This window comes from Tissierella sp. P1, from assembly GCF_002266425.1.
In the GTDB taxonomy this organism is placed as follows: domain Bacteria; phylum Bacillota; class Clostridia; order Tissierellales; family Tissierellaceae; genus Tissierella; species Tissierella carlieri.
In genome coordinates this window covers 1-57,671 of record NZ_NPMN01000025.1, presented here as the reverse complement: position 1 = coordinate 57,671, position 57,671 = coordinate 1, and the positions used below count along the sequence as shown (strand labels likewise).

58 protein-coding genes and 2 pseudogenes (1 of these 60 running past the window's edge) are annotated in these 57,671 nt (G+C 30.7%); 38 read left to right on the top strand and 22 right to left on the bottom strand.

The features are described 5' to 3' along the window. The 5 genes from CIW83_RS16450 to CIW83_RS16430 all read right to left on the bottom strand — a co-directional run. On the bottom strand, positions 1-373 hold the beginning of the coding sequence (locus CIW83_RS16450) for a hypothetical protein (protein WP_094903173.1). 431 nt of this gene lie to the left of the window's left edge; the window shows 373 of its 804 coding nt (coding positions 1-373); it begins with the start codon at positions 371-373; its stop codon lies off the left edge, out of view. Positions 374-616: 243 nt separating this feature from the next. Next, entirely contained in the window at positions 617-1,255 is a 639-nt protein-coding gene (locus CIW83_RS16445; RefSeq protein ID WP_235601380.1) for an ABC transporter ATP-binding protein, read from the bottom strand. A 61-nt stretch (positions 1,256-1,316) separates the two neighbouring features. Beyond that, on the bottom strand, positions 1,317-1,871 hold the full coding sequence (locus CIW83_RS16440; RefSeq protein WP_201259962.1) for a TetR/AcrR family transcriptional regulator: 555 nt from the start codon (positions 1,869-1,871) through the stop codon (positions 1,317-1,319). 161 nt (positions 1,872-2,032) lie between these two features. After that, positions 2,033-2,704, bottom strand: coding sequence for a YibE/F family protein (locus CIW83_RS16435; RefSeq protein WP_235601381.1), 672 nt, complete (start codon positions 2,702-2,704; stop codon positions 2,033-2,035). A gap of 32 nt (positions 2,705-2,736) precedes the next feature. Then, the gene (locus tag CIW83_RS16430; RefSeq protein WP_094903169.1) at positions 2,737-3,108 is read right to left on the bottom strand and encodes a hypothetical protein; all 372 of its coding nucleotides are present in this window, start codon (positions 3,106-3,108) and stop codon (positions 2,737-2,739) included. Positions 3,109-3,235: 127 nt separating this feature from the next. Here CIW83_RS16430 and CIW83_RS16425 point away from each other — a divergent pair, with 127 nt between their 5' ends. Next, positions 3,236-4,198: a helix-turn-helix transcriptional regulator gene (locus tag CIW83_RS16425; RefSeq protein ID WP_094903167.1), complete on the top strand. Its 963-nt coding sequence runs from the start codon at positions 3,236-3,238 to the stop codon at positions 4,196-4,198. A gap of 288 nt (positions 4,199-4,486) precedes the next feature. Next, positions 4,487-5,902: pseudogene (locus CIW83_RS16420) on the top strand (MATE family efflux transporter). A gap of 156 nt (positions 5,903-6,058) precedes the next feature. On the opposite strand, the gene CIW83_RS16415 reads toward CIW83_RS16420, so the two are convergent. Next, positions 6,059-6,916 (bottom strand): CPBP family intramembrane glutamic endopeptidase, encoded by an 858-nt coding sequence (locus CIW83_RS16415; protein ID WP_094903165.1) that lies wholly within the window; start codon positions 6,914-6,916, stop codon positions 6,059-6,061. A gap of 168 nt (positions 6,917-7,084) precedes the next feature. Here CIW83_RS16415 and CIW83_RS16410 point away from each other — a divergent pair, with 168 nt between their 5' ends. Continuing rightward, on the top strand, positions 7,085-8,047 hold the full coding sequence (locus CIW83_RS16410) for a hypothetical protein (RefSeq protein WP_094903163.1): 963 nt from the start codon (positions 7,085-7,087) through the stop codon (positions 8,045-8,047). Between the two features lie 98 nt (positions 8,048-8,145). Beyond that, complete coding sequence (locus CIW83_RS16405) at positions 8,146-9,366, top strand: DUF438 domain-containing protein (protein WP_094903161.1); 1,221 nt, start codon at positions 8,146-8,148, stop codon at positions 9,364-9,366. Positions 9,367-9,388: 22 nt separating this feature from the next. On the opposite strand, the gene CIW83_RS16400 is transcribed toward CIW83_RS16405, so the two are convergent. Further along, positions 9,389-9,865, bottom strand: a complete 477-nt coding sequence (locus CIW83_RS16400; protein WP_094903159.1) for a C-GCAxxG-C-C family protein — start codon at positions 9,863-9,865, stop codon at positions 9,389-9,391. A gap of 49 nt (positions 9,866-9,914) precedes the next feature. After that, positions 9,915-10,844 (bottom strand): TDT family transporter, encoded by a 930-nt coding sequence (locus CIW83_RS16395; protein WP_094903157.1) that lies wholly within the window; start codon positions 10,842-10,844, stop codon positions 9,915-9,917. A gap of 324 nt (positions 10,845-11,168) precedes the next feature. On the opposite strand from CIW83_RS16395, the gene CIW83_RS16390 reads away from it, so the two are divergent. The 3 genes from CIW83_RS16390 (at position 11,169) to fni (ending at position 14,635) form a co-directional block, all read left to right on the top strand. After that, positions 11,169-12,527 (top strand): YjiH family protein, encoded by a 1,359-nt coding sequence (locus CIW83_RS16390; protein WP_094903155.1) that lies wholly within the window; start codon positions 11,169-11,171, stop codon positions 12,525-12,527. A gap of 138 nt (positions 12,528-12,665) precedes the next feature. Next, a complete protein-coding gene (locus tag CIW83_RS16385) occupies positions 12,666-13,601 on the top strand; it encodes an LCP family protein (RefSeq protein WP_094903153.1) in 936 nt (311 codons plus the stop codon). Between the two features lie 14 nt (positions 13,602-13,615). Continuing rightward, complete coding sequence (gene fni, locus CIW83_RS16380) at positions 13,616-14,635, top strand: type 2 isopentenyl-diphosphate Delta-isomerase (protein WP_094903151.1); 1,020 nt, start codon at positions 13,616-13,618, stop codon at positions 14,633-14,635. Positions 14,636-14,752: 117 nt separating this feature from the next. Here fni and CIW83_RS16375 read toward each other — a convergent pair whose 3' ends face one another. Continuing rightward, positions 14,753-16,537: a DUF2207 domain-containing protein gene (locus CIW83_RS16375; protein ID WP_094903149.1), complete on the bottom strand. Its 1,785-nt coding sequence runs from the start codon at positions 16,535-16,537 to the stop codon at positions 14,753-14,755. A 195-nt stretch (positions 16,538-16,732) separates the two neighbouring features. On the opposite strand from CIW83_RS16375, the gene CIW83_RS24965 reads away from it, so the two are divergent. The 6 genes from CIW83_RS24965 to brnQ all read left to right on the top strand — a co-directional run bounded on the left by CIW83_RS24965 (position 16,733) and on the right by brnQ (position 21,835). After that, positions 16,733-17,107 carry a hypothetical protein gene (locus tag CIW83_RS24965; RefSeq protein ID WP_235601377.1) on the top strand — a complete coding sequence of 125 codons (375 nt, stop codon included), beginning with the start codon at positions 16,733-16,735 and terminating at the stop codon, positions 17,105-17,107. Positions 17,108-17,136: 29 nt separating this feature from the next. Continuing rightward, on the top strand, positions 17,137-17,742 hold the full coding sequence (locus CIW83_RS24960) for an aspartate-semialdehyde dehydrogenase (protein ID WP_235601376.1): 606 nt from the start codon (positions 17,137-17,139) through the stop codon (positions 17,740-17,742). A 3-nt stretch (positions 17,743-17,745) separates the two neighbouring features. Beyond that, complete coding sequence (dapA, locus tag CIW83_RS16365) at positions 17,746-18,618, top strand: 4-hydroxy-tetrahydrodipicolinate synthase (RefSeq protein ID WP_094903147.1); 873 nt, start codon at positions 17,746-17,748, stop codon at positions 18,616-18,618. A gap of 9 nt (positions 18,619-18,627) precedes the next feature. After that, positions 18,628-19,347: a 4-hydroxy-tetrahydrodipicolinate reductase gene (gene dapB, locus CIW83_RS16360; protein WP_094903145.1), complete on the top strand. Its 720-nt coding sequence runs from the start codon at positions 18,628-18,630 to the stop codon at positions 19,345-19,347. A gap of 131 nt (positions 19,348-19,478) precedes the next feature. Beyond that, positions 19,479-20,459: a biotin--[acetyl-CoA-carboxylase] ligase gene (locus tag CIW83_RS16355; RefSeq protein WP_094903143.1), complete on the top strand. Its 981-nt coding sequence runs from the start codon at positions 19,479-19,481 to the stop codon at positions 20,457-20,459. Between the two features lie 86 nt (positions 20,460-20,545). Continuing rightward, positions 20,546-21,835: a branched-chain amino acid transport system II carrier protein gene (gene brnQ, locus CIW83_RS16350; RefSeq protein ID WP_094903141.1), complete on the top strand. Its 1,290-nt coding sequence runs from the start codon at positions 20,546-20,548 to the stop codon at positions 21,833-21,835. Between the two features lie 17 nt (positions 21,836-21,852). Here the strand turns inward: brnQ and CIW83_RS16345 are convergent, their stop codons facing one another. The 3 genes from CIW83_RS16345 to CIW83_RS16335 form a co-directional block, all read right to left on the bottom strand. Beyond that, positions 21,853-22,416 carry a biotin transporter BioY gene (locus CIW83_RS16345; protein WP_094903139.1) on the bottom strand — a complete coding sequence of 188 codons (564 nt, stop codon included), beginning with the start codon at positions 22,414-22,416 and terminating at the stop codon, positions 21,853-21,855. Between the two features lie 116 nt (positions 22,417-22,532). Next, complete coding sequence (locus CIW83_RS16340) at positions 22,533-23,558, bottom strand: lysylphosphatidylglycerol synthase transmembrane domain-containing protein (protein ID WP_094903137.1); 1,026 nt, start codon at positions 23,556-23,558, stop codon at positions 22,533-22,535. Between the two features lie 110 nt (positions 23,559-23,668). Then, a complete protein-coding gene (locus CIW83_RS16335) occupies positions 23,669-24,784 on the bottom strand; it encodes a glycosyltransferase (protein ID WP_094903135.1) in 1,116 nt (371 codons plus the stop codon). Between the two features lie 300 nt (positions 24,785-25,084). Between CIW83_RS16335 and CIW83_RS16330 the strand changes: the two genes are divergently transcribed. From CIW83_RS16330 to CIW83_RS16260, 15 genes are all read left to right on the top strand, one after another. Then, on the top strand, positions 25,085-25,459 hold the full coding sequence (locus CIW83_RS16330) for a GntR family transcriptional regulator (RefSeq protein WP_094903133.1): 375 nt from the start codon (positions 25,085-25,087) through the stop codon (positions 25,457-25,459). Positions 25,460-25,461: 2 nt separating this feature from the next. Continuing rightward, positions 25,462-26,328: an ABC transporter ATP-binding protein gene (locus CIW83_RS16325; RefSeq protein WP_094903131.1), complete on the top strand. Its 867-nt coding sequence runs from the start codon at positions 25,462-25,464 to the stop codon at positions 26,326-26,328. Beyond that, complete coding sequence (locus CIW83_RS16320; RefSeq protein WP_094903129.1) at positions 26,312-26,923, top strand: ABC-2 transporter permease; 612 nt, start codon at positions 26,312-26,314, stop codon at positions 26,921-26,923. Before CIW83_RS16325 ends, CIW83_RS16320 begins: the two co-directional genes overlap by 17 nt. Positions 26,924-26,934: 11 nt before the next feature. Continuing rightward, positions 26,935-27,597, top strand: coding sequence for an ABC-2 transporter permease (locus CIW83_RS16315; protein WP_094903127.1), 663 nt, complete (start codon positions 26,935-26,937; stop codon positions 27,595-27,597). A 487-nt stretch (positions 27,598-28,084) separates the two neighbouring features. Beyond that, positions 28,085-29,416, top strand: a complete 1,332-nt coding sequence (locus CIW83_RS16310; protein ID WP_158220153.1) for a helix-turn-helix transcriptional regulator — start codon at positions 28,085-28,087, stop codon at positions 29,414-29,416. Continuing rightward, entirely contained in the window at positions 29,413-29,607 is a 195-nt protein-coding gene (locus CIW83_RS16305) for a hypothetical protein (RefSeq protein WP_094903123.1), read from the top strand. The genes CIW83_RS16310 and CIW83_RS16305 overlap by 4 nt, the downstream gene beginning before the upstream one ends. Positions 29,608-30,029: 422 nt before the next feature. Beyond that, complete coding sequence (locus CIW83_RS16300) at positions 30,030-30,314, top strand: hypothetical protein (protein ID WP_143598576.1); 285 nt, start codon at positions 30,030-30,032, stop codon at positions 30,312-30,314. Continuing rightward, a complete protein-coding gene (locus tag CIW83_RS16295) occupies positions 30,281-30,472 on the top strand; it encodes a hypothetical protein (RefSeq protein WP_094903119.1) in 192 nt (63 codons plus the stop codon). The genes CIW83_RS16300 and CIW83_RS16295 overlap by 34 nt, the downstream gene beginning before the upstream one ends. A gap of 366 nt (positions 30,473-30,838) precedes the next feature. After that, the gene (locus CIW83_RS23880; protein ID WP_235601375.1) at positions 30,839-31,039 is read left to right on the top strand and encodes a hypothetical protein; all 201 of its coding nucleotides are present in this window, start codon (positions 30,839-30,841) and stop codon (positions 31,037-31,039) included. Next, entirely contained in the window at positions 30,967-32,400 is a 1,434-nt protein-coding gene (locus CIW83_RS16285) for a histidine kinase (RefSeq protein ID WP_369819405.1), read from the top strand. The genes CIW83_RS23880 and CIW83_RS16285 overlap by 73 nt, the downstream gene beginning before the upstream one ends. A gap of 85 nt (positions 32,401-32,485) precedes the next feature. Beyond that, positions 32,486-33,085 carry a helix-turn-helix domain-containing protein gene (locus CIW83_RS16280; RefSeq protein WP_094903115.1) on the top strand — a complete coding sequence of 200 codons (600 nt, stop codon included), beginning with the start codon at positions 32,486-32,488 and terminating at the stop codon, positions 33,083-33,085. Positions 33,086-33,207: 122 nt separating this feature from the next. Then, a complete protein-coding gene (glyA, locus tag CIW83_RS16275) occupies positions 33,208-34,455 on the top strand; it encodes a serine hydroxymethyltransferase (RefSeq protein WP_094903113.1) in 1,248 nt (415 codons plus the stop codon). A 90-nt stretch (positions 34,456-34,545) separates the two neighbouring features. Further along, a complete protein-coding gene (locus CIW83_RS16270; RefSeq protein WP_094903111.1) occupies positions 34,546-35,748 on the top strand; it encodes a M20 family metallopeptidase in 1,203 nt (400 codons plus the stop codon). Further along, positions 35,748-36,554, top strand: coding sequence for a DUF3100 domain-containing protein (locus CIW83_RS16265; RefSeq protein WP_094903109.1), 807 nt, complete (start codon positions 35,748-35,750; stop codon positions 36,552-36,554). Before CIW83_RS16270 ends, CIW83_RS16265 begins: the two co-directional genes overlap by 1 nt. A 54-nt stretch (positions 36,555-36,608) precedes the next feature. Continuing rightward, a complete protein-coding gene (locus tag CIW83_RS16260) occupies positions 36,609-37,001 on the top strand; it encodes a DUF340 domain-containing protein (RefSeq protein ID WP_235601374.1) in 393 nt (130 codons plus the stop codon). A gap of 55 nt (positions 37,002-37,056) precedes the next feature. Here the strand turns inward: CIW83_RS16260 and CIW83_RS16255 are convergent, their stop codons facing one another. The 7 genes from CIW83_RS16255 to CIW83_RS16235 form a co-directional block, all read right to left on the bottom strand. Beyond that, positions 37,057-37,890 carry a lysylphosphatidylglycerol synthase transmembrane domain-containing protein gene (locus CIW83_RS16255; RefSeq protein WP_094903108.1) on the bottom strand — a complete coding sequence of 278 codons (834 nt, stop codon included), beginning with the start codon at positions 37,888-37,890 and terminating at the stop codon, positions 37,057-37,059. Positions 37,891-37,898: 8 nt separating this feature from the next. After that, complete coding sequence (locus tag CIW83_RS22350) at positions 37,899-38,075, bottom strand: hypothetical protein (protein WP_158220152.1); 177 nt, start codon at positions 38,073-38,075, stop codon at positions 37,899-37,901. A 155-nt stretch (positions 38,076-38,230) separates the two neighbouring features. Then, complete coding sequence (locus CIW83_RS16250) at positions 38,231-39,478, bottom strand: D-serine ammonia-lyase (protein WP_094903106.1); 1,248 nt, start codon at positions 39,476-39,478, stop codon at positions 38,231-38,233. Between the two features lie 453 nt (positions 39,479-39,931). Further along, positions 39,932-41,281 (bottom strand): radical SAM protein, encoded by a 1,350-nt coding sequence (locus CIW83_RS16245; RefSeq protein ID WP_094903104.1) that lies wholly within the window; start codon positions 41,279-41,281, stop codon positions 39,932-39,934. Positions 41,282-42,122: 841 nt separating this feature from the next. Then, positions 42,123-42,611, bottom strand: coding sequence for a DsrE/DsrF/DrsH-like family protein (locus tag CIW83_RS16240; RefSeq protein ID WP_235601373.1), 489 nt, complete (start codon positions 42,609-42,611; stop codon positions 42,123-42,125). Positions 42,612-42,634: 23 nt separating this feature from the next. Then, complete coding sequence (locus tag CIW83_RS23190; protein ID WP_201259961.1) at positions 42,635-42,910, bottom strand: aminotransferase class V-fold PLP-dependent enzyme; 276 nt, start codon at positions 42,908-42,910, stop codon at positions 42,635-42,637. Then, positions 42,867-43,946: an aminotransferase class V-fold PLP-dependent enzyme gene (locus CIW83_RS16235; protein WP_201259960.1), complete on the bottom strand. Its 1,080-nt coding sequence runs from the start codon at positions 43,944-43,946 to the stop codon at positions 42,867-42,869. The genes CIW83_RS23190 and CIW83_RS16235 overlap by 44 nt, the downstream gene beginning before the upstream one ends. Before the next feature lie 161 nt (positions 43,947-44,107). Here CIW83_RS16235 and CIW83_RS16230 point away from each other — a divergent pair, with 161 nt between their 5' ends. The 3 genes from CIW83_RS16230 to CIW83_RS16220 all read left to right on the top strand — a co-directional run bounded on the left by CIW83_RS16230 (position 44,108) and on the right by CIW83_RS16220 (position 47,314). Next, a complete protein-coding gene (locus CIW83_RS16230) occupies positions 44,108-44,986 on the top strand; it encodes a DMT family transporter (RefSeq protein WP_094903102.1) in 879 nt (292 codons plus the stop codon). A 28-nt stretch (positions 44,987-45,014) separates the two neighbouring features. Beyond that, on the top strand, positions 45,015-45,860 hold the full coding sequence (locus tag CIW83_RS16225; protein ID WP_094903100.1) for a response regulator: 846 nt from the start codon (positions 45,015-45,017) through the stop codon (positions 45,858-45,860). Between the two features lie 92 nt (positions 45,861-45,952). Next, positions 45,953-47,314 carry a sodium:alanine symporter family protein gene (locus CIW83_RS16220; protein WP_094903098.1) on the top strand — a complete coding sequence of 454 codons (1,362 nt, stop codon included), beginning with the start codon at positions 45,953-45,955 and terminating at the stop codon, positions 47,312-47,314. A gap of 46 nt (positions 47,315-47,360) precedes the next feature. Here CIW83_RS16220 and CIW83_RS16215 read toward each other — a convergent pair. Beyond that, positions 47,361-48,046, bottom strand: a pseudogene (locus CIW83_RS16215) (hydrolase). 151 nt (positions 48,047-48,197) lie between these two features. Here CIW83_RS16215 and CIW83_RS16210 point away from each other — a divergent pair. The 6 genes from CIW83_RS16210 (at position 48,198) to corA (ending at position 54,379) form a co-directional block, all read left to right on the top strand. After that, on the top strand, positions 48,198-48,899 hold the full coding sequence (locus tag CIW83_RS16210; RefSeq protein ID WP_094903096.1) for a DUF1538 domain-containing protein: 702 nt from the start codon (positions 48,198-48,200) through the stop codon (positions 48,897-48,899). A gap of 11 nt (positions 48,900-48,910) precedes the next feature. After that, a complete protein-coding gene (locus tag CIW83_RS16205) occupies positions 48,911-49,237 on the top strand; it encodes a P-II family nitrogen regulator (protein WP_094903094.1) in 327 nt (108 codons plus the stop codon). Positions 49,238-49,259: 22 nt separating this feature from the next. After that, positions 49,260-49,673, top strand: a complete 414-nt coding sequence (locus CIW83_RS16200; RefSeq protein ID WP_094903092.1) for a bacteriohemerythrin — start codon at positions 49,260-49,262, stop codon at positions 49,671-49,673. Between the two features lie 48 nt (positions 49,674-49,721). Further along, positions 49,722-51,698: a helix-turn-helix domain-containing protein gene (locus CIW83_RS16195; protein ID WP_094903090.1), complete on the top strand. Its 1,977-nt coding sequence runs from the start codon at positions 49,722-49,724 to the stop codon at positions 51,696-51,698. Positions 51,699-51,840: 142 nt separating this feature from the next. After that, complete coding sequence (locus CIW83_RS16190; RefSeq protein ID WP_094903088.1) at positions 51,841-53,223, top strand: MATE family efflux transporter; 1,383 nt, start codon at positions 51,841-51,843, stop codon at positions 53,221-53,223. Positions 53,224-53,323: 100 nt separating this feature from the next. Further along, entirely contained in the window at positions 53,324-54,379 is a 1,056-nt protein-coding gene (corA, locus tag CIW83_RS16185; RefSeq protein WP_094903086.1) for a magnesium/cobalt transporter CorA, read from the top strand. Here corA and CIW83_RS16180 read toward each other — a convergent pair. Next, positions 54,374-55,744 (bottom strand): aldehyde dehydrogenase, encoded by a 1,371-nt coding sequence (locus CIW83_RS16180; protein ID WP_094903084.1) that lies wholly within the window; start codon positions 55,742-55,744, stop codon positions 54,374-54,376. The two genes, corA and CIW83_RS16180, sit on opposite strands and share 6 nt — an antisense overlap. A gap of 213 nt (positions 55,745-55,957) precedes the next feature. Here CIW83_RS16180 and CIW83_RS16175 point away from each other — a divergent pair, with 213 nt between their 5' ends. Further along, positions 55,958-56,452, top strand: coding sequence for an ECF transporter S component (locus CIW83_RS16175; protein WP_094903082.1), 495 nt, complete (start codon positions 55,958-55,960; stop codon positions 56,450-56,452). Between the two features lie 38 nt (positions 56,453-56,490). Here the strand turns inward: CIW83_RS16175 and CIW83_RS16170 are convergent. Continuing rightward, positions 56,491-57,671 (bottom strand): phosphotransferase (locus CIW83_RS16170; RefSeq protein ID WP_143598575.1); only part of this gene is annotated, 1,181 nt, incomplete at its 5' end.

The window sequence follows — 57,671 nt, the reverse complement described above, 5'->3', positions numbered from 1 at the left end:
CTTGTGTAAACGCAACTTTTTTTCTTGAAATAGGAGTGGAAAGAACGCTTGCCATTGAACCTCTATCCACTAGTTTCGCCACAAGAGTGTTACCAAGAATAATATAACATACCATGGGAAGAGCCAGCATTAAAAGTCCATAGAAATAAGAGGAGATAAATCCTACAAGACTTGTGTCTGTTAAAGTGAATCCGAATGCTGCAAGCAGCTCTGGTGATAATTTCAGTGCGGCGAGCTGATTCAATATATCCAAATCATTGGGATCAAACATTCCTATTATGATGGTCATATACATTGCAAGAACACCTAGAAAGATAAGTATCAACTTATAATTTGACCTTAGAGTATTTTTTAAAAGCACTGAGTTAAGCATTATTTTCACCTCCATAATATGACATAAATACTTCTTCAAGACTCTGGGATACTACATCAATACCTGTTACGGGATGACGGTCTAATGCTGTTGTCAGTGCCTTGATATTATCTTTTATTGCAACATGAACCTTATCTCCATTTATGGAGATAATCTCCAGAGGTTCGGTGGCGAAATCCTTGGCAGCCTTCTCGTTTCGTAGGGAAATACTATATATTTTTCGCTGTGCCTTTTTGAGATTTTCTACCGTTTCGATTGTGACAAATCTACCTTTTTAATAATACCAATACGGTCACAAGTACGCTCCACTTCTTCAAAGCTATGAGATGACATCAGAATTGTTTTACCTTTGCTTTTCTCATTGAGTATAAGTTCAATAAATTTATTTTGCATGAGAGGATCAAGTCCAGATGTGGGTTCGTCGAGAATAAGTGTTGACGGGTCATGCATAAAAGCACTGACAATTCCGATTTTCTGTTTCATCCCTTTTGACATTTTCTTGATGCGTCCGCTGGGATCAAGTTCAAAGTATGATATTAATTCGTTCATCTTTTCAAAGTTTTTCATACCACGCATATTTGCTATAAATTTTAGATATCCGATTCCGCTCATGTCGTCAAAAAATGCTATTTCACCTGGAAGATATCCTAAGTCCCTTTGAATCTGTTCAGCATCAGTTCTACAATTTAACTGACCGATATGGCATTCTCCTTTGTCAGCATTCAGAAATCCAAGTAGATGACGAATAGTTGTAGTTTTTCCAGCGCCGTTTGGTCCTAGATATCCGAAAACCTCACCCTTGTGTATTTCAAAGCTTAAATCAAAAATCCCTCTGTTTTTTCCATAATCCTTTGTTAAATTTGAAACCGTGATTACACTCATAGATATTCCTCCTTGTATGATATGTTTTTAAGCATCTTTGACCATATTCCGTATTTGTCTATTAATTCATCAAGTACAAATGTGGTATCTTGTCTTTGTTTTTCATGGAGATAGCATCTGTCATCCATATTAGCATTTGTAATATATCTTGTGGATTGATTTCAGGCTTAAATTTTGAATAATCTATTTTTGAAAAATATTTTGCTAAAAATCCAGAAGTTGGATTCTGAAATTTCTTGTTAATATCATCTGATACATCTTCCCTTTGAGAATAAAATGCCCGCATTATAAATTCCATGATATGGGGAGATTTGTGTAAAAGCTTATATTTCTGTAAAGCTGCATATTCACAAAGCTCAAAAAAGTCGGTTATTTCATTAAAATGGAGATCAATGATACTTTCTTTGATAAGTTTTTCTGCATATGAATATAAGAATAGATATAGAGATTTTTTATTATGGAAGTAGTAAAAAAGTAGTCCCTTAGATATATTTGCACGAGAAGCAATTTCCTCAGTTGAGGCTTTCTTATATTCGTTTTTTGCAAACACTTCAAAGCCAGCATTTATTATTCGCATCTGTTTTTCTTCTGGTAATTCATAAAATTTATTATTCATAAGGGCTCCTTTCTGACTATATTGGTTTAACCAAAATAGTCAATATAATATTATTGTATTATATTGACTATTTTTTTCAAGGCTCTGTTAATCGAAAAGACAACATCAAAGAGGTCAGAAGGTTAAATAATTGATTTTAACTTTGATTTTGCATATAAATTTTATGCTTTTATAGAAGCTATAAGAGAAGTTATAGGTATTGTCAAAACTAGACCTATACTACCACTTAGAGAACGCAAAATTTCTTCGGCAATAAATTCCATATTTACTGCATTCATAAAAGATGTATTCATATCTATGAGTAATAAGAATAAAGGTAAAGAGGCACCTGCATATGCTAAAATCAAGGTGTTTGCCATAGTAGACATAACATCCTTTCCCACATTTAAACCTGATTTAAATAAAGATACAGATGATGTATTAGGATATTGTTTTTTAATTTCAAAGATAAAAGAAGTAATAGACATGCCAATATCCATTACAGCACCCATAGTGCCTAAAATAATGCCACTAAATAATAAACCACGATAATCTATGATTAGGTCTGTATGAGTCACTAATGTTTGTACATAATCATCAGTAAATCCTGTCAAAGCCATTAGATTTCCAAAATAGAAGGCACATAATCCAGCTATAACTGTTCCTCCTATAGTGCTTATAATGGCACAAAAACTTTTTTTACTGAAACCACTTATTAATAAAAAGTTTATCAATATAGCTATAGAAGAGGTAATTATAGTAGCCAATATAGAATTAAAACCATTTAATATTAAAGGTATCAAGCAAAATATAATTAGTAAAAAAGTTAATAAAAGAGAAAAAACTGCAAGAATCCCCTTTAATCCTCCAAATATAACTAAGGTAACTATAAAAAAATAGTGAGTATTTTAATTGTGTTTCTTCGATTGATATCAAAGAAACTAGCACTCTCAATATTTCCATTTACGAGTTTTAAAGAAACTATAATAGACATACCATTTTTAAAATTGATATCTAAGGAAGTTCCTCCAATTGGCATGTGCTCCAGAGTAATGGTTTTATTTTCATGAGGTCCTTCTATAAACTTCACTCTAATTTTATATATTTTAATATCATTCTTTAGAATTTCCTTAACATCAGTAATTGTAGCTGTATAGTATTTGTATTCATAATTTTCCTCAGCATATATATAAGTAAAATATGAAAGTATAGATATTAAAATTATAATAAAAACACTAATTTTATATAATTTATTCATAATGACCTCCTCTATTGTGCATTAATATTATCTCCCCTAAAATAATAGCAGTTAAAGCTTAACCATAGATACTATTGCTTCATTTGTATGTATCTTCTTTTTATAATATGAAATATATTTTAATTTAATGGAAAATAGATGTTTAACTCGAACTGTAATAAAACCTACGTTTATTCAGTATAAAGTAAATGATAATATTGGAAGTGGGCTAATTAGTAGAGTAATTCTAAATCAAGGATTAGAATTTTATTTAAGTACAGATTATACAGGAACTACACAGGTTTCAAATTCAGAGCTTAAGTATAAGAATTTTTTTGAAATTAATTACTGTATAAGTGGTCAATCAATTGTATATCTAGAAAATAAAAAAGAAAGTATAAATATAAAAGAAGGGGATTTGGTATTTCATACAAATGATGATTTATCTTTATCAGAGTGTTTTATAATGGAAATGAAAAATTATAATGGATTTATAATATCTTTATGTAATGATGAAATTAAAAAATTTTTCTTTCCAGAATGTGTAGAAGAAATGTTGGAAACATGGGAAAAGTCCATGAAAGCCATATTTAAAGGGAAGAGTTATTTTAAAGTAAAGGCTCCTCCTAGTATAGAATGGAGCATAAGGGAATTGCTTAGATATAATTATGATTTTAAAGATGCCATAAGCTTGCTTTTATGTCAAAGTAAGCTTATAGAAATCATATCAAAGAGTGTAAGTTATGGAATTAGTAAAAGAAAAGAGATAAATTTAAATAAGGCTGATATAGATGAAATATATAAAGCTAAAGATATATTGATGAACAATATCGAATCACCCCCTAGTATAAAAGAACTGTCAAGGATATGTAATATAAATCCATATAAATTAAAGAAAGGATTTAAAGAATTATTTAATAATACACCTTATGGATATTTAAGAGAAGTTAGACTGCATAAAGGAAGGTATTTACTTGAAAATACAGAGATGAATCTATCAGAAATTGCAAATATTGTAGGATATAATAACCCTAGTAAATTCTCAGAAGCTTTTAAGATTCAATTTAATATAACTCCTAGTGAATACAGAGAAGTGAATAAAAGCATATAAAATTATAACTAACCATTTTCTGAATAAATAGTGAATAACTCTCTGATAAATGTCTTAAATAATGACATAGGTGATGGTCATGAAATTACTTGAATCATTTGTTTCTTTCATAGTATATTTATTAGTAAGCTATAGTTATTTAGATGTCTAATGCTTATAGAATAGTAAGATTATCCCATAGAAAAAATCCTGTTTAGATTTAATAATCTGGACAGGATTTAAATTGTTAGGAAAGATTTAAATATCCTCATTTACTTGAGTTATTTTATATGAATTTTTTAGCTTGCAGTGGCTCTATTTACCAATCATTACAGAACTAGCTTGATAACAGCAATAGCTTCATCGAATCAAAAAGAAAAACAAAAGCAACTCATTTTATCCAGTAATTTATGGAAGGTTATATTTGAATTGTCATGGCCAGCAGTTATTGCTATGATTCTATATGGATTTAATACTTTTATTGATGGTGTGTTTGTTGGTCGTTATGTAGGAGAAACTGCCTTGGCAGGAGTTTCTGTAGCTTACAGATTAGTATGGATTAGGATCTTTGATAGGAGTTGGAGCTGGTTCAGTATTAAGTATTGCTTTAGGGAAAGATGATAAAAAAACGCAAGAACGCTTAATAGGTAATGTAAATTATCTTTCTTTAATCATAACATTAATTTATATGATATTAGGATTGCTTTTTTCAGCTCCATTAGTAAGAATTATGGGGGAGAAGGGGAAACATTAGTATTGGGAGATAGTTATTTGAGAATTACAATAATTGGCCCATTTTTCTGGATATATGGATTAGCGGGAAATATGATAGTAAGAGCCGAAGGGAAAATGAAGTCAGCAGCAGTAATGATGGGACTAGGGTTGATAGTTAATGTCATTGCCAACTATATACTTATGGTAGTATTTGACTTTGGAGTAAAAGAAGCTGCATGGGGTACAAATATTGGGATGTTTGTTTATACTCTTACAAATTGGATTTATTTTAGTAAAGGATTTTCTTCATTTAAAACAAAAGTTTTTGCAATTTATAGAGATAAAGATATAATAACGCAGACTATAGGATTAGGAATATCTTCTCTGATAATGAGTGTTATGACTGTAATACAAGGAGTTGTCGTTTTAAACCCAATATCTAAATATGGCACAGTTTCAGATCTGGCATTTTATGGATCAACATTTCGTGTTTTTAACTTCTTATTGACACCAATCTTTGGATTAATGCGTGCATTACAGCCAGTAGTGGGGATTAATTACGGAGCCAAACAATATGAACGTGCAATTGATTCCTTTAAAATATTTGCAGTTGCATCTACTTCACTTACATTACCATTTTGGCTTGTTTCTATGATATCTCCTGAATCTGTTTTAGGATTAATATCAGATAAAATTATTAACCCAACTAATTTAGTGTATTTCAGACTTAATATGTCTATATTACTGATATTATCCATAATCTTTATGGCAATGACATTTTTCCCTTCTATTAATAAGGGAAAACCAGCTGCTATAATTGGTATAGCAAGACAGCTAATTTTCTATATACCAGCAATGATAGTTTTACCTAAAATGATAGGAGTAGCTGGTGTTTATTATGGAGGGGTTGTAATTGATTCAATTATAGTTTTATGGACTGCAATTATGGTTAAAAAAGAATTTAATATATTAAGAAGGAAAGATGAAAAATCAAGATTAAAAGTTGCATGATTTATCTTATAAAACTAGGATAAACTTAGTAAAATGATATTGAAAAAAGTATCTCTCATTGCGAAGCTCGAGCCCTAATAGAGATACTTTTTTATTATTATATGGGGTCAATATACATGTACAGTAGTGTCTATACTGGGCAATAATAATACCTACTTAAAGTGAAAATATTATCAAAGCACTAAATCCTAAAAATATAAACATTGACAATATCAAAGGCAGGTTGAAAATCCTCTCATCAGATAAATCTTTATCTATTCTGAAAGGAATATTATTTATTTTAAATAATACTTTAATCAATTGAAATAAAAACATAACACCTAATAGAGCATAGAGAGTTAATAATAGAAAATTTGGATCCTCTGCATATCCAATATTAGGATTAGGAGGATATAAATAGTTTAATGTTAAAGGCAGACCATTATTTATCATATGAATAAGAATGCCTGCAAATATGGAATTAGTAGCGAATACAAGAAAAGAGGCTAAAAACCCTGCTATAAAGGTATGGAAAAATTGGAAAGAATTTAAATGTAACATTCCAAACATAAGACCATTCATTGTAGCAGCTACTAATCTAGATTTATTTCTATATCCATCTAATATAATTCCCCTCATTAAGATTTCTTCTAAAATAGCAGGAGTTATTGCAGTAAAAAATAGATTGAAAGCAAAGGTTTTATGAGTATCTTGAGATACTATATCTGCTAAAGTGCTTCCAAAAAAGTAAATATATAATTCAACAATTAGAAATATAAGGGGTAATGAGGTCAGCCATATAAGGAATATAATTATTGTACTTTTTAAGTCTAACATATCTGGCTTCAGTATTCTCTCCACTTCAGACCTATTGAAAAATAGATAAATACTAATAGGTATTAAAAACGCTATATATTGATATGAATTTGCTGGTGTAGGTAAGAATTGGCTAAATATAGACCATATAATTGTACAAAGATAAAATAAATTCACTTTATATATAGACTTTTCTTTTTTTAATATTTTGATATCCATAATAAACCACCCTTCATTTATGCATCTATACTATTGTATAATAAAATAAATAAAATAGAAATGCTTTTCATAGGATTTGTAATAGAAATGTAACGACTTATTATTAAGTATATGGTATAGTTTGGGTATAATAGTATTAATTAAATAATTATGAAAGTGGTGATATTTATGAAGAAGTCAATAAATATGGCTATAATTCTTATTTTAGTTGTTTTAGTTACAACTCTTTCAGGATGTAAAAAGAAAAGTCCAGCAATAACAGATCCTGTTAAAGATCCAGCAGGACCTACAGAAGATTTAGAGACAAATGAAAAAGATAGAGAAAAGATTATGGCAGAATTTAACAATGCTTTAAATGGTAAAGAGTTAGATAAGATAGTCTTTTTTATAGATGAGAATATAGGAAAGCTTTCTCAGATAGAAGGGGACAAGATGGTATCAGAATTAGAGAAAATACTTAATCAGTCCTTAGATGTTACAACCAATAAAATTTCTCAGGCAGATACTAATGGAGAACTAATGACTATTGCAGGCACAGAACTTTTCTTCCCAGAGGATAAAATAAAAGACATACAGAATGAAAAGCTTCGTGACGAGATTACAAAAACAATAAATAGTAAATATAAACTTATAAATTTAGAAGGAAGTTACTATCCAATAATAGACTATGAAAAAATAAAACAATACAATAATTATATTTCAGATGAAATAAAGGAATATATCGAGATTAAAGCTATGGACTCAAATGAGCCAGTAGCAATGGATGCTGGACTAAGAATTTCCTATGATGATTTGGCCGATAGAATAATAAAAACAGAGAAATATATAGAGAAATATTCTCAAGGACAGAGATATGAAGAAATGCTAGGAAACTATAAAAACAAACTAGCTCTTTATCTAGGAGGGCTAGATAATACTCCAATAGCTGATTTTGAAACAAAGAAGATTTATGATGATGTATTAGAAAGCTATAATAAAACAGCCAAAATAAAAGATTCAGCCACAGCATTTGTAGTAAATAAATATATTGATGTTATTAAAGAAAACAACAATTTAATAAATAAGGATGTAGAGGATAAGGTTGTATCACTTGTAAATGAAGCATTGTCTTCATTAGAAGTAAGTAAATAAAAGAATTGCTCCTATTTTAGGGGCAATTTTTTTATTTACTTAATTATATTAGCGTATAAGGGGTATTATATTAAGAAATAGAATATAGGAGTGATAAAATGAGTGAATTAATTAATAATAGAGAACATAGACAAAAGATACTTAAAGAAGTAATTAAAGAGCTACATGAAGGAAAAACGGTAGAAGAAGTAAAGGCCAAATTTGCTGAGGTAATTAAAGGAGTATCTGCCAAAGAAATATCAGAAATGGAGGTACAGCTTGTTAAAGAAGGATTACCTATAGAAGAAATACAAAACCTTTGTGATGTTCATGCGGCTGTATTTAAAGGCTCTATAGAAGAAATTCATCATCCTGAAGAAGTACCGGGACATCCTATTTATACTATGAGACAGGAAAATAAGGCAATAGAGGAACATATAGAAAATGTAATCAAGCCTAATTTGGTTAGATTTAAAGGAAATGACTCAAAGGAAAATATATTCACTTTAATCTCTGATATTAATTTACTCTGGGATATTGATAAACATTATAGCAGAAAGGAAAACCTAATATTTCCATATCTAGAGAAGTATGGAATCACAGCACCACCGAAGGTTATGTGGGGTGTAGATGATGAAATAAGAGCTAAAATAAAGGATATTAAATTATCTTTAACTTCCTATAAGGGAAATAAAGATGAGGTTGCTGAAAAAGTGGAGGAGATGCTAATTCAGGTAAAAGAAATGATATTTAAGGAAGATAGCATATTATTCCCTATGTGTTTAGACACTTTGACAGAAGATGAATGGATTAGCATATATGATGAGTCGGATGAGATAGGATATGCATTAATAGCTCCAGAAGGGAAATGGAATAGAGCAAGAGTAAATGTAGAACAAAAGGCAAAAGAAGAGACAAAGAATACAGTAGATGATGGTTATATAAAATTTGAAACAGGAATATTAACATCTAAGGAAATTAATTATATATTAAATAGTATACCTGGAGATATGACATTTGTAGATAAGGATAATATAGTTAAATATTTTTCCCAAGGAAAAGAAAGAATATTTGCCAGAACTAAGGCGGTGATTGGTAGATCAGTTGAAAACTGTCATCCGCCAGCATCTGTAAATGTAGTAGATAAGTTAGTAGACGATCTTAGAAGAGGAAAGAAAGATAGTGAAAGTTTTTGGATCAAGATGGGAGATAAATATATTTTAATTAGTTATTTTGCTGTGAGAGATGAAAAAGGAGAATTTCTAGGAACTTTAGAATTTACACAGGATATAGCCCCTATTCAAGCAATAACAGGAGAAAAAAGATTGATGTCAGAATAAAAAACCACCATTAGGTGGTTTTTTATTCTGCCGTTTCTGCAACTTCTACTTGGCCATCTTCTATTAATTTTGCTGCAACCCATTCTGCAACTTTTCCAGTTATTTCAATACAATGTTTTTTTCTTTCAGGACTCATGAAATTATCTCCAGCCCATTGTCTAGTAATAACTCTACAGCAAGTTGAACCATATTCATCTTTTATAAAATCATGTAATGATGCTGCCATAGGAAACATTTTTTCTTTCATTGGTTCACCATGAACTCTGCCATAAGCCATACCAAGAGCCATTTGCCCTCCACTTACTGCTCCACATAGGCAGCCTGATTTTCCCATACCAATTGGGAATCCTGAAGCCATTTTTACAATATTGTTATCATATGGATTTCCTAGCAAATTGTTGATGGTTTGAGCTACTGCTTCTGAACAGAAAAACTCTCCTCTTGCAAAATATCCTTCTGCTTCTTCCTTAACTTTTGCTAATAATTCTTCCTTAGTCATATAAAAAGCCTCCTTAAATTTATTTATATAATATTATCAATACAGTAGATTATTTAGCTGTTTCAGTTCTAGCAAATAAAAAGCCTATATATCTAATTAATACATAGATAACAATTGCCAAAGCCACTAATTCTTCAAAATTTACAACATACTTTAATATAGCTATTGGTTTCTCAATTTTAACTAAAAATCCATTAGTTAATTTAATAGAAATTGCGCTAATAACTAACGGGAAGGTAAAAGCTGAGTAAGATGGATAAAATTTTAGTTTCAATAACTTTGGTAATTGTAATAATACACATAAATATGAGAATTGAGATAAAGCAACTAATAACCAAACAATAAACATGTTTTTTTCTTGGAAGGAATTCATATATCCTGCTAGGCAAAGTGCAACAGGTGCAGCAAAAATTATTAGAGTTGGTAATGCAGGTTCAGGTATATCTTTAACTTTAAAAACTCTTTTAAGAACTATTGGCAATAATGCAAAATAAGATATGAAACCAAACCAGAATACAATTTGTCCAATATTTGCTTTATCAAATGCAGGAGCAGTTACAGATCCAACTACTATTCCAACATAAACGATAAACCAAGATGGGAAAACTTTTTTAATTCCAAAATTAAATAAATACTTTTTAGTAAAATAAATAATTAGAACTCCATGTAATACTAGCCCTATAATCCATATGCCAAATGCTAATGATGGAGCAAGTGGTTTAAGATATGTTGCTAAAAGCATAATTCCCATAGAAAGTGTAGGGAAAACACTTGCAACTACTGGATTGTCTATAGCTTCAGAAACACTTTTTGGGAACATAATAATTTTAACTAATACTAAAACTAAAATAATTGCCGATAATACACCAAAGATATTTCTGTATATTTCTCCATATGATAAGACTAAGTTTCCCATGGCTGCCAAAGCTAACATTAAACCAACAATTGGCACTGGTAATTTTTTAATAATTTCTTTCATTTGCATCTCTCCTTTTCTTTTAAATTTAAACACTATTCTACTTGGATAGACTATCATACCAATATAAACAAATCCAATAGAAAATATCTATAATAAAAAAAATGCTATAGATAAAATCTTGTTTTTATTATAGATATTTGTAAAGATTTCTTATATAATTAAGAGATATATAAATTTTTATGTCATATATTCCAAAATAATGAAAATTTGAAATATTCATATGATTTCTTGAAATTAGTGTTGTTTAGTGATATTATGATAATATAATAAAGAAAGGAGGGTAGTAAGGGATAAAAATAAATAAAATATGAGAGGGGGATTTCTATGTCTGATAAGACTAAGAAAAAATATTCTGGTGCAGATTATACACGGTTTATACTTCCATCTTTAATTGGTATTATGCTATTTATGATTCCTTTAAAATTTCAAGGGGAATATACGATTCCAGTTGCAATATTATCTAAAACTGTCGCATCAATATTAGAACCTGCACTACCAACTATAATTACTTTGCTCATTACTTTTACTGGTATAATGACCATAATTTATAAAGTATCAAAACCAAGCTTTATTGAGAAATCCAAGAATCTAAAGGGATTATTCAATGTAAATATATTCTGGTTCATAGTTAGAATCGTTGGTATGATATTCGTTATTTTGGCATACTTTGAAATAGGACCTGAATGGATATGGAATGAGAATACAGGAGGTTTGTTGTTACATGGGCTTTTGACAACTCTACTTACTATATTTTTCTTTGCTGCATTTTTACTTCCTTTATTATTGGATTTTGGACTACTGGAATTTGTTGGAGCAATGCTTACACCAGTTATGAGACCAATATTCAAGCTCCCGGGAAGATCTTCAATTGACTGTATTACTTCTTGGTTAGGTGATGGAACTATAGGTGTTCTACTCACAAATAATCAGTACGAAGAAGGATATTATACTACTAGAGAAGCATCTGTTATAGCTACAACATTCTCAGCAGTATCTATTACTTTTGCCTTAGTAGTATTAGCAGAAGTTGGTTTAGAACAACACTTTGTTCCTTATTATCTAGCAGTTACTTTTGCAGGAGTAGTTGCAGCTATTATAGTACCTCGTATACCTCCACTATCATGGAAGAAAGATGATTATCTAACAGATACTAGTAGAGATAATATGGAGAACCTGCCTGTAGGATACACTCCATTTACATGGGGACTTGATCAAGCTATTGAGAAGGCTAAAAACAGTACAGATATTAGTGGTTTTATTAAAGGTGGACTCCATAATGTCCTTGAGATGTGGGTAGGAGTTATGCCAGTAATCATGGCATTTGGAACTATAGCAACAATTTTAGCAGAGTTTACATCTGTATTTACTTTGTTAGGTATGCCATTTATCCCTATATTGAAACTATTAAACATACCTTTTGCAGTAGAAGCAAGTCAAACTATGATTATAGGTTTTGCAGATATGTTCTTACCATCTGTAATTGGTGCTAGTATAGAATCTGAGCTAACTAGATTTGTAATTGCAGGAACTTCTGTTACTCAACTTATATATTTATCAGAAGTAGGTGCTGTTATCTTAGGTTCCAAGATTCCTGTAAATGTTGGAGAGTTATTTATTATATTTATTGAGAGAACATTAGTGACATTACCAATTATTGCATTAGTAGGACATTTATTATTTTAAGAGGCTAAATAGCCTCTTTTTTTTACATAAATAGACATTGTATCTAAATTGTAACTTAATTTCGTCATATTTTTAATTGTAATTAGTAGACATATGTAGTATTATTTAATGTATAATTTAATTACTAGAGGTGTAACGATGAAAAAGAAGTTTGTGCTATCATTTATATTATCATTTATATGTTTTGCTTTAGTATTCACCTTTTTAGGTGAAAAAGTATTTCTAAGGAAGAATTCAACAGTAGCCGTAGATGATGGTGATGGTGAAGAGCCAGGTAATGAGAATGTAGTAGAGCCAAAAGTCGACAATGAAATCTTATTTTTAATGATGGGTGTAGATGCTGAGAACGTGAAAAAGTCTAAGGGTACAAGGACAGATACTATGATGCTTTTCAAAGTTAATTTTGATACAGGAGATATAAATTTACTATCTATACCTAGAGACACGAGAGTGTTAATAAAAGGAAAAGAAGATAAAATCAATCATGCTCATGCCTTTGGAGGGCCAGAGCTTACTATGAGAACTCTAAGAGATTTTCTAAATATAGATGTAGATTATTATGTAAAAGTTGATTATAGAGCAGTAATGGAAATAGTAGATGCAATAGGTGGAGTAGAAATAGATGTACCTCAAAGAATGAAATATGATGATACGACACCTGGAATTCCACCACTTCATATAGACTTAAAAAAAGGAGTACAAACCCTATATGGAAAAGAAGCACATGATTTTTTAAGATATAGGTCTGGTTATAAAGAAGGCGATATAGGAAGAATAAAAGCGCAGCAAATGTTTATGAAGGAGCTAATTAAGCAAGCTCTAAAACCTAAAAACATAATAAAAATACCAAAATTTATTGAAACATATTTTGATTATGTAGAGACTAATATCCCACTTAAAGTTATTACAAAAGGTGCATTATCCGCTAAAAAAATCAATATGGAAAATATGACAACAAATACAATTCCTGGAGATGGTAAAAGGATTGCAGGAGTTGACTATTGGATATATAATAGAGAAGAGACAAGAACCATTGTCCAAGAAATGTTTGGAGACTATTTATTAAGTCAATAGATAGAGGTGGAAATATGAGAAAAAAGAGGAAAAGAGAGCATGTTGAGAACTATCTAAGAACAACCTATAAAGGCGATACGTTATTAGAGGACGTATTTTTGCAACATAATGCATTACCAGATTTAAGTTTTGAGGATATAGACACAAAAACAGTTTTTTTAGGGAAAACTGTAGATTATCCAATTATAATCAATGCAATGACAGGAGGTTCTGACTTTTCCTGGGAAATAAATCGAGATTTGTCACTAATTGCTAAGGAATTTAAAATTCCAATGGCTGTTGGCTCTCAAACCATAGCTTTGTGTGAGGAAGAAGAATGTAGGGATTCATTTGAAATAGTTAGACAAACCATAGGAGATGACGGTATAGTCATAGCCAACCTTAATGCTCAGGCATCCTTAGAAGATGTTAAAAGAGCTTTAGACATGATAAGGGGTGATGCAATACAATTGCATTTGAACCCTGCTCAAGAAGTAGTTATGCTTGAAGGAGATAGAGATTTTAGGGGAATTTTGAGAAACATTGAAACTATTGTAAAAGGTATAGGCAAACCTGTTATAGTAAAAGAAGTCGGATTCGGTATATCAAAGGAAGTGGCTGAAAAGCTATATAACGTTGGAGTTAGAAATATAGATGTATCTGGCTACGGTGGAACTAATTTTATTGAAATCGAAAATATTAGATATAATAATATAGATTTTTCTGACCTTTATTCATGGGGGATTCCTACAGCCTTAGCTTTAATTAAATGTAGAGAATTATCTCAGGAGTTGAACTTAATTGCTAGTGGTGGAATAAGAACGGGTATGGACATTATAAAATCATTAGTAGTCGGTGGAGATATGGCGGGTATATCAGGGGAAATACTATCATATCTGCTTCATGGAGGTTATGAAAATGCAAGAAATTATTTAGAAGCAACTATCCATAAAATGAAGATAGTGATGCTGCTTCTAGGTAAGAGAAATATGGAAGAATTAAAAGCTACAGATTATAAGATAGTTGGAGAATTGAAAGAATTAGTGAATGACTAATAGTGAATAATTTATAAATCTTTATAAAAGGACCAGTTACTAGATTAGGTATTATAGATATACTAATTAATCTAAAACTGGTCCTTTTAACTATTAATTATTCACTCTTCACTGTCTTTAAAACCCTCCTGCTCCTCCTCCGCCAGCACCACCGCCACCGCCTCCAGAGAAGCCGCCTCCACCTCCAACAGAGCTGGAAGTAGAACTTGCAGAACTTCCATAAAATGATGAGTTAAATCTATCTTCAAAACTAGAGCCCCCATGTCGATTTGTCATAAAATACCAGTAAGACCAGTGGGCTGATGTATGTGACTCTGGCATTCTTTCTCTAAATCTATCTATTGACTTCATAGGCAGTCCTAGAGCTAAGGCATAGATTAAAATCTTATCTGTAGTTATATTTATATTGTAATCTTCTAGGGTTATTCCTTGATAATCTAGATTTTTCTTGAAATCCTTCCATAGTTGATATTGGATATATCCTTTATCTGATTTCCTGTAAAATATAAATATGCTATATACGAAGAGTGAGATTGACAATATAAGTAAAACTCCGCCATAGAATGCTTCAAAGACCATAGCAATAATTCCCACAATAAAGGATATTATACTTATAGTTAAAGTTACAAATGCCCATTTCTTACTGCTGGGATCATAATAATCCCTATTTTTCAAATCTGAGCTAACCTTTTTCTGCCATGAATTAAAATCTCGATTGAATTTATCAAATGATTTTTTTCTATATTGTTCTATATCTCTTGTAGAAACTACATTGCCATTTCCAATAGTATTAAATAACCAATCAAAGAGGAATTCTTCATGAGACAATAAGTCCTTTCTTGGTCTAATGGTCTTTGAAAATAAAAAGTCTTTTTTCTTCTTATTTGAGCTTTCAATTTCTTCTATATTGATATATCCTTTTCTTGCAGAATCAAAGATCGTTGTCATTAAGGCCCTAGAATCAATAACGGAAACCATAAGCATTCTAAGCTCAGCAGGTGTAACATCCTCAGGATACTTACTATTCAATGAATCATATATATCAACATTTCGTCTCAATTTATTAAAGATAAATCCAGCTAAAGCCACAATTAAACCCGATACTATAAGGGCAATATTGTTAAAAATACTTTTATTTCTGGCTTTTGATATAGCTTTTTCTTCTGCCGATCTAATCAAAGCTAATTCCTGATCCATTATATTATCAAGAGTTCTATTTCCTTTATTAGTACTTTGACTTATAAATGAATTTGGAAATAATATTCTTGCTTCTACAAAGGTATTTGTAGGGACATCAGATACTTCTAATTTTATTAAGTCATCCTCTATAAAATTTATACTTCCATTAAGAGGGCCATGAGCGAATATCTTAGTGCTTTCTTTATTCTTATCTGGCAACCTAATACTGGCAGTAAAAAATTCAATAGGAGTAGAGTTCTCACTCCCTAAAAACTTATAATATAATTCTCCAGTATCTATATGATTAACAGCTACATTTTTAACTGTGTATTTGATACGAAATGTCTTCATTTCATTTTTAGAAGGTGAGAATATCATTAGTTTCAAGGTGTTTTTTTCCTCTGTTTGTGTAAATACAGCTTTGTCTCCTTTTTTAGCAGATCCTACAAGAGAATATGGAACTTCAATTCCCTGTACCATCTCATAGACTTCTAAGTTTTCAATGCCTTCTGTGCCATTAATAACGATATCACGATATACACCATTAAATTTATCTTCAAAGTCAAAAGTAATATCTTCAGAAATAAATAAATCACCGTTATCACTCAAAGTAGAATCAACTATCCACCTAGTAATACTCATACTAGTATCTGCAAAACTAGTGGGAGAAATGAAAATTAGTAGAACTATAATCCATAAAATATTAAATCTTTTGCTAAACAAATAGACCACCCCCAAATAGTATATATTTGATATAATATATTATATTATATATCTAAATAATCAGAAATACGAGTTAATATTTAACAGCTTTCTCATATAATAACAGTATGACAATAACTGAAGAATTTCTTGTTTAGATAGGTCAGAAGATATATAATATATCTATTAATTACCCAAGAATAGGAGTGATATAACATGGGTTTAACTATTGGAATTGTAGGAGCTACAGGTGCAGTAGGGCGAAAGATGATTGAAGTGATTATGGAAAGAAATTTACCTGTATCGAATCTAAGACTTTTTGCATCTGAAAAATCATCAGGAAAAATTATTAGACTAGATAAGTATAATAAAGAAATTACAGTAGAACTTCTCACAGAAGATGTTATGAAGGAAAAGTACGACTATCTATTATTTGCAGCAGGTGGAAGTATATCAGAAAAATTTGCACCAATAGCTAGAGATGCAGGTAATATGGTAATAGATAATTCATCACATTTTAGAATGGTTAGGAATATACCTTTAGTAATACCAGAAGTAAACTCCCATGTCCTAAGGGATATAGAGGAATAATAGCTAATCCAAATTGCTCTACTACTCAAATGATAGTAGCTATAGCGCCTTTATATAGGAAATATGGTATAAAAAGGATTGTAGTATCTACTTATCAAGCAGTGTCTGGAAGTGGATACAAAGCTATAGATGAATTACAAAACCAAATAAGGGATGAAGAATATCCAAATAAAGTATATCCAAGAAAAATAGCTGGAAACTGTATACCTCACATAGACGTATTTAATGATAATGGATTTACAAAAGAGGAATTAAAAATGGTACATGAAACACATAAGATTCTGGAAGATGATTCAATAGAAATTAATCCTACAGCAGTTAGAATTCCAGTTTTTTATGGTCATAGTGAATCAATTTATCTGGAGCTAAAAGAAGAAGTAGATATAAATAGCATTAAAGAAATATTAGAAGAATCTCAAGGTATAATAGTAGATGATGACCCGGAGATGAATAGATACCCTACACCTATAGAAGCAGCAAATACAGATTTTACCTATGTAGGGAGAATAAGAAAAGATCTTTATAATCCAAAGGGGTTATCTCTTTGGGTAGTGGCAGATAACCTTAGAAAAGGTGCAGCCACTAATGCTGTTCAAATTATAGAAGCAATAGAGAATATTAAAATGGAGGGATAGTTAATGTTTAAGGGAGCAGGTGTTGCTATAGTTACCCCATTTAAGAATGGAAAATTTGATAAGGATGGCTATGAAAGACTAATTGACTTTCAAATTGAAAACGGAACCCAAGCTTTAATAGTATTAGGTACAACAGGTGAGGCTTCAACACTTAGCTATGAAGAAAGGGAAGAAGTTATTCGTACAGCAATAGAAAAAAATGCTAAGAGGATTCCAATTATAGTAGGTACTGGTTCTAATTGTACTGATGTTGCAGTTAAATATACTAAACAGGCAGAAGAATTAGGTGCTGATGGAATACTAATTGTTACGCCTTATTATAATAAATGTACGAATAAAGGGATGATAGCCCATTTTACAGCAGTAGCTAATGCTACAAAGTTACCAGTTATATTATATAATGTACCTGGCAGAACAGCAGTGAATATACCTCCAGATGTGGTTGTAGCAATGTCAAAGGTGGAAAATGTTATAGGAGTTAAAGAAGCTAGTGGCAATATTTCACAGATACTAGAGATAAAAAGATTAGTTCCAGAAGATTTTATGATTTACTCAGGAAATGATGATCAGGTAATACCTATATATGCCTGCGGTGGTCATGGAGTTATTTCTGTAGCATCTAATGTTATCCCTAAAGAAATGCAGCATATGTGTGAAGCATTCATGAATGGGGATGTGGAAGAAGCATTAAGGCTTCAGTTAAAATATAAGAGATTCATAGATTTATTATTCTGTGAAGTAAATCCTATACCGGTTAAAGCGGCTTTAGTAGAAATGAATTATATTGAGAATGAACTAAGATTACCTTTAACACCTATGGAGGAAATAAATAGAAATAAACTAGCAGAAGAAATGAGGAAATTAAATATCATTTAGGAGGTTAATATGAATTTATTAATCAATGGGATAAATGGCAAAATGGGGAAAGCAATTAAAGAATTAGCAATACAGGATTCTTATTGGACTAATGTATATGGTTTATGTAGGACGATTCCTATGCCAGCAGATGATATTAAATTTGACGTAATGCTAGACTTTACTCATGAATCCTCATTAGATAGGGTACTTCAAATTGGATTAGATAGAAGATTACCAATTATAATAGGTACTACAGGATATAGTGAAGAACAAAATCAAAAGATAAAGAGAGCCTCTACTAAAATTCCAATTCTTCATGCAACTAATATGTCATTAGGAATGAATCTTTTATTTGTATTGGTGGAACAAACTGCTGCAATATTAGGAGATAAGACTGATATTGAAATAATAGAAGCACATCATAATAGAAAAAAAGATGCACCATCAGGTAGTGCTGTAACCATAGTAGAATCTATAGAAAGAGGTCTAGGAGAAGTGAGGCCTCACCAATATGGAAGACTTGGTGAATGTCCGAGAGAAAAAGGTGAGATAGGTATTCATGCCATAAGAGGTGGAAATATAGTTGGATACCATGAAGCAAACTTTATAAATGAATTAGAATCCATAAAAATTGTTCACGAGGCTTATGATAGAAAAGTCTTTGCTAGTGGTGCCATAGAAGCAGCTAAATTTATTATTGGAAAAGAACCAAGACTATATAGCATGAAGGATGTATTGAAGATATAAATTGCTAGGAGATTTCTCCTAGCAATTTATATGAACCTAAAATTCTGGAAGTATCCTTTTAGATATAGTCATGAATCATACATTGCGAATTGTGAACTGTGCATTGTGCATTGGATTTAAGGGGTGATAAATTGAAAAATAAAATTCTAAAGATACTAAAGGACAGTGAAGATTTTATATCTGGAGAAGAAATGTCTAAGGAGTTTCATATGACTCGTGCTGCCATATGGAAATACATAAATATGTTGAAGGAAGATGGATATATTATAGAATCTATTCCTAGAAAAGGTTATAGAATAATGTCTTTTCCAGATATACTCACATATGAAGAAGTGGCAGAATATTTAGATACTGATTTTATAGGAAGAAATATATACTATTTTAATTCGATAAATTCTACAAATAGAAAAGCCAAGGAAATAGCTTTTGGGGAAAAAGAAGGTACTGTTATAGTGGCGGAGCAACAAGAAGAAGGAAAAGGCAGATTAGGAAGACATTGGATATCTCCAAAGGGAAAGGGTATATGGATGAGTATAATTCTAAAACCTAAAGTAGATCCAATGAAGGTAGCTAAGATAACCTTATTAGGTGCAGCAACAGTATATAAAGCCTTATCTAATATGAATATAAAATCTCAGATAAAGTGGCCAAATGATGTATTAATAGATGGAAAAAAGATTTGTGGGATATTGACAGAGATGAGTGCTGAATTAAATATGATTAATTATGTAATTATGGGGATAGGTATAAATGTTAATCTTGATGAAAGTGATATACCTGAAGAGTTAAAAGGTAAAGCTACATCTATTAAGATAATTGAAGACAAAGAAATAGATAGAAAAGAATTATTTGCCAATATTCTTAATGAGTTTGAGAAAATATATAAAGACTTTATAGATAAAGACTCTATATCTGAAGCAATAGATATATGTAAAGCAAATTCTGCATTAATAGGTAAAGACATTAGAATAATCAGAGGAGATGAAGTAAGAGTAGGAAAGGCATTAGACATAAATGAAGAAGGGCATTTGGTCGTAGAATTTGATGGTGGAGTTGTTGAAAATATTTATTCAGGAGAAATATCTATTAGAGGATTAGAAGGATATATATAACAACACTAAATTTATAAGAATAGTTGAACAATTTTCAGACTTATGGTACAATTTAAATAATTTTTAAAATATAGAGAGGTGTTGTTGTGAAGAAAAAGAAAAATGATGCATTTATTTTAGGAGCAGCTTTGTTTTCCATGTTTTTTGGAGCAGGAAACTTAATTTTCCCTCCATTTTTAGGGCTGCTGGCAGGCCAAAAATGGAATTGGTCTATGTTTGGTTTTTTTATTACAGGGATTGGCCTGCCTCTTTTGGGAATAATAGCTTCTGCTAAAGCAGGAGGAGATGTAGATAAACTAGGAAGAAGAGTTTCACCTTTATTTAGTAAGTTTCTGGGAATAACAGTTGTTTTGGCTATAGGTCCCTTATTAGCAATTCCGAGGACTGGAGCGACTGCTTTTGAAATAGGAGTTTTACCCATTATGCCTAATGGCAATTCTACAATATTTTCTATACTTTATTTTGGGATAACCTTATTATTAGTTATAAAGCCCAATGAAGTAATTGATAAGATAGGAAAGATTTTAACACCAGCCTTACTTATATTATTAGGTCTAATTATAATCAAGGGTCTTTTTGATCCTATGGGTGTACCTGTGGCAGAAAGCTTTGCAAGACCTTTTTCTGAGGGATTTATTAGCGGATATCAAACCATGGATGCTCTAGCCTCCATACTATTTGGCGGAATAATAACTACCTCCTTAATTCAAAATGGATATGATGATGAGAAAGAGCAAATGAACATGACTAGAAAAGCTGGTTTAGTAGCAGTGATAGGATTAACTATTGTTTATGGAGGATTGGGATACTTAGGAGCTACCGGAGGCTCATTATTTTCAAAGGATATAGAGAAGGTAGATTTGATAGTAAATATAGCAAATAATTCTTTAGAAAGTTTTGGTAAAATAGGTCTTGGAATAGTAGTGTCTTTAGCTTGTTTAACTACTACTATAGGACTTACTGCCACAGTGGGACAATATTTCAATAAGATAAGTAATGGAAAACTAAAATATGAGGCTATAGTAATAGCAACTACTATATTTAGTGCCATTATGTCCATAAGAGGAGTAGAATCTATAATTGCTTTCTCAGAACCAATACTTGTATTCATGTATCCAGTTGTAATAGTCATGATTTTATTAACTATAATTTTAGGTGACAAGCCAAATAAGAATATTTATAGACATGCGATATATGCAACTTTAATAGTAAGTACACTAGAATTATTATATAGATTTAAAATATGGACATATTTTACCCATGTAGTGGAATATTTGCCTTTAGCTTCATGGGGATTATCATGGCTAGTTCCAGCAATATTGGGAGCTGTTTTGGGAATGTTGATGCCAAACAAATCAGATATTCAAATAAATTAATAAAAAACAGGGTTATCTTAATTTACAGATAACCCTGCTTTATTTAATATTGGTAAAGTCTTAGCTGCAACAACTGAAGCTACTATAAGTTTTAGAAAATCTCCAGGTAAGAAAATAAGACATCCTATTTTCATAATCGTATTGAAAGATAAACCTTTTGCCATTACAATGTTTAGTATGTAATACATATAAGGCAGACCAAATAAATATATAACTATGATTCCAACTAAAGATGCAATCCAAATATTCTTAGAAGATACTTTCTCCCCAGAATGGGCAATCTTTCCAACAATATAAGCTGCAAAAATAAATCCAATAATAAATCCAAAGCTAGGCTTCATTATAGCTTGAACTCCACCAGTAAATTCTGCAAATATGGGTACACCTACTAAACCCAAGAATATGTAGACTATTTGAGATAAAGCACCTAATTTAGGACCCAAAATAAGACCAGATAAAATAACAAATAGAGTCTGCAAGGTTATAGGTACTTCACCTAAAGGAATACTAATAAAAGCTCCTACAGTGGTAAGTCCTGTAAACATAGCAACTAGAGTCATTTGTCTTGTAGATAATTTCATTTTATTACCTCCTATTGTCAACCAATTATATAAAAATAGTTTACAATAGTATAATAAATTAATTTTAGTCAATTGTCAACAGGAAAATATACAGAGGTTTACAAAAGATATTATGATTAGTTATGCTTATCTTGATTTCTTTTTCTTTTGTGGATAAAATTGGCCAATGTAACTATTCCACTCATAATTATTACAAAATAATAGCTTATAAATCGCCATAGTATCATTGCAAATACTAAGATTTCTCTAGGAAATATGGTATTATATAATATATAAAATCCACCTTCTGCAGCACCTACAGTACCGGGTGTAGGTATGAAAGAGACTGCCGTATAATGCAGAGATTGGATTCCAATTATATCTAAAAAAGAAAATCCTATAAGCCCAATAGCTAAATATACAAAGTAAGTTATTGAAAAGTAAAATGTTAGCTGTAAAAAACTAGTTAAAATTAAAAGTAAAGTAATTCTCTTGTCTTCCTTCATATGATTTATACTAACTGTATAGTCCACAAGACCCTTATCTATTTTATTTTCTAATTTTCTAATATCTTTTATTAGTTTTAGTTTATGACCAATAGCAAAAACTTTGGAAGATACTTTTTTTATCAATTTTTCATTACGGAAAAATCCTATTATCATTAATAATATAAAAAGGTTTAATAAGCAGCCAATTGCTATAAAAGGTATAGCAAATTTTACTTTATTTAGTAGAAAATTAAAATTAATTATAAACATGGATATTGAGTAGAATGTAATTACAAGTTGATAAATTAAAAATCTGATTATCATTAATGAAGATACAGTTCCCACTGGGAAACCATTATTTATTAGTAAATAGATTTGTGCAGGTTGACTTCCACTGGAAAATGGTGTAATTGCACCATAATATTGACCGATCATAGTAATTATAAAAGATGATTTAAAGCTACCTTCAATATCCAGTACCTTTCTTATTTTATAAATTATATATGCATCAAATATCCAGTATAATATTATGCATAAAAAGCCTAAGGAGAGATAAAATTTATTGGTTTTACCTATTAATTGAGGAAAATTAGAGAAATCATTTTTATAAAAGAAGATCCAATAAGTTAATCCTAGTGAAACTATTAATAAAATGTAATTTATTATCTTTTTCATATATTGAACCTACCTTGTGTGTTTCTTCACTTTTTTTCTTAGGCTTTTAAAATTAAGTTATCTCTTATTAAAAATTAATATATGTCAAAGACCTTTATGCTAGGCCAATTTCATCTATTTAAAGTACAATCATTGATTAAATTTTCACTAAGATAAACAACATTATTAGGGCAGAATCCATTACCCATTTTCTCCATGTTTTTTTTCATGTTATTAATAACAGATGGATTTTTCATAATATATTCTATTAGGCTTTTAATTTCCTTTATCTGATATACATATATGCCCATGCCATTTTTTACCAAGAAATCTAAGTTTTCTTTTTCTTGACCGGGAATATAATATGGAATAATCATGGGCAGTCTTTTGGCTATTGCTTCTGATACAGTTAAACCTCCTGGTTTTGTTATGAGTATATCTGAATTTTCCATGATAGATGGTATATTAGTAGTAAATCCATAAAGAGTAATTTTATTGCTTTTAATTAGGTTAGTATATTGTGTTTCTATAGAAAGTTTTAATTTTTTATTATTTCCACAAACAGCCACAATATGATAATCACCGTCTAGAGTTATTATATTATCTAATACCTTTGTCATACTTTTTAGACCTAAGCTTCCTGCCATCAATAATATCTGGAAAGGCTTTTTATTTATAGGGGCGATATTACACTTATCTAAAAATTCGGCTTTGATTGGTATGCCATAAGGGAATATTCTATCCTTAGATACACCTTGAGCTAATAAGGTTTTTCCTGTATGTTCACTAGCAACAATATATGCATCTACATTATCATTTACATAAATTTTATGTGCCTCATAGTCTGTTACTACAGAAATAAAAGGTATATTGATAAGATTCTTTTCCTTCAAATGTCCTACCATACTTATGACAAATGAGTGAGTTGAAATAATCAAATCTGGATTTTCTTCTAATATCATATTATAAATTTTCTCCTTAGCAATTTTAGCTAAAGATATATTAAGCAATTTATTAGTTTTTTCTTTATTGCTGATATCATATAGATTTCCATATAATTTAGGGAAATTATTAACTATAATTTTACATGAACCAGAGATAAAAGAATCGAAGCTTTTACTTATAGCTAATAATGCATCTACTTTTTTAACTATAAAATCATGTTGAGTAAATTCTTTTTCTAGGCATGAGGCTGCCTCATTATGACCGCCTCCTATGGAGGCAGTAAATATTAGTACTTTTTTCATATATAAGTCCCCCTTGATAGGTTAATTCATTAAATAATTTTGTATTAGGATATATTAATATATAAATAAATTCTCATCATTAATATACCCATTACTATAACGGGATATAAAAAAACTTTACTGCACCATATAATAAATCAATCTGTAGATATAGTATTTATATCTTATAAATATGCGTTATAAATATTATTTAAATCATCATTAAAAAAAATATTGACAAAAGAATAATATAGACATATACTGTATATACGAAGCATATACAGTATATACGAAGATAACAGTTATATAAGGAGGGACGTTATGAGAATAATCGTATCTAATTCTTCTAATGAAGCAATATATGAGCAGATAGCTAATCAGATAAAAGGTATGATAATAAAGGGAGAGCTAGGAGAAGGAGAAGCATTACCTTCCATAAGAGGTCTAGCAAAGGATCTTCAGATATCTGTTATTACAACTAAGAGAGCTTATGAAGAATTAGAAAAGGAAGGATTTATAGAAACTATGCAAGGAAAAGGCTCTTTTGTAGCTATGCAAAATAAAGAGCTAATGAAAGAAAAAAAATTAAAAATAATAGAAGAAAAATTAGCTGAAGTAGTGGAAGAATCTAGATTGCTAGGATTAAAGTACACTGAAGTAAACGAAATGCTTAAGATTCTATTTGAGGAGGTTTAAATATGTTAGAGATAAAAAACTTAACTAAAGATTTTAATAAATTCAAGCTAGACAATGTATCATTTAAATTAGAACCAGGATATATAATGGGATTTATTGGACCAAATGGTGCAGGAAAAAGTACGACTATAAAACTCATAATGAATTTGCTGAAAAAGGATTCTGGAGAGATAAAAGTATTTGGCAAAGACCATATACAGTTCGAAAAAGAAATTAAGAATAGGATTGGTTTTGTATATGATGAATCTTATTTTTATGAGGATTTGACCATAAGACAGATGAAGAATATAATAGCACCTTTTTATAAAAAATGGGATGAAAAATTGTTTAATAAATATATAAAGGATTTTGATTTAGACCTTAACCAAAAGATAAAAAAATTATCTAAGGGTATGAAGATGAAGTTTTCTTTGGCAATAGCTTTGTCTCACAATGCAGATTTGATAATAATGGATGAACCTACATCAGGACTTGACCCAATATTTAGAGCTGAAATCTTAGATGTATTATATAGTATTATACAAGATGAAAAAAAATCTATATTCTTTTCTACCCATATAACGACAGATCTTGAAAAAATAGCGGATTATATAACATTTATTAATAAAGGTAAAATAGTATTTTCAAAATCGAAGGATGAAATTTTAGAATCCTATGGAGTGATAAAGGGTGGAAAAAATTTATTAGACAGAGATACAAGAAAAGAGTTCATAGGACTTAGGGAAACTAATGTAGGTTTTGAAGGGTTGACAGAAAATCCACAAAGGCTAAAGAAGTTATTTGGCAGTGAGATATTAATTGAAAAACCAACACTTGAAGATATAATGGTTTATAGTGTAAGGAGGCAGGAAGATGTTAAACTTGATTAAAAAAGATTTCTTGTTAACCTTTTCCAATAAACAATCTTGGATTTTAATAATATTATATGTACCGTTTATTTTATTTACAATGGGAACAGATAATGAATTCGTAGTTAGCCTAATGATTTATACATTTGTATATATGCTGACAACCATGCCTTTCGGTTATGAGATGCAGACGAAACCTCATATATTATTGCAATCTCTGCCTATTAAGAAAAGGGATATAGTTATTAGCAGGTATTTATCTATATTTGTAAATTATGTAGTTGGTTTTGTTATTACTGGGGGTTATTTGTGGATAATCAATCTATTAGGATTTATAGATGTGGATACTTTCAATCTTTCTTTAATAGGGTCTACTTTACCAATAGTATTGTTGTCACTATCTATATCACTGCCAGCTCTTTTTAGATTACCTCCTAAGATAGCTAGTATTGCAAATATATTTGTATATATATTTATCATGAATTTTGTTATTGTAACATCTTATAAATTTCAGAACATATTAAATGGATTAGGATTACCAGCTATAGCAGCTATAGTATATTTCCTATCCATAGGAATATCTTTATGGTTATATGAAACAAGGGACTTTGCATAGGGGGGATATCAATGAAACAGCTTGTAATTAAGGATATACGATTATTAAGATTTATAAACCTATTTATACTATGTGGAGGGCTATTCTTTGGATATGTTGGAGTGAGTATCGACCATGTATATAAATCTAAGCTTGTATATGGATTTGCTATGTTTATAATGGTATATGTGGTTTCAATGTTTTCCACTCAATACGATGTAAAAGGAAAGGCAGATATGATGTTAAATTCATTTCCAGTAGATAGATATGATATTGTAAAATCAAAATATATATCTATGGGACTATATATTTTATTTATAACTGGAATTGTCTTTTTATCCTCTAATATATCTAAGATTATATTTAGTACCACAATAGTAGGGAATCCTGCAACTATATGGGATGTATTATTTATATTGGGATTATCTTTGATATTTTTCTCCATATACTTGCCATTTCATTATTATAATGTAGGAAAAGCCCAAGCATTTAATCAAATCTTCTATATCATACTTATTTTATTGCCCAATATAATAAGTAGATTTGGTAGAAAATTTGAAAATGCAGAGATATTTCAAAATATAATAAACATGGATTGGAAAATACTCATTCTTCTGTTTGCTGGTGTTGGGATAATAATGTATTTGATTTCTCTACAGATTTCAAAAGGTATATATAAAGGTAAGGAATTTTAGAAAAAATAAAGATACAATAAGTTTATATAAAAACTGTAGAATATTTTAAAATCAAACCTATAGTATAGATACTAAAAAAATCTATATTTATAGGTTTTTTATTCTAATTATATCAAAATAATTAGACAAAAGATGTCATTAAATATTCAAATATTTTCACAAGATAAATGTTTTAAAAAACACATTTATAATCTAATAATCATAGAATTATGAAGATAGTTTTCGGTAAAATACGACACTAAGTATCGAAAATTGTAAAAACAAAAACGTTGACCCTAGAAGTTACAATATGATTTAATGAACTTAACAATCATATTGTTGATTCAATAAATAACTTATGGTGTATACTAGCTATAATAATTTCAAATTATAGAATTAGGTATATGAAATAAGAAGGGTTTCTTTATATTGAAGAGTTATTCCCTTAGATAGTTCTAACTTTCCATATCAAACACCAGAAGTTAAATATTAGATAGGGGTGATGTGTTTGGATATTGCAATCTCAGAGACTAATTTTAGGGGAGTTCTAAGAAGAATAAGAGAGACATTAAATATAAGCCAATCAGAAATTACAGGAGAAGATAGCACTAGCAACTTAATAAGCTTAATAGAGTCTGGTAAAATTCCCCTAAAGATAGATAATGCACAATTAATATGTAAGAAAATAAATAATATCCTAGAAGAAAGAAATATGGACTTAATCATGGAGCCTGAGGACCTGCTTAATCCACGAAGATATGATGCAAAAGAAGAAGTGGAAGCATATATTGCAGAGTTGGACAAGCATAAAAATGATAAGGATTATGTTATTGATGTAGATGATATAGATGATTTAGAGTTTCTCCTAAATGAATATGATCTTATGGATAAAAAGATTAAGGCGTATGAGCTCATAGGAGATATATATTTTAATTCTAGAGATTATGAGAAGGAATATGAATATATGTCTAAAGCTTGGGAGCTGACAACTAGATATCCTAAGAGAAAGTTAAATTATAGAATAATGATAAAGCTTGCCAATAACTATATTGACAGGGGAAAATGTCAGGATGCAGTAGTACTATATCAAAAAGCTCTTGTAAATATTGATGATATACCAGAAAAGTATTTAATTCATTTATACTATAACTACGCTTTAGCTTATTATAGATTAAAGATGTATTCTCCTTCTTTAGAAGTGATTTCAGATTTATTATGCTATACGGAGAGAAAAGATTATGATCTGTGGAGAAGAGCATATAATCTACAAGGGCTATGCTATCTTGAAATGGGAGATTATGAATCATCTTTAAGTAGCTATAATAATGCACTTCAAGTTTTGACGTTTACTGGATATAGTGATCTTAAATATTTGATATATGGAAATATAGCTGAGGCCTATACAAAATTAAATGATGAAAATCGTGCATATAAATATGTAGATGCGATTCTAAAAGATATAGATGAATTGGATAAGAATTCATATAGTTATTCAATAATCTGTAATCAATTAGCTGTTTCCTATGAAAATCTAGGAGAGTTTGAACAAGCAGAAAAGTATTATAAAGAATCCTTAGAATATGCAAAGAAAAACGTTCAGTATAATTATATTTCCAAGAATATGATATCCTTATTGGAGTTAAATGCAAAAACAAAAATTCAGAATATTTTTGAGATAATAGAACAGTATAATGATGATATTATATCTGGCATAAAATTTAATAATGGTTCATTGGCAGTATTTAAGTGTTTGAAGACATATGTTGATAACAAAGAGTATGATAGGTTTGAAAAACTAATCGATAATATAATAAAATATCAAGGAGGAGAAATCATATGAAGAGAAGAAAATTAATAAGTGTAGTTGTATTGATGTTTTTATTATTTAGTCTATCTATAGTTGCATTTGCTGGAGGAGATGGAGGTCCAATTAGACCACAAGTTATATCTTATCCCAGTTATGAAGGAGGACCAGAATATCCTACAGTTAGCTCTTGTGGAGGTGATGCAGGTACAACTAGACCTAATTAATAAGGTGTAATTAAAATTAGTTAAGATTAGTTAGTTAATAATAAAGTGAATAACTCTAATTCTATGAAAATAAAATAATAATTGGTAATATTACCAAAAATGAATAGGGCATAAACTCTGAACCTGTGTTAAATAAAAGTTGCTATGCAATAAATAACAAAGAGGTAAGAATTTATGCCATATTTATCTAATACAATATTATAATATAGTAGTATCTAGACTAAACTGGCATTGAGTTACTATAACTAAATACCTCCAAAATGGAGTTCATGGAGATAGGAATATAGCTATATCAACCTGGGAAAAAAGAAAATCTTACAGTTTAGATGAAATATATGATAATAATTTAGGTGGTGAAATTATATATTTTAACATATGTCTATAAAAATAAAATAAAAATTTATTCTCTAACTGTTATCCTAATGTTTATAACAATACTAGCAGGATGCAGTCCTTATAAAACTGTTAGCATTGATGAAACCAAAGAATTTACCAAAACAATTATGGGTTCTAACGAAAAAATAGCAAATTTAGAATTTAGATTTAAAAGACCTACTCTTTATGCAGATATTAATTATAAAGGAGACTTAGAAAAAGGAGATTTCCAATATCTAATAAATGAATTTCAAACAATAATAGGTATTGATTTTATGCAAAAAATTGGAGATGAATATTGGAATGGCAGCAGACTAGTGGATTCAAATTAAGGATTCATATAGGAGAGGATAAAAAGGATGGTTATGATTATATAATTTATAGTAAATATAACAAAACAAAAGTATCAAATGAAGAACCAGATAATATCGATGGATATGAGACTTGGTATATATTTGATAGGGATGATAATGAAATAAAAATAGACTAGAATTAAATGGTTAGCATAATCTGTTTTCTAGATTCTATAAAATGTTTTGTGCAAACGGTATATATACTCTTTTTTGCTAGCAACAGTTATTTTTAAAACTAAAACTAACCAACCAAAAAAGAAATTAACAATAAAGTAAACAAATAAAAATAAGTTAAGATTTTGATAAGAATATCAAAATCTTAACTTATTTTTATTGCCTTGTTATTTATAATAATGCTATTTTGGCTTAGAAACATAGCACTTTAAGGTTGACTTCATTGGTTTACTTTTCTACTTAGGTATAGTAAACTGAACATAGAATAATTTCAATATTCTAAAATCAATATCATATTTTTATTATCAATAGTCTTAGGGGTGAAGATAATGAGTCATATACAATATTTTGATTGGGGTAATATAGAGTGGATTTATGAGCCTGATACTAAGAACTCTACTAATATAATGCATATAGCATTAGTACCATATTACCGGGAAAAAGACAAAAGGAGCATATTCACTATGGGGATGAACAATTATTATATGTTTTATCTGGACAAGGAGAACAGCTTATTGGTAAGGAGTTAAGTATTAAGAAGCCTGGGTCTTTATTTCATATAGATGCAGGTTCAGTACATGAGGCAATAAATGCGGGTGAAGAACCAATCAAAGAATTACTGATATCAATTCCAGTATATTATAACCAACGCAATCCCTTAAATGATATATTGAGTAGCGGGGAGGTACATAAAGAAAATTTTGAGGATACAATAGTATTAAATGATAAGATTAAACATCTATATGATGAGGCTATTGATATATTAGGAATTTCATTATCCATATTTGACAGAAAAAATGAACCAGTTATTATTTCTCATAACTATCCCGAATTTTGTATAAAAAAATGCAATGTACATAAAGATGTAAGGAATTGCCATCTATATAATATTTATGATGAATATATGCCTCCCCATTATAAAGATCCATTTGCTTTTGTTTGTCAATATGGATTAAGAGTATTTGTTATGCCAATTATTATAAACAATAGTTTGGTTGGTACTATAAAAGGAGGACATATTAGAATATATGATGAAAGTTATGTAGAATTTAAAGATGAATTAGACTTAGATTATGAATTGTATCGTAAAATTCAGATAGTTCATCAAGGACGTATCATGGCTATTTTGCAGCATATAAAGACCTTGAGTAAGAACATTTCATATTATTATCTATTAGAAAATACTGAGATGGAATTATATAAGAAAGAAGAGATAATTAAAGATATTGCTAAAAATGAACTTCTATTGGAGGAGAGCTTAAGATCTACAAAAGAACAGGTTTTGAGTATACAGATTAATAATCATTTTCTTTTTAATACATTAAATGCAATTGCTAGTCTTGCTATAAAAGAAGATAGCATAAAGACTTATGAATCAATAATTAGATTATCAAAAATTTTTAGATATTCACTGAAGTCAAGCAACTCTATTGCCACATTAAATGATGAGATTTTATTTATTATGGATTATCTAGAGCTGCAAAAATTAAGATATGGTGAAAGACTTAGTGTAAATATTAATATTTCTGAAAATGCCAAATCGGCAAGAATTCCCTTTAATTTCATTCAGCCAATAATTGAAAATTCTTTTGTCCATGGTTTTAAAAATAAAATGGACAACCTAAGCATCCAAATTAGCTGTAGAAAAAATCAGGATAAAATTTATATTCAAGTACTAGATAATGGAACTGGATTAGAAGAAGATGAAATTGAAAAACTTAATAATATGATTAAAGGACAGACAGAGAATTTTATTATTAGTGGTCTAATGATGATATATAGAAAACTAGAATTACTTCATCATAATAATTTTGAATTTAAAATTTCAAGTAAGAAGAACGCTGGCACTCAAGTCATAATAGTAATTCCAGCTATTAAGGAGGAATTATGATTAAAACATTGATTGTAGACGATGAAATATTAGCTAGAGATTTATTAAAACTTTTAATAAGCAAAAATAATATACCTTAGAAGTGGTGGGAGAAGCTGAAAACGGGAGAGAAGCTATAGAACTAATCTTTGATTTAAAGCCAGAAGTAGTTTTTTTGGATATAGAAATGCCAGATAGTGATGGAATAGATGTTATGGACTATATAAAGAATCATTATATTGAACCGATAACATTTATTGTGGTCACAGCATTTAGCTATTTTGAATATGCCCAGTCCTCGCTGAGATTAGGAGCAAAGGATATATTATTAAAACCTATAGAGGCTAACAGCTTGAAGGAATCTATTGCTAGAGTTATAGGATATAAATTCACTGATAATCCATTGTTAAATGATATTCTTCAATATATAAATATTAATTATAGAAATGATATTCAATTAAATCAATGTGCTAAGGATTTTCATATTAGTGTAAATCAAATTAATAGATTGTTTAATAGATATTTTCATATGACTTTTATAAAGTATTTAAATAAATTTAGGATTGATAAAGCTATAGAATTAATGTACAATGAAGAACTTCCTATTAAGGAGATAGCAACACAAGTAGGCTTTAATAATCTAAATTATTTTTATAAAACCTTTAAAATTATAACGGGAAATACACCTAAAAATTATAAGCAGTAGCTTTAGGCTACTGTTTTGTTAATAGATGATTTAGTTCAATTAAATAGTGATTTAGTTAATTTAAAATTATTTGAATATTTGAAATAATATACCATAACAACTATGAAAAGGAGAGACTAATTATGTTAGATACTTTAAAAACAACAGATTCCATATTATTTCAAATGGTAAAGGAAGAATTAAATCGTCAAAGAACGGGAATCGAAATGATAGCATCTGAAAGCTATGTTCCTACAGAGGTTCTAGAGCTGCAAGGTAGTATTTTGACGAATAAGACTACAGAAGGTTTTCCAGGAAAAAGATATCATGCAGGATGTCATGTAATAGATAAAGTGGAGAATTTAGGAATATCTAGAGCAAAACAGCTTTATGAAGCTGGACATGCTAATATACAAGCACATTCAGGTTCACAAGCAAATCAAACTGTTTATTCTGCAATATTAGAACCAGGAGATACTGTATTAGGATTGAGATTAGATCAAGGCGGACATTTGACCCATGGTAATAAGGTAAACTTTTCAGGAAAGATATACAACTTTATTGCCTATGGACTTGATAAAGAAACAGAATTAATTGATTATGATGAAATTGAAAAGCTTGCAAGAGAATATAAACCAAAGCTCATAGTTACAGGGGGAAGTGCTTATCCAAGGATTATTGATTTTAAAAAGATTTCTGAAATAGCTAAGTATGTTGGAGCATATTTCATGGCAGATATGGCCCATGTAGCAGGACTTGCGGCAGCTAAGATATATCCTAATCCTATGAAGTATGCAGACTTTGTTACCTCCACTACTACTAAAACTTTATGTGGTGCAAGAGGCGGGTTTATATTATGCAAAGAAGAATATGCTAAGGCAATTGATAAGGCAATGTTTCCAGGTTCTCAAGGTTCACCTCATCTTCACATAATGGGAGCAAAAGCATATACCTTTAAGCGTGCCTCTACAGAAGAATTTGCAAATTTAATGAAGCAAGTTGTGAAAAATGCTCAAGTCTTGGGAGCTGTATTATCGGAATATGGATTTAGGATTGTATCTGGAGGTACAGATACACATTTATTATTAGTTGACTTAAGACCAAAGAAGCTGACAGGTAAACAATTGGAAAAAGCCTTGGATTATGTAGGGATCACTGTAAATAAAAATATGATACCTTTTGACCCCGAAAAACCAATGGTCACTAGTGGAGTTAGGATTGGAACTACAGCCATGACGATAAAAGGTATGAAAGAACAGGATATTAAAGAAATAGGGTCAATAATAAATAAAGTTGCAAACAGCATAGACAATGAGGATGTACTCAATGAAATAAGAAATGAAGTATTAGATATAAGTCAAAGATTTCCATTATATGAAAGATATTTTTAACAACTTCAACTATAGTTTATAAGATTTGTATTACTTGTTCAAAAAGATATGGGTTTTGGGAAATAGGGTGATAAAAGAAGGAGGACTATTATGTTAAAGTTGGAAGAATTGAAAAAATTATATGAGGAGGAAGTAGTTGAATTTAGAAGAGATCTTCATATGTATCCAGAACTAAGTTTCAAAGAGTATAGGACTACTGAAAAAATTAAAGAAAAATTAGTTTCATTAGGCATTGAAATAATGGATTTAGGGATGGAGACTGGTGTTGTAGGCTTATTAAAAGGAAAAGAAGAAGGACCTACAATAGCATTAAGAGGAGATATTGATGCTCTTCCGATTCAAGAACTGAATGATGTTCCCTATAAATCCAAAATAGATGGAGTAATGCATGCCTGCGGTCATGATTTTCATGCCTCATCTGTAATAGGTGCTGCAATAATCTTATCTGATATTAAGAATGAATTAAATGGAAATGTAATGTTTGTATTTCAACCAGCTGAAGAAATAAATAAGGGAGCAAAAGTAATGGTTGAAAAGGGGCTATTTACAGATTATAAAGCGGATTTGATATTTGGACTCCATAATAATCCAGAGATACCATGGGGGAAAATTGCAATTAAAAAGGGCGGATTAATGGCAGCAGTTGACACTATAAGAATAAAAGTGAAAGGGAAGGGAGGTCATGGTGCAATACCCAATGCTACAAGGGACCCTATTATAGCAGCGTCAGCTATGTTAATGAACTTGCAAACAATAGTTAGTCGTAATGTAAGTCCTTTAGATTCAGCAGTTATTTCCATAGGGACATTTAATTCTGGAACTGCTAACAATGTCATTTCGGAACTCGTGGAGATGTCAGGCACTGTAAGAAGTTTTGATCCACAAGTAAGACAAATGTTACCAAAAAGGATAAAGGAAGTATTAGAGTACACTGCAAAGGCTTATATGGTAGATGTTGAATTAGAGTATATTTTTGACTTACCAGCTGTATTTAATGATGATGAACTAACAAAATTGGCATATGATGCAACAAAAGAAATAGTAGGAGAGGAAGGAATTGTTGATCCAATACCTTCAATGGGTGGAGAGGACTTTTCCATTTTTACTGAAAAAGTTCCTGGATTTTTCTTTTGGTTAGGAGTAGGTAACAAAGAAAAGGATATGAATTATGTTTGGCACAATCCAAGATTTGATGGAGATGATAGAGCTGTTATTACTGCTTCAGCAGTAATGAGTAACATGGTTTTACATGGTATAAAATATGCCAATGAAAATAAAAATGAGGTGAGATAATGAAGAATGTAAAACTGCATTTATTAGTTTTAGGATTAGTAGTTATTTCTGAATTTATTGGCGTCATAAATATTCCTATTGGAATTGGAACAATTGTATTATTACCAATGCTGTATGCTATGATTTTTGGTGTACTATTGACACCCAAGTTTTTAAATGTTGCAAGAGAAAAAGAAATGGATGATGCAGGGTCTTTAATAAGCTTAACTCTGATGCTTTTAATGGCTAAATATGGTACAAATATTGGACCCACTTTGCCGAAAATATTAGCTGCTAGTCCTGCCCTTATTTTGCAAGAGTTCGGAAATATAGGAACAGTTTTACTAGGAGTGCCAATTGCAGTGTTATTGGGACTAAAAAGAGAAGCTATAGGTGGAGCTCATTCAATAGCTAGAGAACCTAATGTCGCTCTAGTTGGAGATAAATTTGGACTTGATAGTGAAGAGGGACAAGGAGTATTAGGAGTTTATATAGTAGGGACAGTTTTCGGAACAGTATTCATTGGATTAATGGCAAGTTTTCTTGCTGCAAATACTTCCTTACATCCTTATTCTTTAGCCATGGCTTCTGGAGTAGGTTCAGGAAGCATGATGACGGCTGGAGTAGGCTCCTTAGTAGCTATGTTTCCAGAAATGGAAGAAATGATTACAGCTTTTGGAGCTGCAAGTAATATGCTCTCCGGCTTAGATGGTTTATATATGTCATTATGGTTAGCATTACCTTTGGCTGAATGGTTATATAAGAAGGTATATAAAATGAAGTATAAAGAGCTGCCAGAAGTTCCTGTAACTAAGGAGGGAAATTAACATGAAACTAAAGGATTCCATTATTATATTATTAATAACAGCAGCATCTCAGTTGTGGGAAATTATGTTGGTTATAAAGTAAATATGATAGAAGCAATTCCAGGAGTATTAATATTAGTATTAATAGCAGTGTTAGGAATAGTACTAGCAAAGATAATACCGCTCAAAATTCCTAGTGTAGCATATATTGTAACTTTATCTACATTATTAACAGTACCTGGAATACCGGGAGCAGCAACTATATCAAATCTAGTTTCAAAAGTTAATTTCTTAGCATTAGCCACTCCGATTTTAGGATATGCAGGGATTTATACTGGTAAAAATTTAGACTCTCTTAAAAAAACAGGATGGAGAATTGTAATTCTTGCAATTTTTGTAATGATTGGAACTTATCTAGGTTCAGCAATTATTGCAGATATTTTACTAAGAGCCTTAGGACAAATTTAATTGTAATAAAAATAAACCTCAAGAAGTTAAAGTTTCTTGAGGTTTATCTATAAGTCTAATTAATGCTTACTTTTTTCTTTCTAGATATAAAGTCTATTAATGTTACTAATCCCGCTATCATAACTCTCAAATAATAATCTATAAATCTCCATAGCATTAAGGCAAAGGATAGGATCTTTTTAGGGAATATGACTTTAAATAACATATAAAATCCACCTTCTGCCGCACCAGCAGTTCCTGGAGTAGGCATAAAAGACACTGCCATATAATGTAAAGATTGAATAGCAATGATATCTAAGAAATGACCCATTTCAAAACCTAATGCTAAATAAACAAAAAAAGTAATAGAAAAACCAATTGTCAACTGTACTATAGACACTAGAATCAATTCCAATGTAGTTTTCTTATCTTTTTTCATCTCTTCAACGCTTGTCTTATAATCTAATAAAGTATTATTCATTTTTTCTTCAGATTTTTCTATGTCTTTTATTATTTTAAATTTGTGTAAAATTCTAATAGATTTACTTAAGAGACTTCTAATAAATTTTTCATTTAGTAAGAATCCAAATATCATAATTAAGATTACGATATTAACCAAGCAGCCTATTATTACAAAAGGTAGTGCTAGTTTAGCTTCAGTATAAAGCAAGTTAAATCTAATTATAAACATAAATAATGAATAGAAAGTAACTACCAATTGATATATCAAGAACCTATTAACAAATAAAGATGATGCAGTACCTACAGGTACACCATCACTTACCAATGAATATATTTGAACAGGCTGGCCTCCAGTGGAAAATGGAGTGATTGCACTATAATATTGACCAATCATACAAAGCTTGAGAGACGCTCCATAGGTGCTTTTAATATTTAAGGTTTTTTTCATTCTATGAATTATATAGCTTCAAAAAACCAATACAATACCATACATAAAACTGCTATTAATAAAAGCACGATATTTGCACTACTGATTAATTCAGAAAAATTATCGAAATCATTGTTGCTAACAAAAATCCATATGGTAAGCCCTATAAGACCTACTAATATTATATAATTTAATGCTTTTTTCATAGTAATTCCTACTTTCTTTTATTATGCACAAGAACTTTTATTCTCTATTATACACCTTCTTCATGTAAATTAGAAGGGGGCAATAAAATAGAGAACTTATATACCTAAAGACAGGATAAACGTCTGTACACCAATAGACGCTACCTGCCTTTGCACTAAATTAATTGTTTCCTTATTTCTTCTGGTACTAAACTTCCACCAGTTCCCCAACACATATGAGTTATATTTTCATTTTTATATTTTTCCGAAGTAAATATAGGTCCTAAAAATCCTGCAAGGGCAGAAGGCTCTAAGAATATTTTTTCCTCCTCATATAGTGCTTTTAGAAAGTCATATAACCTATAGTCATCAATTGTAAATGCACCAGTTAATGTTTTGTCCATGATTTTTCCTACAAAAGAGGAAGGTCTTCCCACTGCTAAACCATCTGCATCAGTTTTATTATCTAGACCAATATCTTCTACGGAAATTTTATCATGAAGCCCAGAAGCCAAACCCAATAGCATAGCAGGTGAATGAGTTGGTTCTGCAAAGAAGCATCTTACATTATCTCCATACATAAGTTTAAGTCCATAAGCTACACCGCCAGGGCCTCCACCTACACCGCAAGGAAGATATACAAAAAGAGGATGATCCTTGTTGATTACAATTCCCATATCTTCAAGCTGTCTTTTAGTTCTCATGCCACCGACAGCATACCCCATAAATAAATCCTTGGAATTTTCATCATCTATAAAATAAGATTTAGGATCTTTATCTGATAATGCTCTCCCTTCTTCCACAGCCTTTGAATAATCTGATGTATATTCAACTACTTTAACTCCTTTAGAGCGAAGTAAATCTTTCTTCCACTGCTTAGCATCCTGAGACATATGGACTATTACATTAAATCCTACTTTGGCAGAGATTGTACCAATACTTAGTCCAAGGTTGCCTGTACTGCCTACTTGAATTGTATAAGTAGAGAAGAATTTCTTAAAATCATCATCGGCTAATATACTATAATCATCTTCTAGCTTTAGTAGGCCATTATCTATAGCCAAGGTTTCTGCATGTTTTAATACTTCATATATACCGCCTCGAGCTTTAATCGAACCAGCTATGGGAAGTAAATCATCCCTCTTGAGAATTAGCCTGCCATATATATTTTTATTATATTCATTTTCCATTCGACCTTTCATCTTGTCAATTTCAGAGATAGGTGATTCGATAATTCCATCTATTACCTCAGGAAATACTTTTTTTATATATGGGGCAAACCTTTTAAGTCTATTTTCTGCTTCAAGTACATCATCTAAGGACACAGGTAGTCCATCTTTAACTTCATCAAAATTAATATAATTGTCGTTATACCATATAATTTCCTTTGCAGCTTTCAATTCATTTAATAACGGAAAATCCATATAAAAAACCTCCAATACAATATCTTTTATTTATAGTATATAAGATATATCTAGATAATAAAAGAGAAAAGAAAAAAGACACAAGAGAACCGTCAGACCGTGTAGAAAATCCAACAATTGGTTGCCATAATTTAGGTTGAATATGCTGCAATTTACCCATGATATCATAAGAAATGGTGGTAGTATTAGATATACAGAAGGAATAAATATAGAAGTAATGTGACTACTAAGAAGATTAACTACAGATTTAAAATCAATATCGGACTTTAGAAAAGATAATAAAGAGGCCATAAATTTAGTATTTAAACAATTTGTGGCTCTATGTAAAGAATGGGATCTTCTAAACGATAAAGCTCATCGAATAAGAAAAAACGCTGCAAATCCAGTCGTATCAACGGATTACAGCGTTTTTGTGTGCATCTATGGTTTTGGGGTTGACGATTTCCCGTTCCATCAATAGGCGCTATTTACTGCTTCCTCGGTTTTTTTCATAGCTTCTTCTCTTTCTTTATAAAATAAGGGGAGTTCTTTATGCAAAAGAGTTTTGACGGAATAGCACATAGGCTTGAAAAAATCACCATTTCCATCTAACCCCAAAGGACAGCCTCCTCCGCAAAGAAGAGAATATGTACAATCCCTGCATTCGGGAATTTTTTCTATATTACGGTTGCGTATTGAGTTTTCCTTGAATTCAATTAAGGGATGATACTTTCCTATAGAAAAGCGGTCCTTGCCAACACACCCCAAGCATGGATAAATATCGCCATAGGGGTCAAACGCCATGCCATCTACGTGAGCATAGCAATAGGAGTACAAAGGATTTATGGCTCTGCCATATACTAAGTGATCCAGTATTGAATTTTTTTTAGTTATAAAATCGTTTATTCTTTCCCTATCCTCGAAGGAGTGCTTTATATCCGAATGATATATTTCAGTCATTATATCAATTCGTTCATCATAAGAGTTTCCAAGCAGTGTGGCTAATTCAAACGATAAATTGTCCTTATATCCTGAAAATCTGTCAAGCAGCTTTTCTCTTAAATCAATTGCTTCCTTGCAATTGTTTTTGTCAAGGTTCATTCTGATTCGGATATTTATCCCGCTTTCTAAACACTTCTCTATACCATCCATAATTTTCTTGAACGTAGGCTTTCCGTTAGCTAAGACCCTCCTGCTATTGTGAGACTCTTCACTGCCATCTAAAGTGATTAAAACTTGAGAAATATTTATAGACAAAAGTAAATCAAGGGATTCTATCAGATAATACCCATTGGTGAAAATTTGATATGTTTTATCGGGGGCCTTATTAAAAAGATGTTCCAAAGCAGGTCTGGTTTTTGGAAGCAACGGCTCTCCTCCAAAAAGACATATTGACTCTACGCCCTCACCCGCAAGTTTCAAGGCAGCATCAATTTGTTCCGGAGTTATGACCTCTTTTTTAAGATAGGCATCACCCTCAAAGCAATAAGGGCATCTGAAGTTGCAGTCATAAGTCATAACAAAGACGACAGATCTTTGGTCTTTTTGCCTTTGAATGTGATCGTTGCGCAATACCTTTAAAATTTCATTCTTTTTGGCTATTTCCTCTTCGTAGTTATTTACCAGATATCCCCTGGATTGGAGATTGCTTAATAACTCAGCCTCCAAATCATTCTCCGTTACAATTTCTTCACAAGCCTGCCACTTGGACAATGTTTCGTAAATAGGGGCATCAATTTCGTCCATAGTGCCTGTTAAAGAGTTTATCAACAGTTTTTTGTTATCGTGTATGTCTACAAATATCATGTGTTTAATTAATCTCATTGCTTTCCCTCCCTAAAGCTGATTGTTGTGTTGATGAAGTCCCACCTTTGCTGGGGATGTCCAAAGTATATATAAGCCAAATACCTATCATCTCCGCCAAGTTTATGGCGCACACATAATTTCCCAACAAATCACATTGCCGCAAACCATAATAAGCAAAATGTTTGGCGGGATGTTATCTGTGATAAAAACCCTTCTATCACTAAATACTTTGGATTATTGTGATAGAAGGGTTATGTAGCTTAGCTTTTTTCGAATCAAATATTCAGTAAGAGAGTAAGCTAAACCACCTTACTAAGCTTAGCAAGCACAGCACCATTGATTACCCATTCCTACCATTGGTCCCATTTGTGAACTCTCCTGATTTGACTCATTTTGCAAATTCCAACTAGCTTCAATAATCGGCTTCATTTTCATTATATTTTCACCCCCCTAGTATGACACGACATTCTAACTTTTTTGCATTATACCATGGTATATATGAATTATATTAAATCATTTATTAGAAGTCAAGGTAAATTTTGCAATTTTATGAATATTGCAAATTATTACAATTCTTTGCAATATTCTACAAATTTTAACAAATTTACTAAATACCTCTTTGGACTTTTTAGCCTATGATATGAAAAGAGTGATAAATATAGTAAGTATAAGAGAAATAATAAAGGGGTTAACAGGTAAAAGGTCACCTGTTAACCCACAATTTTCTAAACATAGAATATTATTTGGTAACATTAAACAACTCATAGCATAAAAGACTACGGCTATTACATTGGAAAAGGTATCCATTTTTGCACCGTCTGCCGTTCCTCTGTGTATTTTCTATCACTATAGTAATACCTTAGATAAAAAGCTGAATATTAGAATTCAAAGCTTCTACTAAATAGTCTTCTGCTGTAACTATACTAACTTCTTTGAGGAGCTCCTCTTCTTTGAAGCCCATTACTTCACAAGAGAGTTTACATGCTTTCATATTTACACCTTTTTTTAATGCACCATTGAGAAAATCAGATAATTTAGGAGTATCACTATCATCCATCATTCCCAAAAGCATTTTCTTTCCTATACCTGCAAAGTTCATTTTAGATAGAGGTAACTCTTCAATATGTCTTGGAGTCATGTTTGCAAACATTTTTTCTGATGTAGTTTTATCTTCAGCAGAGATACTATTGGGATCTCTAACAAGCATTAATCCCCAAAATGCAAAAAACATTGTGACATCTACATTTATCTCCTTTGCAGTATTAGCTAATATAAGAGCTGCTAATGCTTTATCATAATCACCGCTGAACATAAGTATACTCATTTTTTTATCAGTATTCATTTCCATAGAAAACCTCCTTTCTACTAGGTTTAGTAGAAAGGAGAATTTCTATACTTATTTTTATAAAAATCTAAGTTTTGACTGATTTCTTTAAGAAGATATGCAAGTAGATATATTTCATTATAATCATTATATAGACCGAAACTAATTCTGACTAAACCGGGGCGAGACAGTGATTGATTAGTCATATATTTTTCTACATCTTCATCAGGTATTTTAAGCAGTCTTTGAACATAAGGCTGTGCACAGAAGCAACCATTTCTAACAGCGATTCCTCTCACGGGCAAGTATGGTTGCCAATTCATTATGCTTTAATCCTTCCATATTAAATGAAATAATAGATACTTTCTCTTCTACATTCATATCATCATAGAGAATAAGTCCAGGTATATCATGTATTAAACTTAGGGCATATCGGGTCAGACCTTTCTCATATTCATCTATTTTCCTCATATTTAAGTTCTGCAATGTTTTGATGCTAGTAGATAATGCAACCACTCCCATTAAGTTAGGGGTTCCGGCTTCTTCTTTTTCAGGTGGATCTGCCCATATTGTATCTTTAATAGATACAAACTCTACTGTTCCTCCGCCCACTTGCTCTGAAAAACCCTTTTCAAAGACTTTTTTAGGTGCTATCAATGCACCTACACCAAAGGGGGCATACATTTTATGTCCAGAAAATGCTATATAATCGATATGCTCAGGGCTATCTACAGGTCTCATATCAAAGGGACTGTGGGGAATGAGCTGTGCTCCGTCTACTAAAATTTCAGCTCCATATTTATGACATAATTTTGCTATTTCATATATTGGATTAATATAACCAGTTACATTTGATGCTCCAGTCACTGCGACTAATCCCACTTTCCCTTTATATAATTTGAGTTTAAATTCTAAATCCTCTAAGCATAGTCTTCCAGAGGAGTCTACTTGTATATAATCTGTAGTATATCTATATTTCCAAGGTAGTAGATTAGAATGATGTTCCATGTATGTAGATAAGACTATTTTATCCTGTAGAGTATCTTTTAATCTATAAGATAGCTTATTTATACATTCTGTAGTATTTTTTAAAAATATTACTGTGTGATAATCCTTATTTCCTCCGACAAAATTCAATACTATTTCTCTTCCTTCATCATATATCATTGAAGACACAATGGACTTATATCCTGTACCTCTGTGCACAGAGGAATAAACGCTAGAAAACTCAACTATTTCTTTTACAACAGATTGAAAGGGAGGTGTCGTAGCAGCATTATCAAAGTTGATATAATGCACAGAGTTGCCATTTTCTAGCCTTACTAGACTATTGCTACCTACAATTAAGTTTTTATCCATAAAATCACCCTTACTATTTAATATAATACTATTTTATTAGAAAATATATTTTTGGTGCCATTTTACTGAATATAAGTTATAATCCTATAATTATGATATAATAGTAGTAAAAATAAGAAGGTAGGATTATCCCTACTGCTTCAAATATAGGGGGAATTTTTTTGACAGGTAAAAAAACTTTATATGCAGATTTATCTTTACTTTTAGTTGCTGTTGTTTGGGGCTCAGGGTTTGTTGTGACAAAGAATGCATTAGATCATGTAACTCCTTATTACTTATTGTTCTTTAGATTTATTATTTCCACCATAATACTATCAGTGATATTTTTTAAGAAAATTAGGAAGGCTTCTATAAAAGATATAAAAGCTGGAGTGATTATAGGATTATTTTTATTTGCAGGTTTTGCTATGCAAACAGTAGGTCTACAATATACCGAAGCTGGGAAACAGGCTTTCATTACAGCAACAAACGTAGTTATGGTACCATTTATTTATTGGGGTATATCTAAGAAAAGACCAGATAAATTTGATGTAGCAGCAGCTTTTTTATGTTTAGTTGGAATAGGAATACTTAGTTTAAACAGTAACCTATCAATGGGATATGGAGATTTCTTGACATTTCTATGTGCAATAATGTTCGCATGCCATATATCTTCCACAGGATATTTTGCAAAGGAATCAGATCCATATGTTATATCAATAGTACAATTAGGCACAGCGGGTATACTTTCATTTATATTTGCCATATTATTTGAAGGGACAAAAACAAATATTCAAAGTCAGACATTAGTTCCGATATTATATTTATCTTTATTTAGTACAATGCTTGCATTTCTAGTACAAACTGTTGCTCAAAAGTATACAAACTCAACTCATGCGGCTATAATTTTAAGTCTAGAAGCGGTGTTTGGAAGCACTTTTGCAATTATATTTCTGAAAGAACCCTTTACTGTAAGATTTTTAATAGGATGTATGGCAATTTTAATTTCAGTTATAACTAGTGAAACAAAGTGGGAATTTTTAAAGTTGAAGAGGGATTGAAACAAAAGATTGTAATTGGAGGATAAATATGAAGATATTTATATTAGATAAAAATATGGATGATATAAATACTCTAAAAAAGATTATCCATAACAATCATTTAGGTTTTTTAGTGGGTGTATCTGATGATCCTTTAGAAGGTGTAGAAGAAATAATGACCTCAGAGCCGGATTTGATTATTTTGGATATGTTAGATGAAGAATTTGATGGATTTCGTATAATTAAGGAAATAAAAGAAGAGAGTCTTAGCACTAAATTTATTATGATTTCCAACTTTACATCTAAGGCAAATGTTGAAAAGGCATATATTCATGGAGTGGAATATTTCATTTATAAGCCTATAAATTACTTAGAAGTAGAAACCATAATAAAAAAGGTCAAATATAAAATAGAATTAGAAGAAAAGATGAATAAAATTCAACAAATATTTAACGATATTGCGCCAAATTTTGAACAAACTATAGAGTTAAAAGATTGTGAACAAGATATCAACTTAATACTTTTCAGACTAGGTATTATGGGTGAAATAGGAAGTGAGGATTTAGTAAAAGTAGCAAATTTTTTAATGAAAAACAGGGTTAAAATAAATGATATTTCTATACGAGAATTATGCTCTAGATTTACCAATAATCCTAAGGCTATGGAACAAAGGATGAGAAGGACTATCAATGTAGCTATGAGCAATATTGCATCCTTAGGTATAGAGGACTATATGAATGAAACCTTTGTGGAATATTCAAATACTCTGTTTAATTTTGAACAAATAAAGCGTGAAATGGACTATATTCGAGGCAAAAACAATGGAAAAGGTTCAATAAATATGAAAAAATTCCTTTCAGGATTATGTATACTTTGCGAAAAGTATAACAATTAGAAATATTCAGAAATCATTTTTGAGTATTTTTGAAGTTTTTTGAAACTCCATATATATAATTGACCTAGTCTAATAAAAAAGGAGGCAGGTCAATGGACAAATTAATGGAAATCAATGGAATTATCAATGATTTTGTATGGGGTCCACCAATGCTTATATTATTGGTTGGTACCGGAATTTATTTAACTCTTCGCACTAATTTTTTCTCAATTACAAAGCTTGGCTATATTTTAAAGAATACCTTACTTAAGATGTTCGCTAAGGATGACCATGGTGAAGGTGAGGTAACAGCATTCCAGGCAGTTGCCACAGCATTAGCTGCTACTGTAGGTACAGGTAATATTGCTGGTGTTGCTACTGCAATATCTATTGGAGGACCGGGAGCGGTATTCTGGATGTGGATTGCTGCATTATTTGGTATGACTACAAAGTTTGCAGAAGTAGTACTTGCAGTTCATTATAGGGAAAAGACTCCTGATGGAAGATTTGTCGGAGGTCCGATGTACTATATTACAAATGGATTAAAATGGAAATGGCTTGCATATATATTTGCATTCTTTGGAGCTTTAGCTGCATTTGGTATAGGAAACATGGTTCAATCCAACTCTATAGCAGAATCACTTCAAGTGACATTTAATATTCCTAAATTATGGACAGGAATTGCATTAGCAGTATTTGCAGCTATGGTTGTTATAGGTGGTATTAAGAGAATAGGTTCTGTAACTGAAAAATTAGTACCTTTTATGGCAGCGTTCTATATTATAGGCGGTTTAGTAATAATTATTATTAATGCAGCACATATTCCAGAGGCATTTGGATTAATCTTTGGCTCAGCATTTACTGGAACAGCTGCTGTAGGAGGATTTGCAGGTTCATTCCTTAAGGATGCTATGAGATTCGGAGTTGCACGTGGAGTATTCACTAACGAGGCAGGACTTGGTAGTGCACCGATAGCTCACGCTGCTGCAACTACAGATCACCCTGTACGTCAAGGTTTATGGGGAGTATTTGAAGTATTTGTAGATACAATAGTAATTTGTTCTATAACTGCATTGTCAATTTTAACTACAGGTGTATGGCAAAGTGGAGCAACAGGAGCAGCTCTTACAACTGAGGCTTTCAGCCATGGTCTACCGGGAACTTGGGGTGGAACTATAGTTTCCATAGGTATTTTACTATTTGCATTCTCTACTATACTAGGTTGGGAATACTATGGAGAGCGTTGTGCTGAATATTTATTTGGGCCTAAAGTCAATATGATTTATAGAATCCTATGGATACCTTTTATAGCTGTAGGTGCTGTAGGTGGACTTGAAGTTCTTTGGGCTTTAGCAGATACATTAAATGGTTTAATGGCTATTCCAAACTTAATAGGAGTTGCTGCTTTAAGTGGAGTTGTTATTAAACTTACTAAGGAATTCTTTGCAAAAGAAAGAGCTCTTGGTAATAAATAAATTATAAATAAAGAGGACAGATCTTTTTAATGGATCTGTCCTTTGCCTATTGATGATCTTTCATTTCTTTTCTGTATTTTTCCATAACCCCTGCGAATATTTCGGCACTGGTAGGCGGAGTATAGGTTATAGCATTGGCGCCAGCTTCTATGGTTTCAAGGATAGACTCTTCTGTAGGACCACCTGTAGCAATGATAGGTAATTCTTTTCCAAATTCTTCCCTTATTTTTCTCACGAGAGAAGCTGTTCTAGGACCACCAGATATATTTAATATACTGGCTCCAGATTGAACCTTGCCCTTATAATCGTCACATTCTGAAACGACTGTGGCTATAATAGGTATGTCGATTCTACCTTCATTTTGGAAATTACATCATTAGCTGTAGGAGCATTTACGACAACTCCATAAGCACCCATGAGCTCTGCCTGAAGGGCGATATCAACAGACCTTTTGCCAGTTGTAAGTCCACCCCCTACACCTACAAAAACAGGAACTGGAGCAACTTCAAGTATAGCTTGAGTAATAGACAATTGCGGGGTAAAGGGATATACTGCTATAATTGAATTGGCATTTGTATTTTTTATAATAGCCACATCTGTTGAGAATAGCAAGGATTTGATCCTTGTCCCTAATACTTTTATACCACTAGCTTTATAGATTACAGGCGGAACCTCTATGATCCTAGATCTAAGCTGAGATTTTACTTCTGGTATATATTTTTCTTTTTCCATAAAACACCTCCTAAAGATATTTATATAATTATATTATACCCATAAATATTGTTTTCCTCTATGATTTTCTTTTTACATAATCTTGCAGTTAAAAGTATGCTATAATGGATATATAAGACAAATCATAAAAATAGCAAGGGAGTGAATTGACATGAAGGGACTACCGAATTTGAGTGCACTCTGGGAAACTGCTATTAGCATCATACCTCTAACCGCTATATTAGCTGCACTTCAGATATTTATCCTAAAAAAGCCACTACATAATGTGAGGGATTTTATAATTGGATTTATATTATCTGTACTAGGTTTACATTTATTCTTAAAAGGTACAACCATGAGCTTAATACCTTTAGGGGATTCAGTTGGTAGAAATTTTGTAATTATTGAGAAAAAATGGATTATACTAGTAATAGGTTTTGTAATAGGTTATGCTGCTACTTTAGTAGAACCAGGATTGAAAGCATTAGCTTTAGAGGTAGAAGAATTATCTCAAGGAGCTATACCACATATGGTCCTAATCCATGGAGTTGCCGTGGGATTTGGCTGTGGTATGACAATAGGTTTATTAAAGATATTATTGAACCTTCCATATATAAAAGTCCTTGTACCACTGCTACTAATAGTAATACTTCTATCTTTTTTCGCACCAGAGCCATTTGGTGCAATAGCATTTGATGCTGCATCTGCTACAACGGGACCTGTAAACATACCAATCAATATGGCTTTGGCTGTAGGGTTGGCTTCAGTTATTAAAGGGGTTGACCCATTGATATCTGGTTTTGGAATAGTAGGACTTACATCCATAGGCTCAATGATTTCTGTAATGATATTAGGTATATTAACTAAAATTTAGGAGGTGGTATTGTGATTGAAATTAGATGTATAATAGCCGTAGTTGAAAGAGGTAAAGCTGAAAAAGTAGTAGATGCTGCAAAATCAGCAGGAGCTAATGGTGCTACTATTTTCTATGGTAGAGGAACAGGAGAATCTGAAGTAAAAAAGTTTTTAAATATGCATGTTGAAGCCTCTAAGGAGATAATCTTAATTCTAACGGAAATAGATAAGTATAAGAATATAATGAATGCAATGGTAGAGGCAGGACAGCTTAAGAAACCAGGGACAGGCATTATTTTTACAGTACCAGTTACTAATTTAATAGGTTTACATCATAGAGAAGAATTTGAGGAATAATAAAGTACAAGGGGGATAAATTATGTTTAAATGGAAGGACGATTTCAGTGTCAACATTGAAAAGATTAATGAACAACATAAGGAACTATTTAAAATGGGTACAGAATTATATAACTTAGTTTCTGCAAAAGATGGAGTTGATCGCTATGATGAAATTATGACTGTAATCCATAGATTGGCAGAGTACACTATAGAACATTTCACATATGAAGAAGAATTGATGAAGATTCATGGGTATAAGGATTTTGATAATCACAAGAAACAACATGATGCATTTGTAGCTAAGATTCAGTCTATTAAAGCTGATGATGTAGATGTAAAACAAAGAAAAATTGGTATGGATTTAATTGTTTTTATAGCTAATTGGATCGAAAATCATATTCTTGTTACAGATATGAAATATAAAAACTATTTAAATAGTAAAGGTGTTTATTAAACTCTTCTAATAATACACATTAGATTGGGATAATGAAGGGGATTTAATATGAGAAAAGTACATGTGGAATATATGAAGGATTTACCTATAAATATATTTTTAGCCAATATCATGGAATACCCAATCCATTGGCAGGATTCCATTCAAATTTTGTTTGTTCTGAAAGGCACTATAGATGTAGGTGTAGAAAATGAAATATATACATTAAATGAAAGAGAAATAGAGATAATCAATGTCAATGAAGTGTATAGTATAAAGTCCAATGATCCAGATAATTTAGTCCTTGTACTCAATATCGACCCTAATTTTTTTGAAAGATATTATGATGATGCCAAGGAAGTATTCTTTTATACAGATTCCTCAGAGGGAAAACCCCAAGAAGATGAAAAATATCATGAGTTAAGAAAGTATATTTCGATACTTCTTTACGAAGCAATATCTAAAATAGATGATTATGAAGATAAGATAGAAGAATATTTATTAGATATGATGTATCATCTATTAAATAACTTTCACTACCTTTTCTATGAAGGAGAAGGCTTAGAAGAGGATGACGAACAGTTAGAGAGATATCATAGAATAGTTAAATATTTAAGTAATAACTATATGAATAAGGTAAGTTTGCAGGAAATAGCAGACAAGGAGTTTCTCAGCTCTCAGTATTTATCTTATAAAATCAAGGATATATTAGGCCATGGATTTAATGAGTATTTAAATCAAATAAGGGTAGAGGAATCTACAAAACTACTTTTAGATTCAGATAGAAATATATCAGAAATATCAGAAGAAGTAGGCTTCTCTCATGTAAGATATTATAATAAACATTTTAAGCTTCATTATAATTGTACACCTATGCAGTATAGGAAGAAATATAAAGTAAGTGAAAAAGAACTTGAGAAGATGACAAAGGTTAAATACTTTAATATTAGAGAAGCCATACCTTATCTTACTAACTATATTGAAGATTATGAAAGGTATGATTATGATAATAGAATTATAAAGATTGATATAGATTTGAATAAGGATACTATAGATGAATATAGGAAACCAGATATAATAGATTTGGGGGATATTTATCTTCTTCTTGAAGAGGAAAATAGAAGAATTCTAGAGGAAATACAAAGAGAGATAGAATTTAAATATTGCATAGTAAATAAACTTTTCTCTGAGGATATGGATATTTATAGAGATAAGAATCATAAATTTATTAACTGGACTAGAGTTGAAAATATATTAGATTTTTTAAGAGATCAGAATCTTATCCCGATAATCATTAGTGAAAATGTTGAAGAATATATAATTAATGATTTTATAAATCATTTTTCTAATCTCTATGATGAAGATGTGGAGAAATGGTTAAGTATGAGGATAGAAGATTTAGAGCCATATTTCCCAAAGAAGAAAATTAGTGGAATGCAGGATACGATTTCTATGGTACCTTATGTACTATATAATTATATTCATTTGAATAATAGAGTTGTATTAAATATGGTAGATGAAATATCTAAGGAAACCATATTAAACAATGATACCTTCTTCGGTGGAAATGGTATATTTACATCTAACTACTTAAAGAAGCCTTCCTATTATGCTTATATGTTATTATCTCTTTTAGGAGATAGAGTAATAGATAGGGGGGAAGGTTATATAGTTACAAAATCAGAGTATGGATATCAGATAATGCTTTTTAATCCTGTAGAAATAGATGAAAAGGTAATATATGATAGCCTTCCTATGGATAAGATTAAAGAGCGAAAAATCTCATTAAACATACTAAATATGGAATCAGATTTTCAAGTCACTAAATATGTATTAGACAAGGGATTTGGCTCAGTATATGATAAATGGCTGGGTTTAAATAGACCAGAAAGATTAGATAATGATAATTGGGAATTACTAAAGGAATATGTACATCCCAATGTATCTTTCTATTATGGAAAAAAATCTACAGTATATAATACAGTTGCTACTATAAAACCATATGGAACTGTGCTTTTTGTACTAAATAATGTACTAAATTCATAAAATTTTGGATTATCTTAAGGTTTTTGAAAATCTTGTTTATTCAAAAAGCCAAAAACAATCCAAGATAGAGGATAAACAAGTGAATGAAAAGGAACCTCCATTTATGTTAACATAATAAAGTAAGATAAATGGAGGTTTTATTATGGGTAAAAACAATAAATTATTCGGAGAGGAAAAGATCGGTAAACTATTACTTAGATTTTCTATTCCAATAATAATTTCTTTCTTAGTATCAGAACTATATAATATGGTGGATACGCTATTTGTGGGAAGAACTGTAGGTGGATATGGAATAGGAGGATTAGTACTAGTATTTCCTATACAAAGGATAATAATTGCATTGAGTGTAATGATAGCTGTAGGAACATCAACAGCATTTTCTAGATCCAACGGGCAAAATAATATGGATCAATCTAGAAAAATTGTTAGAAATGGTTTTTCTTTATCCTTCTTATTGATGGTATCTATTACGGCTATTATATATATATTCTCAGAGAAGATACTTTTAGGTCTTGGTGCTAGTCATCAGACATTACCTTATGCGAAGGATTATTTAGATATAATAATATTTGGATCTACGTTTTTAAGTTTAACAACATTTATATCTAATATAATGATATCTGTAGGGAATAATAAGGTTTCAATAATAAGCACCAGTATAGGAGCTATAATTAATATAATCCTTGACTATATTTTAGTTGTAGAGTTTAAAATGGGAGTTAAAGGGGCGGCCATAGCTACAACGGTTTCTCAGATAATTGGATTTAGCTATGCTTATTATAATTATTCAAAGGTAAAGAAAGAATTTAAAATACCATCAGGTTTTGAATTTGATAAAAGGCTAATAAAAGCAATTATATTAGTGGGTTTATCTGCATTTATTATAGAATCAGAAGATGGAGTACTAATGGCAGTACGCAACCATTTGTTACTTAATACAGCAGGAGATAATGGAATCATAGTACTTGGGGTTATATCTAAGATATATATGTTCCTGTTTATAACAATGTTTGGAATAGCTTCAGCTATGCAGCCAATAGCCGCATTTAATGTAGGGGCTAAGAATTATAAGAGATTAAAAACAGTAATGCAGAAAACTTGCATATATGCCTTTCTTACATCTATGATAATGTGGTTAATTGCTATGATTTATACTCCACAATTAATATCTATATTTGTGAAGGAGCCTGAGATAATATCTGAATCAGTAAAAGCATTTAGAATAGTGGTGGCAGCACTTCCGATGGCTAGTATTTATTATGTATCTATATTTTATTTTCAAGCCCTTGGAAAGGCAAAGACATCAATATTTTTATCAATATCTAAGCAGCTAATTTTAACCATACCGATATCTGTTATATTAGTGAAAGTATTTCATTTAGGAGCTATGGGAGTTTGGTTAGCTTATCCAATATCAGATATCTTAGCAAGTATTGCGTCATATATGTTAATCAGAGAAGAGAGACATGAGTTAAATATAAAAATAGAAAATGCAAGAGGGACGGTTCCTTTTGCTTCACACTAACCAATGAGTCAGAGATTAGTTCTCTGGCTCATTATTATATTTGGTATGAAGTATGATTTTTTTAGGGTATAATATATAGAAATATACTGAGGTGAGTAAAATGACTAAGGAAAGTAAAAATATAGCTAAAATAGTAAATACGCCTCTAGGTTCTCTAATACATGTAGGAGAGAAAAAGGTAGAAAATATTAAAATTACATATACAAAATATAATAACCTAGAACTTGAAAGAAAAGAAATAAATGATTTAGGTAAGTTTATAAATGATACAGATGATAAAGTGAAATGGCTAGATATAATAGGAATCCACGATACAAATTTAGTAAATAAAATATGCCAATCACTAAAGGTACATCCACTAGTAATAGAAGATATATTAAATACATCTCAAAATCCAAAAATGGAGGACTATGATGATTATATATTTTTAGTCACTAAGTTAATGTATTTTAATGAAGAAGAGGAATTAGAAACAGAGCAAATATCATTTATATTATTCAAAGATAAACTTATATCTTTTCAAGAGCTAGAAACAGAGCTATTTGATGGTATCTTGTGTCGACTAAAGGAAGGTACTAATATAAGGAAAAACGGAGCAGATGATTTATTATATGGATTACTTGATGCAATAGTAGATAATTATTTTCTAATAGTAGAGGATATAGGAGAGAAGATAGATACTGTAGAAGATGAGCTACTATTAAATCCTAAGAAGGAGATACTTCAAAAGATCTATACCTTGAAGAGGGATTTGATTTATATTAGAAATTCACTTTGGCCTATGAGAAATGTAATTAGCAGCTTATCTAAAAATGATTATGATTTAATAGATGGTAAAACAATTTATTATTTAAGAGATGTTTACGATCATGTAATCCAAATGATAGATATTATAGAAACATATAGAGATATATGCAGTGGTATGCTGGATACTTATCTTTCCAGCATAGGAAATAAAACAAATGAAGTGATGAAGGTTCTTACTATATTCTCAACCATATTTATACCCTTAACATTTCTTGCAGGAGTATATGGTATGAACTTTAGATACTTACCAGAATTAAATTGGAAATATGGATATTTTAGCTTTTGGATAATAAGCATTATAATTATTATATTAATGTTAAGATTTTTTAGAAAAAAAGATTGGCTATAGAAATTTCTTAGCCAATCTTAAATTTTTTTCATTGTAGGGAGGATATAGTATATTGCTGTCAAGTCTTCCGCTAGATTTAAATATACTCTTTTCATGGGAAAAAGTGTCAAAGGTATATTTTGAGTGATATCTTCCCATACCGCTGAAACCAATTCCTCCAAATGGAAGATGAGAGTTTGCAACATGTGATATTGCATGGTTAATACATCCTCCGCCAAATTGGATATTTTCTATAATATAGTCCTCAATAGATTTATCTCTTGTAAAAAGATATAAAGCTAAAGGATGATGATTTACCCTAACTATATCCACAACTTCTGAAATATGATTATATGTTAATATAGGAAGTATTGGACCAAATATTTCTTCCTGCATAATTGGATGATTCATATCTATTCCATCAACTAATGTAGGAGCAATGAATCTATTCTCTTTATTATAAACTCCACCTTCTAGAATATTACATCCTTCTAATAAAGATATAAGTCTATGGAATCTCTTTTCATTGATTATTCTACCTAGATTTTCAGATTCTTTAGCATCATCACTATAATAAGTTCTGATATATAGCTTTATACTATTAATTAAAGTTTCTTTTTTAGATTCATGTACTAAAAGGTAATCAGGTGCTACACAGGTTTGACCTGCATTATAAAATTTTGCCCAAGTAATTCTTTTAGCTGCAATATCTATATCTGCGTCTTTGTAAACTATGGTTGGGGATTTCCCACCTAATTCTAATGTCACAGGTGTTAAATGTTTTGCCGATAGTTCCAATATTTTCTTGCCTACATTTACACTTCCGGTGAAGAATATATGATCAAATCTATAATTCTCTATTAAAGGTGTAACAGCTTCAGAACCTGGTCCTTCTACTACACTAATATAATTATCAGAAAAGGCCTCACGGATTATCTTGGAAATTATCTTTTCAGTTTCCTTTGATTGATTTGATGGTTTCAAAATAGCACAGTTTCCTGCGGCGATGGCACCTATTAAAGGTGATATGGCCAATTGAAATGGATAATTCCACGGGCTGATTATCAACACTACTCCTTTAGGTTCTGGATAGATAAAGCTATTAGCTGGCTGTAGATAAATTGGGGTAGGAACTTTTTTAGGCTTCATCCAATACCTTAAGTTTTTTATTGCATGATTTAGTTCTTGATATACAACACCTATTTCAGCAGTATAGGATTCAAATATAGGTTTACCTAGATCTAATGTCAGAGCATTAATTATATTTTCTTCATTTTTCTCTATTATGTTTCTAAGTTTTTTAAGCCCAGTTATTCTAAATTCATAGCTTCTAGTGTTTCTATTATCAAAGTATTCTCTTTTTGATTCATATAAGTTTTGTAACATAGGATCATTCCTTTTCCTTTAATATAGATATATAATATCATATAACTTTCAGATATAGTCTATACTTTTAATCTTAAATAAATAAAGAAAATAAATATTTCAATTGCCCTAAAAAGCTATTGAAAAGGTGTAGTGGAAGTGTTATTCTATATATACAGACACTACATAAGTTTAAAAATATTGTACCCGTACAGTGAAAGGGAGAGATTAAAAATGAAAGATATGGATACTAAAACAATAACAAGAATAGCTGTGCTTATGGCTCTAACAACTGTGATGACTATGGTAATCCATATACCTACCATAGGAACAAATGGATATTTAAATTTGGGGGATATGGTGGTATTTTTGGCAGCTATAATGCTAGGCAGAAAAGGTGGATTCTTAGTAGGAGGGTTAGGATCAGCCTTAGCAGACATATTATTGGGATACACTCATTATGCTCCTATTACTTTTATAGTAAAAGGGTTAGAAGGTTATATAGCAGGAAAAATACTTGAGACTAAACTAGGGGAAAGAACACCGGTTATAGCCACAGTTATTGGCGGAGTATTTATGGCATTTGGATATTATTTTGCAGAAATATTTATGTATGGAGCGAAGGCAGCATTAGCATCTATACCGGGTAATTTAATGCAAGGCTTGCTTGGGGCAGTTACAGCAGTAGTATTATATACAGCATTAAAAAAGACAAGAATAACCAATTAAATAAAGTCTGACAGAAATTTTCTGTCAGACTTTATATTTTATAGGCTTTCAAAACACTTATCTTTATTTTCCCATATCCAGATAAGCATCTTCCTATTTTGCATTGCAAGATTCTTAAGTTCCTCTTTTCCATCTAACCAGGCAATAAAAATCATTTGAATGGAATAGATTACATAAGGAATTGCAAGTTTTTCGGCTTCTGTCAATTTACAGATACTATCATATCCAGTAATTATTCCCTTTAATATTTCATCCCATTTTTCAAACCTATCAGCAATTGTAGTAGCTTCAGCTAAGATTCCTGTTGCACAGTAACAAGGATCAAAGATTCTTACATTTCTCTCGCTGATTTCAAAATCAATAAAGCCACTTACTTCATCATTATGAAACATAATATTTGACGGATTAGGATCACGATGAATTATATGTCGTGGCAGTTCATTATAAAGCTTACTAAAGTTTTCAGTAAAATCCTCATAGAATCTATCGGGTAATGGACAACCCCATTGTTCCATAGTTATTTTTGTCTGGGGCAATGCCCAGCCTAATACAGTTTTTAGGAGATTATTGTCATTAACTTCTAAATTTTTATCTTGTTTTTTAAGGATTTTGTGTAGATTACCAATGGCTTCACCATATTTTTTTCCTATTTCAATTCTATTCCCTGCATAACGTTCTTCAGGTGTTAAAAATTTCCCCTTGATATGATTGGTAAGACAAAAGTATTTGTCATCTCTAATAATGAAATCCTCATCCTCAATGGTTTTAATAGGAGTTGCTGCAAGGACTCCAGATTTTTCTAGTTCCTTTGAAATGGCGATATGTGTTTTTAAACCTGCAATATTTTTTCCTGTTTTGAAGATATATTTTCCATTAATTAACCATGTATTATCAGATTTAGCTGTACCACCTAAAGTAAAGGTATCTTCTATTTCTAGATTTGAGTCTAAATTCCAATTTGACAATATCTGTTTTATTTCTCTCTGTGTTAGCATAATTTTTGCCTCCCTAATTAAATTTACTGCCATTGGTTTTTTAGCAGTATTTAATTTTAAATATTTTGTAGGAGAGCAGCCAAATTCACGCTTGAATGCTTTAAAAAATCCTGCATAGGTATTAAAACCATATAAAAGAGCTATATCAATTGTTTTTTTGCCGATTTGAATCTCATAAATTCCATGGTAAAGCCTACGCTTAGTAATAAAAGCAGCTACAGGCA

Bases quoted from the DNA above. Each gene is read 5' to 3' on its own strand.
- CIW83_RS16330 (WP_094903133.1), top strand. From the start codon at position 25,085: ATGAGAATAATCGTATCTAATTCTTCTAATGAAGCAATATATGAGCAG.
- dapB (WP_094903145.1), top strand. From the start codon at position 18,628: ATGAATTTATTAATCAATGGGATAAATGGCAAAATGGGGAAAGCAATT.
- CIW83_RS16245 (WP_094903104.1), bottom strand. From the start codon at position 41,281: ATGAGATTAATTAAACACATGATATTTGTAGACATACACGATAACAAA.
- CIW83_RS16320 (WP_094903129.1), top strand. From the start codon at position 26,312: ATGTTAAACTTGATTAAAAAAGATTTCTTGTTAACCTTTTCCAATAAA.
- CIW83_RS16270 (WP_094903111.1), top strand. From the start codon at position 34,546: ATGTTAAAGTTGGAAGAATTGAAAAAATTATATGAGGAGGAAGTAGTT.
- CIW83_RS16235 (WP_201259960.1), bottom strand. From the start codon at position 43,946: ATGGATAAAAACTTAATTGTAGGTAGCAATAGTCTAGTAAGGCTAGAA.
- glyA (WP_094903113.1), top strand. From the start codon at position 33,208: ATGTTAGATACTTTAAAAACAACAGATTCCATATTATTTCAAATGGTA.
- CIW83_RS16385 (WP_094903153.1), top strand. From the start codon at position 12,666: ATGAAAAAGAAGTTTGTGCTATCATTTATATTATCATTTATATGTTTT.
- CIW83_RS16340 (WP_094903137.1), bottom strand. From the start codon at position 23,558: ATGAAAAAGATAATAAATTACATTTTATTAATAGTTTCACTAGGATTA.
- CIW83_RS16415 (WP_094903165.1), bottom strand. From the start codon at position 6,916: ATGGATATCAAAATATTAAAAAAAGAAAAGTCTATATATAAAGTGAAT.
- CIW83_RS16400 (WP_094903159.1), bottom strand. From the start codon at position 9,865: ATGACTAAGGAAGAATTATTAGCAAAAGTTAAGGAAGAAGCAGAAGGA.
- CIW83_RS24965 (WP_235601377.1), top strand. From the start codon at position 16,733: ATGGGTTTAACTATTGGAATTGTAGGAGCTACAGGTGCAGTAGGGCGA.
- CIW83_RS16405 (WP_094903161.1), top strand. From the start codon at position 8,146: ATGAGTGAATTAATTAATAATAGAGAACATAGACAAAAGATACTTAAA.
- CIW83_RS16180 (WP_094903084.1), bottom strand. From the start codon at position 55,744: ATGTTACAAAACTTATATGAATCAAAAAGAGAATACTTTGATAATAGA.
- CIW83_RS16345 (WP_094903139.1), bottom strand. From the start codon at position 22,416: ATGAAATTATCTACAAGACAAATGACTCTAGTTGCTATGTTTACAGGA.
- CIW83_RS16440 (WP_201259962.1), bottom strand. From the start codon at position 1,871: ATGAATAATAAATTTTATGAATTACCAGAAGAAAAACAGATGCGAATA.
- CIW83_RS16210 (WP_094903096.1), top strand. From the start codon at position 48,198: ATGAAGGGACTACCGAATTTGAGTGCACTCTGGGAAACTGCTATTAGC.
- CIW83_RS16175 (WP_094903082.1), top strand. From the start codon at position 55,958: ATGAAAGATATGGATACTAAAACAATAACAAGAATAGCTGTGCTTATG.
- CIW83_RS16300 (WP_143598576.1), top strand. From the start codon at position 30,030: ATGTTTATAACAATACTAGCAGGATGCAGTCCTTATAAAACTGTTAGC.
- CIW83_RS16325 (WP_094903131.1), top strand. From the start codon at position 25,462: ATGTTAGAGATAAAAAACTTAACTAAAGATTTTAATAAATTCAAGCTA.
- fni (WP_094903151.1), top strand. From the start codon at position 13,616: ATGAGAAAAAAGAGGAAAAGAGAGCATGTTGAGAACTATCTAAGAACA.
- CIW83_RS24960 (WP_235601376.1), top strand. From the start codon at position 17,137: ATGATAGTAGCTATAGCGCCTTTATATAGGAAATATGGTATAAAAAGG.
- CIW83_RS16190 (WP_094903088.1), top strand. From the start codon at position 51,841: ATGGGTAAAAACAATAAATTATTCGGAGAGGAAAAGATCGGTAAACTA.
- CIW83_RS16225 (WP_094903100.1), top strand. From the start codon at position 45,015: ATGAAGATATTTATATTAGATAAAAATATGGATGATATAAATACTCTA.
- CIW83_RS16410 (WP_094903163.1), top strand. From the start codon at position 7,085: ATGAAGAAGTCAATAAATATGGCTATAATTCTTATTTTAGTTGTTTTA.
- CIW83_RS16255 (WP_094903108.1), bottom strand. From the start codon at position 37,890: ATGAAAAAAACCTTAAATATTAAAAGCACCTATGGAGCGTCTCTCAAG.
- corA (WP_094903086.1), top strand. From the start codon at position 53,324: ATGACTAAGGAAAGTAAAAATATAGCTAAAATAGTAAATACGCCTCTA.
- CIW83_RS22350 (WP_158220152.1), bottom strand. From the start codon at position 38,075: ATGAAAAAAGCATTAAATTATATAATATTAGTAGGTCTTATAGGGCTT.
- CIW83_RS16425 (WP_094903167.1), top strand. From the start codon at position 3,236: ATGGAAAATAGATGTTTAACTCGAACTGTAATAAAACCTACGTTTATT.
- CIW83_RS16265 (WP_094903109.1), top strand. From the start codon at position 35,748: ATGAAGAATGTAAAACTGCATTTATTAGTTTTAGGATTAGTAGTTATT.
- CIW83_RS16315 (WP_094903127.1), top strand. From the start codon at position 26,935: ATGAAACAGCTTGTAATTAAGGATATACGATTATTAAGATTTATAAAC.
- CIW83_RS16430 (WP_094903169.1), bottom strand. From the start codon at position 3,108: ATGAATAAATTATATAAAATTAGTGTTTTTATTATAATTTTAATATCT.
- CIW83_RS16305 (WP_094903123.1), top strand. From the start codon at position 29,413: ATGAAGAGAAGAAAATTAATAAGTGTAGTTGTATTGATGTTTTTATTA.
- CIW83_RS16250 (WP_094903106.1), bottom strand. From the start codon at position 39,478: ATGGATTTTCCGTTATTAAATGAATTGAAAGCTGCAAAGGAAATTATA.
- CIW83_RS16200 (WP_094903092.1), top strand. From the start codon at position 49,260: ATGTTTAAATGGAAGGACGATTTCAGTGTCAACATTGAAAAGATTAAT.
- CIW83_RS23190 (WP_201259961.1), bottom strand. From the start codon at position 42,910: ATGAATTGGCAACCATACTTGCCCGTGAGAGGAATCGCTGTTAGAAAT.
- CIW83_RS16220 (WP_094903098.1), top strand. From the start codon at position 45,953: ATGGACAAATTAATGGAAATCAATGGAATTATCAATGATTTTGTATGG.
- CIW83_RS23880 (WP_235601375.1), top strand. From the start codon at position 30,839: ATGAGTCATATACAATATTTTGATTGGGGTAATATAGAGTGGATTTAT.
- CIW83_RS16195 (WP_094903090.1), top strand. From the start codon at position 49,722: ATGAGAAAAGTACATGTGGAATATATGAAGGATTTACCTATAAATATA.
- CIW83_RS16445 (WP_235601380.1), bottom strand. From the start codon at position 1,255: ATGAGTGTAATCACGGTTTCAAATTTAACAAAGGATTATGGAAAAAAC.
- dapA (WP_094903147.1), top strand. From the start codon at position 17,746: ATGTTTAAGGGAGCAGGTGTTGCTATAGTTACCCCATTTAAGAATGGA.
- CIW83_RS16395 (WP_094903157.1), bottom strand. From the start codon at position 10,844: ATGAAAGAAATTATTAAAAAATTACCAGTGCCAATTGTTGGTTTAATG.
- CIW83_RS16390 (WP_094903155.1), top strand. From the start codon at position 11,169: ATGTCTGATAAGACTAAGAAAAAATATTCTGGTGCAGATTATACACGG.
- CIW83_RS16240 (WP_235601373.1), bottom strand. From the start codon at position 42,611: ATGGAAATGAATACTGATAAAAAAATGAGTATACTTATGTTCAGCGGT.
- CIW83_RS16335 (WP_094903135.1), bottom strand. From the start codon at position 24,784: ATGAAAAAAGTACTAATATTTACTGCCTCCATAGGAGGCGGTCATAAT.